49 protein-coding genes and 2 pseudogenes (2 of these 51 only partly in view) are annotated in these 56,606 nt (G+C 64.0%); 27 read left to right on the top strand and 24 right to left on the bottom strand.

Annotated features, from left to right (window positions below; all coding sequences use genetic code 11):
- Window positions 1-636, bottom strand: the 5' portion of a protein-coding gene (locus F7R11_RS16470; protein WP_021196078.1) for an RNA pyrophosphohydrolase. 75 nt of this gene lie to the left of the window's left edge; the window shows 636 of its 711 coding nt (coding positions 1-636); the start codon lies at window positions 634-636; its stop codon lies off the left edge, out of view.
- 229 nt (window positions 637-865) lie between these two features.
- Between F7R11_RS16470 and F7R11_RS16465 the strand changes: the two genes are divergently transcribed.
- From F7R11_RS16465 to F7R11_RS16455, 3 genes are all read left to right on the top strand, one after another.
- The gene (locus F7R11_RS16465) at window positions 866-2,590 is read left to right on the top strand and encodes a proline--tRNA ligase (RefSeq protein WP_064805224.1); all 1,725 of its coding nucleotides are present in this window, start codon (window positions 866-868) and stop codon (window positions 2,588-2,590) included.
- 14 nt (window positions 2,591-2,604) lie between these two features.
- The gene (locus tag F7R11_RS16460) at window positions 2,605-3,360 is read left to right on the top strand and encodes a lytic transglycosylase domain-containing protein (RefSeq protein ID WP_064806439.1); all 756 of its coding nucleotides are present in this window, start codon (window positions 2,605-2,607) and stop codon (window positions 3,358-3,360) included.
- Between the two features lie 70 nt (window positions 3,361-3,430).
- On the top strand, window positions 3,431-4,315 hold the full coding sequence (locus F7R11_RS16455; RefSeq protein ID WP_064805223.1) for a 2OG-Fe(II) oxygenase: 885 nt from the start codon (window positions 3,431-3,433) through the stop codon (window positions 4,313-4,315).
- A gap of 75 nt (window positions 4,316-4,390) precedes the next feature.
- Here the strand turns inward: F7R11_RS16455 and F7R11_RS16450 are convergent, their stop codons facing one another.
- Window positions 4,391-4,942, bottom strand: coding sequence for a hypoxanthine-guanine phosphoribosyltransferase (locus tag F7R11_RS16450; RefSeq protein WP_021196074.1), 552 nt, complete (start codon window positions 4,940-4,942; stop codon window positions 4,391-4,393).
- Window positions 4,943-4,996: 54 nt separating this feature from the next.
- Window positions 4,997-6,409, bottom strand: coding sequence for a signal recognition particle protein (gene ffh / locus F7R11_RS16445; protein ID WP_064805221.1), 1,413 nt, complete (start codon window positions 6,407-6,409; stop codon window positions 4,997-4,999).
- Between the two features lie 173 nt (window positions 6,410-6,582).
- Between ffh and F7R11_RS16440 the strand changes: the two genes are divergently transcribed.
- From F7R11_RS16440 to ampD, 5 genes are read left to right on the top strand one after another with little or no spacing between them, the layout of a single operon-like run.
- Window positions 6,583-7,503, top strand: a complete 921-nt coding sequence (locus tag F7R11_RS16440) for a cytochrome C assembly family protein (protein WP_064805219.1) — start codon at window positions 6,583-6,585, stop codon at window positions 7,501-7,503.
- 48 nt (window positions 7,504-7,551) lie between these two features.
- Window positions 7,552-7,815, top strand: coding sequence for a PP0621 family protein (locus F7R11_RS16435; protein WP_064805217.1), 264 nt, complete (start codon window positions 7,552-7,554; stop codon window positions 7,813-7,815).
- Window positions 7,816-7,844: 29 nt separating this feature from the next.
- Window positions 7,845-9,899, top strand: a complete 2,055-nt coding sequence (locus F7R11_RS16430; RefSeq protein WP_064806435.1) for an ATP-binding protein — start codon at window positions 7,845-7,847, stop codon at window positions 9,897-9,899.
- Between the two features lie 26 nt (window positions 9,900-9,925).
- On the top strand, window positions 9,926-11,539 hold the full coding sequence (locus F7R11_RS16425) for a sigma-54-dependent transcriptional regulator (protein WP_064805215.1): 1,614 nt from the start codon (window positions 9,926-9,928) through the stop codon (window positions 11,537-11,539).
- The gene (gene ampD / locus F7R11_RS16420) at window positions 11,532-12,134 is read left to right on the top strand and encodes a 1,6-anhydro-N-acetylmuramyl-L-alanine amidase AmpD (RefSeq protein WP_064806437.1); all 603 of its coding nucleotides are present in this window, start codon (window positions 11,532-11,534) and stop codon (window positions 12,132-12,134) included. The genes F7R11_RS16425 and ampD overlap by 8 nt, the downstream gene beginning before the upstream one ends.
- 79 nt (window positions 12,135-12,213) lie before the next feature.
- Here the strand turns inward: ampD and F7R11_RS16415 are convergent, their stop codons facing one another.
- Genes F7R11_RS16415 through F7R11_RS16405 form a run of 3 tightly spaced genes read right to left on the bottom strand, consistent with a single transcriptional unit; the run spans window position 12,214 to window position 16,667 of the window.
- A complete protein-coding gene (locus tag F7R11_RS16415; protein ID WP_064805213.1) occupies window positions 12,214-14,364 on the bottom strand; it encodes a phosphocholine-specific phospholipase C in 2,151 nt (716 codons plus the stop codon).
- A gap of 39 nt (window positions 14,365-14,403) precedes the next feature.
- Window positions 14,404-14,601 (bottom strand): hypothetical protein, encoded by a 198-nt coding sequence (locus F7R11_RS16410; protein ID WP_064805211.1) that lies wholly within the window; start codon window positions 14,599-14,601, stop codon window positions 14,404-14,406.
- Window positions 14,602-14,642: 41 nt separating this feature from the next.
- Entirely contained in the window at window positions 14,643-16,667 is a 2,025-nt protein-coding gene (locus F7R11_RS16405) for an alkaline phosphatase family protein (protein ID WP_064805209.1), read from the bottom strand.
- 746 nt (window positions 16,668-17,413) lie between these two features.
- On the opposite strand from F7R11_RS16405, the pseudogene F7R11_RS16400 reads away from it, so the two are divergent.
- The 10 genes and pseudogenes from F7R11_RS16400 to F7R11_RS16355 form a co-directional block, all read left to right on the top strand.
- Window positions 17,414-20,299: pseudogene (locus F7R11_RS16400) on the top strand (ribonucleoside-diphosphate reductase subunit alpha); the annotation flags it as partial.
- A gap of 147 nt (window positions 20,300-20,446) precedes the next feature.
- The gene (locus F7R11_RS16395; RefSeq protein ID WP_021196063.1) at window positions 20,447-21,652 is read left to right on the top strand and encodes a ribonucleotide-diphosphate reductase subunit beta; all 1,206 of its coding nucleotides are present in this window, start codon (window positions 20,447-20,449) and stop codon (window positions 21,650-21,652) included.
- Between the two features lie 1,127 nt (window positions 21,653-22,779).
- Window positions 22,780-23,157: a hypothetical protein gene (locus F7R11_RS16390; RefSeq protein WP_064805204.1), complete on the top strand. Its 378-nt coding sequence runs from the start codon at window positions 22,780-22,782 to the stop codon at window positions 23,155-23,157.
- 46 nt (window positions 23,158-23,203) lie between these two features.
- Window positions 23,204-24,244, top strand: a pseudogene (locus tag F7R11_RS16385) (outer membrane beta-barrel protein); the annotation flags it as partial.
- Window positions 24,245-24,267: 23 nt separating this feature from the next.
- Window positions 24,268-24,468 (top strand): hypothetical protein, encoded by a 201-nt coding sequence (locus F7R11_RS16380; protein ID WP_021196061.1) that lies wholly within the window; start codon window positions 24,268-24,270, stop codon window positions 24,466-24,468.
- Between the two features lie 167 nt (window positions 24,469-24,635).
- Window positions 24,636-24,938, top strand: a complete 303-nt coding sequence (locus F7R11_RS16375; protein WP_021196060.1) for a DUF3304 domain-containing protein — start codon at window positions 24,636-24,638, stop codon at window positions 24,936-24,938.
- Window positions 24,939-25,008: 70 nt separating this feature from the next.
- Window positions 25,009-25,716, top strand: coding sequence for a response regulator transcription factor (locus tag F7R11_RS16370; protein WP_064805200.1), 708 nt, complete (start codon window positions 25,009-25,011; stop codon window positions 25,714-25,716).
- 259 nt (window positions 25,717-25,975) lie between these two features.
- Window positions 25,976-26,401, top strand: a complete 426-nt coding sequence (locus tag F7R11_RS16365) for a DUF1090 domain-containing protein (protein ID WP_064805198.1) — start codon at window positions 25,976-25,978, stop codon at window positions 26,399-26,401.
- 55 nt (window positions 26,402-26,456) lie between these two features.
- On the top strand, window positions 26,457-27,833 hold the full coding sequence (locus F7R11_RS16360; RefSeq protein WP_064805195.1) for a GntT/GntP/DsdX family permease: 1,377 nt from the start codon (window positions 26,457-26,459) through the stop codon (window positions 27,831-27,833).
- A 139-nt stretch (window positions 27,834-27,972) separates the two neighbouring features.
- Window positions 27,973-29,055 (top strand): M14 family metallopeptidase, encoded by a 1,083-nt coding sequence (locus F7R11_RS16355; protein WP_064805193.1) that lies wholly within the window; start codon window positions 27,973-27,975, stop codon window positions 29,053-29,055.
- A gap of 1 nt (window position 29,056) precedes the next feature.
- On the opposite strand, the gene F7R11_RS16350 is transcribed toward F7R11_RS16355, so the two are convergent.
- The 7 genes from F7R11_RS16350 to F7R11_RS16320 all read right to left on the bottom strand — a co-directional run bounded on the left by F7R11_RS16350 (window position 29,057) and on the right by F7R11_RS16320 (window position 37,007).
- Window positions 29,057-29,953, bottom strand: coding sequence for an EamA family transporter (locus tag F7R11_RS16350; protein WP_049285530.1), 897 nt, complete (start codon window positions 29,951-29,953; stop codon window positions 29,057-29,059).
- A gap of 106 nt (window positions 29,954-30,059) precedes the next feature.
- The gene (locus tag F7R11_RS16345; RefSeq protein WP_064805191.1) at window positions 30,060-31,415 is read right to left on the bottom strand and encodes a hypothetical protein; all 1,356 of its coding nucleotides are present in this window, start codon (window positions 31,413-31,415) and stop codon (window positions 30,060-30,062) included.
- Window positions 31,416-31,549: 134 nt separating this feature from the next.
- Entirely contained in the window at window positions 31,550-33,097 is a 1,548-nt protein-coding gene (locus F7R11_RS16340) for a methyl-accepting chemotaxis protein (RefSeq protein WP_064805189.1), read from the bottom strand.
- Between the two features lie 229 nt (window positions 33,098-33,326).
- Window positions 33,327-33,782 carry a DUF2147 domain-containing protein gene (locus F7R11_RS16335; RefSeq protein ID WP_021196053.1) on the bottom strand — a complete coding sequence of 152 codons (456 nt, stop codon included), beginning with the start codon at window positions 33,780-33,782 and terminating at the stop codon, window positions 33,327-33,329.
- 64 nt (window positions 33,783-33,846) lie between these two features.
- On the bottom strand, window positions 33,847-34,950 hold the full coding sequence (locus F7R11_RS16330) for a collagen-like triple helix repeat-containing protein (protein WP_064805187.1): 1,104 nt from the start codon (window positions 34,948-34,950) through the stop codon (window positions 33,847-33,849).
- Window positions 34,951-35,090: 140 nt separating this feature from the next.
- Window positions 35,091-35,933 (bottom strand): collagen-like triple helix repeat-containing protein, encoded by an 843-nt coding sequence (locus tag F7R11_RS16325; RefSeq protein WP_064805185.1) that lies wholly within the window; start codon window positions 35,931-35,933, stop codon window positions 35,091-35,093.
- Window positions 35,934-36,311: 378 nt separating this feature from the next.
- Window positions 36,312-37,007: a hypothetical protein gene (locus tag F7R11_RS16320; protein WP_151180534.1), complete on the bottom strand. Its 696-nt coding sequence runs from the start codon at window positions 37,005-37,007 to the stop codon at window positions 36,312-36,314.
- A gap of 698 nt (window positions 37,008-37,705) precedes the next feature.
- Here F7R11_RS16320 and F7R11_RS16305 point away from each other — a divergent pair.
- Window positions 37,706-38,314: a histone H1-like DNA-binding protein gene (locus F7R11_RS16305; protein ID WP_104577709.1), complete on the top strand. Its 609-nt coding sequence runs from the start codon at window positions 37,706-37,708 to the stop codon at window positions 38,312-38,314.
- A 255-nt stretch (window positions 38,315-38,569) separates the two neighbouring features.
- On the opposite strand, the gene F7R11_RS16300 is transcribed toward F7R11_RS16305, so the two are convergent.
- The 10 genes from F7R11_RS16300 to F7R11_RS16255 form a co-directional block, all read right to left on the bottom strand.
- A complete protein-coding gene (locus F7R11_RS16300) occupies window positions 38,570-39,037 on the bottom strand; it encodes an outer membrane lipoprotein (protein WP_031329719.1) in 468 nt (155 codons plus the stop codon).
- Between the two features lie 9 nt (window positions 39,038-39,046).
- On the bottom strand, window positions 39,047-39,982 hold the full coding sequence (locus tag F7R11_RS16295; RefSeq protein ID WP_064805178.1) for a carbohydrate kinase family protein: 936 nt from the start codon (window positions 39,980-39,982) through the stop codon (window positions 39,047-39,049).
- Between the two features lie 94 nt (window positions 39,983-40,076).
- Complete coding sequence (gene tpx / locus F7R11_RS16290; protein ID WP_021196046.1) at window positions 40,077-40,577, bottom strand: thiol peroxidase; 501 nt, start codon at window positions 40,575-40,577, stop codon at window positions 40,077-40,079.
- Window positions 40,578-40,730: 153 nt separating this feature from the next.
- Window positions 40,731-42,218, bottom strand: a complete 1,488-nt coding sequence (locus F7R11_RS16285) for a DUF3426 domain-containing protein (RefSeq protein ID WP_082932848.1) — start codon at window positions 42,216-42,218, stop codon at window positions 40,731-40,733.
- Window positions 42,219-42,326: 108 nt separating this feature from the next.
- Entirely contained in the window at window positions 42,327-43,223 is an 897-nt protein-coding gene (gene prmA, locus F7R11_RS16280; RefSeq protein WP_064805174.1) for a 50S ribosomal protein L11 methyltransferase, read from the bottom strand.
- Complete coding sequence (gene accC, locus F7R11_RS16275; RefSeq protein WP_064805172.1) at window positions 43,220-44,587, bottom strand: acetyl-CoA carboxylase biotin carboxylase subunit; 1,368 nt, start codon at window positions 44,585-44,587, stop codon at window positions 43,220-43,222. The genes prmA and accC overlap by 4 nt, the downstream gene beginning before the upstream one ends.
- Before the next feature lie 138 nt (window positions 44,588-44,725).
- Window positions 44,726-45,196, bottom strand: a complete 471-nt coding sequence (accB, locus tag F7R11_RS16270; RefSeq protein WP_021196042.1) for an acetyl-CoA carboxylase biotin carboxyl carrier protein — start codon at window positions 45,194-45,196, stop codon at window positions 44,726-44,728.
- Between the two features lie 135 nt (window positions 45,197-45,331).
- Window positions 45,332-45,811: a type II 3-dehydroquinate dehydratase gene (gene aroQ, locus F7R11_RS16265; RefSeq protein WP_021196041.1), complete on the bottom strand. Its 480-nt coding sequence runs from the start codon at window positions 45,809-45,811 to the stop codon at window positions 45,332-45,334.
- Window positions 45,812-45,993: 182 nt separating this feature from the next.
- Window positions 45,994-46,518: a TlpA family protein disulfide reductase gene (locus tag F7R11_RS16260; RefSeq protein ID WP_064805170.1), complete on the bottom strand. Its 525-nt coding sequence runs from the start codon at window positions 46,516-46,518 to the stop codon at window positions 45,994-45,996.
- 64 nt (window positions 46,519-46,582) lie between these two features.
- Window positions 46,583-47,260: a UDP-N-acetylmuramate--alanine ligase gene (locus F7R11_RS16255; RefSeq protein ID WP_197495016.1), complete on the bottom strand. Its 678-nt coding sequence runs from the start codon at window positions 47,258-47,260 to the stop codon at window positions 46,583-46,585.
- Between the two features lie 82 nt (window positions 47,261-47,342).
- Here F7R11_RS16255 and mpl point away from each other — a divergent pair, with 82 nt between their 5' ends.
- From mpl to mtgA, 7 genes are all read left to right on the top strand, one after another.
- Window positions 47,343-48,740: a UDP-N-acetylmuramate:L-alanyl-gamma-D-glutamyl-meso-diaminopimelate ligase gene (mpl, locus tag F7R11_RS16250; protein WP_064805168.1), complete on the top strand. Its 1,398-nt coding sequence runs from the start codon at window positions 47,343-47,345 to the stop codon at window positions 48,738-48,740.
- A 7-nt stretch (window positions 48,741-48,747) separates the two neighbouring features.
- Window positions 48,748-49,380 (top strand): YqiA/YcfP family alpha/beta fold hydrolase, encoded by a 633-nt coding sequence (locus F7R11_RS16245; protein WP_064805165.1) that lies wholly within the window; start codon window positions 48,748-48,750, stop codon window positions 49,378-49,380.
- Window positions 49,377-49,955: a chorismate--pyruvate lyase family protein gene (locus F7R11_RS16240; protein ID WP_064805164.1), complete on the top strand. Its 579-nt coding sequence runs from the start codon at window positions 49,377-49,379 to the stop codon at window positions 49,953-49,955. The genes F7R11_RS16245 and F7R11_RS16240 overlap by 4 nt, the downstream gene beginning before the upstream one ends.
- 167 nt (window positions 49,956-50,122) lie before the next feature.
- A complete protein-coding gene (locus F7R11_RS16235; protein WP_064805163.1) occupies window positions 50,123-52,228 on the top strand; it encodes a ribonuclease catalytic domain-containing protein in 2,106 nt (701 codons plus the stop codon).
- Window positions 52,229-52,281: 53 nt separating this feature from the next.
- On the top strand, window positions 52,282-53,196 hold the full coding sequence (locus F7R11_RS16230; protein WP_021196034.1) for an energy transducer TonB family protein: 915 nt from the start codon (window positions 52,282-52,284) through the stop codon (window positions 53,194-53,196).
- Between the two features lie 11 nt (window positions 53,197-53,207).
- Entirely contained in the window at window positions 53,208-54,125 is a 918-nt protein-coding gene (gene aroE, locus F7R11_RS16225; RefSeq protein ID WP_064805161.1) for a shikimate dehydrogenase, read from the top strand.
- A 22-nt stretch (window positions 54,126-54,147) separates the two neighbouring features.
- Window positions 54,148-54,852, top strand: a complete 705-nt coding sequence (gene mtgA / locus F7R11_RS16220) for a monofunctional biosynthetic peptidoglycan transglycosylase (protein ID WP_064805159.1) — start codon at window positions 54,148-54,150, stop codon at window positions 54,850-54,852.
- A gap of 13 nt (window positions 54,853-54,865) precedes the next feature.
- On the opposite strand, the gene corA is transcribed toward mtgA, so the two are convergent.
- Complete coding sequence (gene corA, locus F7R11_RS16215) at window positions 54,866-55,828, bottom strand: magnesium/cobalt transporter CorA (RefSeq protein ID WP_064805158.1); 963 nt, start codon at window positions 55,826-55,828, stop codon at window positions 54,866-54,868.
- A gap of 212 nt (window positions 55,829-56,040) precedes the next feature.
- Between corA and pyrF the strand changes: the two genes are divergently transcribed.
- Window positions 56,041-56,606, top strand: partial view of an orotidine-5'-phosphate decarboxylase gene (gene pyrF, locus F7R11_RS16210; protein WP_021196030.1) — the 5' portion only. It continues 250 nt past the right edge of the window; 566 of the gene's 816 nt are visible here — the first part of the coding sequence; its start codon is at window positions 56,041-56,043; its stop codon lies off the right edge, out of view.

Genomic DNA, 56,606 nt, shown 5'->3' with positions numbered 1-56,606 from the left:
GATGACCGTCGTGGTGGTGACCGTCATCACCGCTTGAGGGCGTGGGCCGCGCGCGTTCTGGCCGCCGGGGCGGTTGTCGCGGCCTTCGTTACTGCTGCGATTGTCTGCCCGGTGGTCGCGGTGCTGCCCGCCGCGTCCATACGGAGACAGCGGCGCACGAGTCTGCCGCTGCACGAAGCGGGAAAGCTCCGACAGCGCCAGCTGATACACCTCGCGCTTGAACTCGATCACGGCTTCCAGCGGCACCCAGTACTGGCTCCACCGCCAGGCATCGAACTCCGGATGCTCGGTGGCGCGCAGCTGGATATCGCAGTCGCGACCGACCATGCGCAGCAGGAACCAGATCTGTTTCTGGCCCCGGTAGTGGCCGCGAATCTCGCGGCGGATGAACTTGTCCGGCACCTCATACCGCAGCCAGTCGCGCGTGCGACCGACGATCCGGACGTGTTCTGGCAACAGGCCGACTTCTTCGTGCAGTTCGCGGAACATCGCTTGTTCGGGTGTCTCACCGTACTTGATGCCGCCTTGTGGAAACTGCCAGGAGTGCTCGCCAATGCGCTTGCCCCAGAACACCTCGTTTCTTGCGTTGATGAGGATGATGCCGACGTTCGGGCGGAAGCCTTCACGATCGAGCATGACTGCACCTCGAATACTTTAGAATTACGCCGATTATAGAGCGGTGCATCGTCCTTCTGTGTCCTGATGGCCGGATGCCGCAATGTTGCCGCTCACTCGCGCCTCCTGGGGGAGGAGCGCCTCGCGCTCAGATGTGCGCCTGGCGTCTCGCCGTATCCCTTGATTCCGGTGGCTTTTGCCCTTGTCCTCGCGGCTTTGCATGGCCGCGCCATCCCTTATTGTCAGTCGCATGAAAGCGTCCCAGTTCTTCATTTCCACGCTCAAGGAAGCGCCCGCCGACGCGGAGATCGTGTCGCACAAGTTGATGATGCGTGCCGGCATGATCAAGAAGCTCGGCGCGGGCCTCTATACGTACATGCCCGTGGGTCTGCGCGTGATCCGCAAGGTCGAGCAGATCGTCCGCGAGGAAATGAACGCCGCCGGCGCGGTGGAAGTGCTGATGCCAGTGGTCCAGCCGGGTGAGCTGTGGCAGGAGACCGGTCGCTGGGACAAGATGGGTGACGAACTGCTGCGCTTCAAGGATCGCCACGCGCGCGACTTCGTCGTGCAGCCGACCTCGGAAGAGGTGGTGACCGACATCGCCCGCACCGAAATCCGCTCGTACAAGCAGCTGCCGATCAACTTCTACCAGATCCAGACCAAGTTCCGCGACGAGCGCCGTCCGCGCTTCGGCATCATGCGCGGCCGCGAATTCACCATGAAGGACGCGTACTCCTTCGACCGCGATGCGGAAGCCCTGAAGGTCTCGTACCAGAAGATGTACGACGCCTACACGCGCATCTTCCAGCGCTTCGGCCTGCAGTTCCGCGCGGTGGCGGCCGACAACGGTGCCATCGGCGGGTCGGGCTCGCATGAATTCCACGTGATTGCCGATACGGGCGAAGACGCCATCGTCTACTGCCCGAATTCGGATTACGCCGCCAACATCGAGGCCGCTGAAGCCCTGGCACCGGCTGCGCCGCGTGGTGCGGCAGCCGAGGCGCTCACCAAGACGCACACGCCGGGCCGTGCCAAGTGCGAGGCCGTGGCTGAGCAACTGGGCATTCCGCTGCAGCGCACGATCAAGTCCATCGTGCTGGCGACGGAAGTCGAGGGCGGCGAGCCCCAGATCTGGTTGCTGCTGCTGCGTGGCGATCATGAACTCAACGAGGTCAAGGCATCGAAGGTGCCTGGGCTGGCTGATTTCCGCTTCGCCACCGAAGGCGAAATCCTGCGTGCGTTCGGCACGCGCCCCGGCTACCTGGGCCCGATCGGCATGAAGCTGCCGGTCAAGGTCGTGGCTGACCGCACGGCGGCGGCCATGAGCGATTTCGTCATCGGCGCCAACGAAGAGGACTACCACTTCACCGGCGCCAACTGGGGCCGTGACTTGCCCGAGCCTGAAGTCCATGACCTGCGCAACGTGGTGGAAGGCGACGCCTCGCCGGACGGCAAGGGTACGCTGGCGATCTGCCGCGGCATCGAAGTCGGCCACGTCTTCATGCTGGGCACGCGCTACTCTGAAGCGATGAACGCCACGTTCCTCGACGAAAACGGCAAGACCCAGCCGATGGTGATGGGTTGCTACGGCATCGGCATCACGCGGATTCTGGGTGCGGCCATCGAGCAGAACTACGATGCACGCGGGATCATCTGGCCGGCGTCGATCGCGCCGTTCCAGGTGGTGATCTGCCCGGTGGGCTATGACCGCTCCGACGCCGTGCGCGAAGAAGCCGATCGCCTGCACGCCGAGCTGGTCGCTGCCGGTATCGACGTGATGCTGGATGACCGCGGCGAGCGCCCAGGCGCGATGTTCGCCGACTGGGAACTGATCGGCGTGCCGTTCCGCGTGGTGGTGGGCGACCGCGGCCTGAAGGAAGGCAAGCTGGAATTCCAGGGCCGCCGCGACGAAGCTGCCACCGCCGTGGCACCGGCCGATGTGCTGGCCACGCTGAAGGCGCGTCTCGCGCAGTAATGGAGCTGACCCGCATGCGCCGCTACCTGTCTGCCCGCTCGATCGCCGCTGTGCTGTGCGCAGGGGCGTTGCTCGCGGGCACGCAGGCGGCGTGGGCGGGCGCCCAGAAAGAGGAATACCTGGCGGATTCGGTGCGCAGCGCGCTGTCTGCCGCCGTGGCCGACAGCCGTCCGCTGCGCCCGGTGTTCGCCAACAACGATGAGCAACTCGGCTATCTGCGCTGGCTGGCCGAGATGTCGGTGCGCATGTCGGGCAAGATCCCGCAGGCGTCGGTACGCGTTGAGTTGATCGAGACGGCGTACTACGAGGCCAAGCGTGCAGGGCTGGACCCGGCGCTGGTGCTGGGGCTGATCCAGGTGGAGTCCGGTTTCCGCAAGTACGCCATGAGCAGCGCGGGCGCGATGGGCCTGATGCAGGTGATGCCGTTCTGGACGCGCAGCATTGGTGACAATGACGCCCGCAAGCTCTTCCACCTGCAGAGCAACCTGCGCTACGGCTGCACGATCCTGCGTCATTACCTCGATATCGAAGGCGGCAATCTTTATCTGGCACTGGGCCGCTACAACGGCAGTCGAGGCCAGCCGCAGTATCCGAATGCGGTGCTGGCGGCGTGGAAGCGCTGGCAGTACCAGGAGTCGAGTGCGCTGACCGTATCGGCACCTGTGCCGACCGAGGCGCCGCCGCCACGTGCCAAGGCGCTGCCGGATGTGCCGGCGCGCAATCCGTTCTCACCGTTGCGGATTGCAGCAGGTTCGGCGGGCGGGTCCTGACCGGCTGTTGCATGGTGGTCGGCCTACAATAAGGCCATCTTTTTCGTTCGCCGCATCCACGTCACTCCGCATGTCTACCACCCAACCGTACGCAACCATGTCCGACGCGCTGCACGACTGGCTGCAGCGTCACGTGGCAGAAGGCTTCGAGGCTGATCCGCTGGTCGCCTCGATGGTGCAGTCCGGCTACGACCGCGCTTTCGCGCGCCGCGTGGTGGACGAGGCGCTTGCCAAACGCCCGCCCGCGCCCGCCGTGGCACCCGTACCGGCGCCCGCTGCCCAATCTGCGCAAGCTGCCGACGGGGCCGTCGAGAACAGCAACGCCGTGCGCACCGCTGATGGCGACATCCCCATCCTGTTCGCGCTGGAGACACCGCGCATCGTGCTGTTCCAGCACTTCCTGTCGGATGAGGAGTGCGATCAGCTCATCGCACTGGGGCAGCACCGCCTGAAGCGTTCGCCCGTGGTGAACCCGGAAACGGGCGAGGAGAACCTGATTTCTGCGCGCACCAGCGAGGGCGCGATGTTCCAGGTGGGCGAGCATGCGCTCATCGCCAAGATCGAGGCGCGCATCGCCCAGGCCACCGGCGTGCCGGTCGAGCACGGCGAAGGTTTTCAGGTGCTGCACTACCAGCCCGGCGGCGAATACCAGCCGCACTTCGATTTCTTCAACCCAGGCCGCAGCGGCGAGGCGCGTCAGCTCGAAGTGGGCGGCCAGCGCGTGGCAACGCTCGTCATCTACCTGAACAGCGTGCAGGCGGGCGGTGCGACGGGCTTTCCGAAGCTGGGCCTGGAGGTGGCGCCGGTCAAGGGCAATGCGGTCTTCTTCGTCTACAAGCGCCCCGATGGCACGTTGGACGAGGACACGCTGCACGCCGGCCTGCCGGTCGAGCGCGGTGAGAAGTGGATCGCCACCAAGTGGCTTCGCGAGCGGCCTTATCGTCGCGGCGCGTGAGTGGGGTGAATTCCCAGGGGAACAAAAAAGGGCGACCGTCGAGTCGCCCTTCTTGTTGTTGGTTCCTGCGCCGCGTCAGGTGTTCTTCAGCGCGCGGATGGTCGGCAGGTTGCGCCAGTAGCCCTTGGCGTCCATGCCGCAGCCGAACACGTAGCGATCCGGCACGTTGAAGCCACAGAAATCCGGATACAGCGGCTTGTCCTTCGCGAGCGTCTTCTCGCACAGCACCGCGGAGTAGAACTCCGAGGCACCCATGTCGATGATGCGCGAGCGGATGGCGGCCATCGTTTCGCCTTCGTCGAGGATGTCGTCGAGCACCAGCACCGTGCGGCCCTTGACCGACTCGCGCGGCGCCACGCGCCACTGCATCTCTTTGCTGCCGACGGTCTGGTTGTTGTAGCGCGACAGGTGGATGTAGTCGAACTCCAGCGGGAACGCCAGCTTGGGCAACAGCATCCCGGTGAAGACGGCCGCACCGCCCATCACGGACAACACCATCGGGAAGGTATCGCCGATCTTCTCGGTGATCTCGGTGGCCATGCGGTCCAGCGAGCCGCGCACGGCGTCTTCGCTGACGATTTCTTCGGAGTTGGCCCAGAGTTCGCGGGCCTGTTCTGCGCTCAGCATCGTGTCAGTCAGTGAAACAAATTAAGTCGATCGGATCGGGGCAGGGTGGTCGGCTTACCGGCCGAGTAGCCCTTTCATGCCACCTTTCATGCCGCCCATGGCGCGCATCATCTTCATCATGCCGCCGCCCTTGAGCTTCTTCATCATGCCTTGCATCTGGTCGAACTGGTTGAGCAGGCGGTTGACTTCCTGCACTTGTACGCCGGCACCGGCTGCAATGCGGCGCTTACGGCTGGCCTTGATGAGTTCGGGCTTGGCGCGCTCGGCCGGCGTCATGGCGTTGATGATGCCTTCCATGCGGCGGACCTGCTTTTCGGCCTGGTCCATGTTGGCGCCCTGGGCCTGCTGTGCAAACTGCGCGGGCAGCTTGTCCATCAGGCTGCCCAGGCCGCCCATCTTCTTCATCTGGCCGATCTGGGCCTTGAAGTCTTCGAGGTCGAAGCCGCCGGTCTTCTTGATCTTGGCGGCAAGCTTCTGCGCCTCTTCCATGTCGACACCGCGCTGGGCTTCTTCCACCAGCGCGAGGATGTCGCCCATGCCCAGGATGCGCTGGGCCATGCGGTCGGGATAGAACGGCTCCAGCCCGTCGAGCTTTTCGGCCACACCCACGAACTTGATCGGCTTGCCCGTGATGTGACGCACCGACAGCGCCGCGCCACCGCGCGCATCACCGTCGAGCTTGGTCAGCACTACGCCGGTCAGCGGCAGGGTGTCGTTGAAAGCCTTGGCGGTGTTGACCGCGTCCTGGCCGAGCATCGCGTCGACCACGAACAGCGTTTCGGCCGGCTTGAGCTTGGCGTGGAGCGCGGCGATCTCTTGCATCATCGCTTCGTCGATGCCGAGGCGGCCGGCCGTATCGACGATCAGCACGTCGTGGTAGTGCTTCTTGGCCCAGTCCAGTGCGGCAGCGGCAATGTCCACCGGCTTCTGGTCGGGCTGCGAGGGGAAGAAATCGGCGCCGACCTGTTCGGACACGGTCTTCAACTGCGCGATGGCGGCGGGGCGATACACGTCGCACGACACCGTCAGCACTTTCTTCTTCTTGTTCTCTTTGAGCCACTTGGCCAGCTTGCCGACGGTGGTGGTCTTACCCGCACCCTGCAGACCGGCCATCAGGATGATCGCGGGCGGCGTGACGTTGAGGTTCAGCTCGGCGGCGCGCCCACCCATGATGGTGGTGCCGGCGCCGTCGAGTGCTTCCTGGCCGCCAATGATGGCCGTCAGCTCGCGCTGCACGATGCCGACCAGCGCCTGGCCCGGCGAGAGGCTGGTGATGACGTCTTCGCCGAGCGCCTTTTCCTTGACGCGGGCAATGAACTCGCGCACGACCGGCAGCGCCACGTCGGCCTCGAGCAGTGCCAGGCGGACTTCGCGCAGCATCTCGGCGGTATTGGCTTCGGTCAGGCGCGCTTCGCCGCGCATGGTCTTGACCACGCGCGCGAGCCGTTGGGTCAGGTTATCCAGCATGACAGTGTGAGGGATCCGGAATTGGGGACAGGGTGAGGATGAGACCGGCGCGCGCTTGGCTTGCACCGGCTCGGAATGTGCGTAATGCGTCTATCTCGCGTGGCTGCCCGACGAGGCTTTCGGCGGGGGCGGGCCCCAGCCAAAACCGGGGTGCGCTGCGGTAAACTGTGCAAATGGCAATTGTACTGTATGCGCTGACGGCGCTTCTCTACGGCGCCCTCGCTTCGGTAGCGTGGGCACGGCATGGCGAACGGCGGGGCGGGCTTGGCGCCCGCGCCGCTGCTGGCGCCATGGCGGCTGGCGGACAATCACCGAGCGCCGCGGTGCTTGTGCCTCCGCCTCCCACCGCAGACGCTGCCCCCACCTGGTGGCGCTGGGCCTTGCTGGCGGCGCTAACCGCGCATGGCCTCCTGCTGCACGAGACCATCTTCCCAGCCAGTGCAATGGTGTTCGGTTTTGCCTATGCGCTGTCGGCCATGCTGTGGCTGGGCGTGGGCATCTTCTGGATCGAGAGCCTGTTCTTCTCGCTGGCGGGTCTGGGCGTGCTGGTGATTCCCGTGGCGCTGGTCGGCAGTCTGCTGCCGCTGGCCTTTCCCGGCACGCAGATCCTCGGCTATGCGGCCAGCCCGCTGTTCAAGCTGCACTTTGCCATCGCCAATGTCGCCTACGGGCTGTTCACGCTGGCGGCGTTCCACGCGATCCTGATGCTGGCCGCCGAGCGCCGCCTGCACACCATCAACCGCCCTGCAGAGGCGAGCTGGTTCAGCCGCTGGCTGGATCTGCTGCCGCCGCTGCTGACGCTGGAAAAGCTGCTGTTCCGCCTGATCGGCGCGGGCTTTGTGCTGCTCACGCTGACCATCGTTTCCGGCGCGCTGTTCTCCGAGCAACTGTTCCACCGCGCCTTTCAGTTCGATCACAAGAACGTGTTCGCCGTGCTGTCGTGGCTGATGTTCGGCGGCATCCTGGTTGGCCGTCGTTTCCGTGGCTGGCGCGGGCGCGTGGCGCTGCGCTGGGTGATGGCGGCATTCTCGATCCTGTTGCTGGCCTACGTGGGCAGCCGCTTCGTGCTCGAAGTCATCCTGCACCGCGTGTAGCGCGTTCTTGGCTCCTCCAGCTTCTCTTTTGCAGTCGCCCTCTCTTTCATGGCCCGTCCTGTCCTGTTGATCCTGATGCTGCTCGCCGGTTTGTGGTGGCTGAGCCGCCTGGGGGAGCGCCCGTCGCGTTCGTCGCGCTCGTCTGGGCAGGGGCCGGCGCAGGGGAGCACGAAGCGTGCGCCTGAACGCGAGGCTTCCCAGCCGATCGAGCAGTGCGCCGTGTGCGGTGTGCATGCCCCGCGTAACAGCATGGTGGCGCTGTCAGGCGGCCGCTATCGCTGCCCGGAACACGCCGACCGGGGCGGCGTGTGATGCCTGAGGTGTCCCGCTCGCAGCCTGAGATGCCGTCCAAGCCCGTCAATGCGGACGCGGCGCCCAACGTTTCCCCTCGGTCTGGCTTCCGTGCGTTGCTCTCACGCCTGAATGCGTGGCGAGCATTGCGCTCGGTCTGGCTGGAGCCCGATCCCCCTGAATTCCAGTGGCGCCTGCTGCGCTATTTCGCCTTCAGCCGTGCGGCCGTGGCGCTGGTGCTGCTGCTGTTTGTCATGGTGCCGCGCGAGCACAATGAAACGGCGGGGTTGCCCAACAGCGAAGCGCTGCTCAGCCTGGTGCTGCCGTATTTGGCCGTGGCCCTGTTGATTCTGGCTGCAGCCGGATGGTGGCGTTCGCGGTTCCAGTTCAGGGTACGGTTGGACGTCGTGCTTGATCTGCTGTTCCTTGGCTTGGCGTACGCTACGCTGTCGCGTCTGTCGGCCAGTGTGGCGATGGTGTTCCTGATGCCGGTGCTGGCTGCAGGCGCGCTCACCAGTCTGTTGTTCGCGCTGTTCACGGCGGCGGTGGCGTCGATGGTGGTGCTGGCCGATCCGTTCCTGCAGATGCTGGGCGATGGGGTGATCGCGCCTGGATTGGCTTCGGCGGGGCTGTACGGCCTCGTCTACATGATGGCCGCGTCGATGATGTACGGCCTGTCGCACCGGCAGATTGCGCAGGAACGCCTGACCATGGCGCGCGAGCGCGAGCTGCGCCTGCAGCAGTTGGTCAACCGCCTGATGGTCTATGACATGCAGGACGGCGTGATGCTGGTACGCGCCGATGGTCGTGTGGTGGCAGCCAACCCGGCGGCGGCCATGCTGCTGGGCGTGCCGCAGAACGCCTTCGTGAACAGCGGCGCGATGCTGTTCGACCTGAAGGACGTGCCGCACCTGCGTCCGCTGCTTGAGACATTGCGCCAATGGCTGCGCCGCAAGAGCCGCCATTCTGGCGCCGGCGATGCCACGGGCGATGATGATGCGCCGCGCATCCTTGATCTGCTGCCGGTTGCTCCTGGCGGTCGGCGCACGCTGCATGCCCGCTTGCGCCTGCGCTTTATCCTGCCGAGCCTGGCCAACCTGCGCAGTGTCTATATGGATAGCCTCGTCAGCTCCATCGGCCTGGGCTTGCCGGGGGAGGTTGGCGAGATGCTGCGCCTGCGCAACCAGTCGGCCGGCGCGGCAGCGCAAGGTTGGTCGGCCGACGACGAGGCTTTCCTGCGGCACGAGCTGCACGACACCGTGCTGGTCCACGTGGAAAGCTGGGAGCGCGTGGCTGAGCAGGCGCAGCAGGAAAAGCTCGCCTCGATGGGTCGGCTGGTGGCGAGTGTCGCGCACCAGATCCGCAATCCGCTGGCGGCGATCAGTCAGGCCGCTGAACTGCTGGACGATCCGGGCGAGGGTGAGCATGCGCGCTCGGTAGGTACCCACCCAGGCTCCGGCGTGGAAACGCGCCTGCTGCGCATCATCCGTGACAACGTGCGCCGGCTCGATCAGGTGGTCGCCGACGTGCTGATGCTGTCGCGCCGGCCGCGCGGCGAGCGTGTGCGTGTGCAACTCGCGCAAGTGCTGCCTGAAGTGGTGGAGCGCTGGCGTGCGGAAGCCTTGCGTCGCGCAGGTGAGGCGACCGAGATCAACCCCAATCTCCTGCGCTTGGCGGTGGATCTGGACAAGCCTGTGATGTTTGACCCGGCGCAGCTGCAGCAGGTGGTCGGCAACATGCTCGACAACGCGCTGCGCTATTGCCGCCGCGTGCCGGGCTCGATCCTGCTGGCAGCCTATGCGCTGGATGAGACGCACGCTGAACTCGTGATCTGGAATGACGGCCCCGAAGTGCCCACCGAGCAGCAGCGCAGCCTGTTCGAGCCGTTCTTCACGAATGACGCGCAAGGCACAGGCCTGGGCCTCTACATGGCGCGCGAGTTGTGCAGCGCCAACGATGCACAGATCCGGTACGGCGCCATCGCGCTGGAATCCTTGCTCGATCGCACCGGAGCGTTGACCATGGAGGCGCGCGACACATTGCCGCGCCGCGCCTTCGTCATCACCCTGATGTTTGATCAACCCGCTTTGGCCGTTGCGGAATGAACCGCCGGCTGCTTCTCTGCTGATCCATGTCCAAAGTCGCCATCGTTCGCGAACCCATTCTCGTCGTTGATGACGAAGCCGACCTGCGCGAGCTGTTGGAAATCTCCTTGCGCCGCATGGGGCACGACGTGGTGCTCGCCAGCGGATTGGCCGAAGCGCGCGAGGCCTTGTCCCGCCAGCGTTTTGCACTGGTGCTGACCGACATGCGCCTGGGTGATGGCCTGGGCATCGAACTCGTGCGCCAGCTCTCGGCCACGGCAGACCGCACGCCGGTGGCCGTCATCACAGCGTATGGCAGCGCCGAGAACGCCGTGGAAGCGCTCAAGGCTGGCGCCTTCGACTACATTGCCAAGCCGCTCTCGCTCGATCAGTTGCGCAGCCTCGTGCTCAACGCGCTGGGTCGCCAGCAACGGGATCCGGACCCGGGCAACTCCGATTTGGCCGAGCGCACCAACGACTTGCTGCCTGGGCACTCTGCCGCCATGCAGGAGGTGCGTCGCTCGCTGATGCGGCTGGCGCGCAGCATGGCGCCGGTGGTCATCAGCGGGGAGTCGGGCAGCGGCAAGGAGCGTGCGGCACGCGCCATCCATGCGCTGTCGGCGCGTGCGTCGCGGCCGTTCGTGGCCGTGAACTGCGGGGCGATCCCCGAGAACCTGATGGAAGCCGAATTCTTCGGCTACGTGAAAGGCGCCTTCACCGGGGCAGACAGTGACCGCCAGGGCTTCTTCCAGGCCGCCAACGGCGGCACCCTCATGCTGGATGAAGTGGCTGACCTGCCGTTGACCATGCAGGTGAAACTGCTGCGCGCGCTGCAGGAGCGCCGTGTGCGCAAGATCGGCGAGAGTCGTGAAGACCCGGTCGATGTGCGCGTGGTGTGTGCGAGCCACCAGAACCTGGCGCGCCTGGTTGCCGCCGGCCGTTTCCGCGAAGACTTGTTCTACCGCCTGAACGTGCTGGAGCTGCGCATGCCCACGCTGCGCGAGCGCGGTGAAGACGTGCCCGTGCTGGCCGGCGTGTTGCTGGAGCAGCTTGCCAACCGCTACGGCGATCCGCGCCCCAAGCGCCTGACGCGTCCGGCGCTGCAGCAGTTGTGTGCGTATCCGTTTCCGGGCAACGTGCGCGAGCTGGAGAACCTGCTCGAGCGCGCGTATGCGTTTGCCGAAGGCGAATCGATCGACGTGGATGATCTGGGCGCACTCGGTGCCGAGATCGAGCGCTCGCCGCTGTTCCACCGTACGCGTGAGGCACAGGCCGCCGCGCAAGGTCTGCAGGGTGGCCACACGATGGCGCCGCCGCCCGTGACGGGCTGGCCCGATGCCGTCTATATGCCGGCGCCCGTGCCGAGCCCGATTGGCATGCCGCAGCCGATGGCACAGCCCGCCGAGCCCGTGCCTGCTTCCGCAGCAACGGAACCGTCGCTGCCGAACATCGCCCTGCCGATCGACTTGCCGGCGTATCTGGAGTCGGTCGAGCGCAGCGTGATCCTGGCCGCGTTGGATCAGACCGGCTTCAACCGCACGGCGGCTGCCAAGTTGCTCGGCCTGTCATTCCGCCAGTTGCGCTATCGCATGCAGCAGCTCGGCATCCGTGACCCGCGCGATATTGAAGCCGTTGGCAGCGGCCTGAATGGCGATGTCTGAATCGCATGTCATGCACGTCGACGTCGATGGCTGGGTGAGTGGCACGCGCCGTCACCCGTCACCCAATATCGACGGGCGGCCCGAGGGCATGCCGATCGACCTGATCGTGCTGCACAACATCAGCCTGCCGCCTGCGCAGTCCGCGACCGACTTCGGCACGGACGACGTGCTCGACTTCTTCACCAACACGCTCGACTGCGACGCGCACCCGTACTTCGACCAGTTGCGCGGCGTTCGCGTGTCGGCGCATTTCTTCGTGCGCCGCACGGGTGAGTGTGTGCAGTTCGCGCCGTGTGGTGCGCGCGCATGGCATGCCGGCGCGTCGGACTTTTTCGGCCGTACGCGCTGCAACGATTTCTCCGTCGGCATCGAGATCGAGGGCACGGATGATCTGCCCTTTACGCCCGAGCAGTACGCCACCACGGCGTCGCTGGTGCGGGCGATCTGCGCGGCGTATCCGATTGCGGCGATTGCCGGGCACTCGGACATTGCGCCGGGCCGCAAGACGGATCCGGGGCCGTGCTTCGACTGGGCACATCTGCGTGCGCTCGGCGGCTTCAACGCAGCGCTGTTTCCGTATCAACACGCGCTCTGAAATAGAAACGGGCGGCCCCCTTGCGAAGGCCGCCCGCGTTCTCCTCCCTGCAGATTTTTCTAGTTTTTAATTCACTGTCTTAGGTGCCCATGGCCGGGTCGGACACGCTGTCCTTGCCGGTTTCCATGCGGCCGGCAAAGCGCCGCGTGAAGCCGCCCTGGGGCACCGTCACCGTAAAGTCGTACCAGTTGCCCTGGCGCGCGATCGGCCAGTGCTGGTCGAGCTGCTTGCCGGCCGGGATGTCGTACGTCCACGGGCCGTCGGTGCGGTACGCGTTGGGCTTGACGGTGAAGGTGCAGCCGGTAGTGCCGGTGTTCATCATCGTCACGTAGACCTCGGCGTTGGCCAGGTCGTAGCACACGCGGATTTCCGGTGCGCTTGAACCTGCTGCCGAGACGGCGCTCACATCGCCCGAGAACGCGCGGTGGAAGCCGTTGGGGCCGAGCACCCACAGGTCGTACTTGCCCTTGTCCGCGGTGTAGACATCCCATGCGTCGTCGAGCATCTTGCCGGGTTCGACGGCGTAGCGGCGCGGCACGCGGTCCAGGTGCAGGCGGTCGTACACGTGGAAGACGGCGGCGGCCGTGCCGGTGTTGCTGAAGATCAGGCGCAGGGCGCGATTGGTGGCGTCTTCACGGGCGCTGACGTGCAGCTCGTATGGCAGGGCGCGCGAGGGGCGCGTGCCGGTGGCCTGCACGGGCAACTGCTGCGCGGCCACCGAGGGCACCGGCACCTGGGCCTTGGCCTGCTGCGCTGCGCGGATGCTGTCTGCGGTGGCCTTGTCGCGGCTGGGCAGCGTCGGCAACGTTTCGTTGTTCGGGTTGACGAAGTTGAAGGCGCTGGTCAGGTCGCCCAGCACGGCGCGGCGGTACGCGCTGATGTTCGGCTCCTTGACGTTGAAGCGCAGCTCCAGGAAGCGCAGCACCGAAGTGTGGTCGAACGCCTGTGAGTTGACCCAGCCGCCACGGCTCCACGGCGAGACAATGTACATCGGCACGCGCGGGCCCGGGCCGTACGGGTTCTTGTCGGTGTGGTATTCGCCGGCGGTGCTCACCGTCGATTTGCCGGCCAGCACGCCGTTGTCATACGCCGGAGCGGCGGGCGGTGGCACGTGGTCGAAGAAGCCGTCGTTCTCGTCAAAGTTGATGAAGAGCACGGTCTTGCTCCACACGGCCGGGTTGGCGGTGAGCGCGTTGAGCACTTCCTGCGTGTACCACGCGCCCTGTACGGGGCTCGACGGGCCGGGGTGCTCGGAGTAGGTGGCCGGCGCAACGATCCACGACACCTGCGGCAGCTGGCCGGCGGCGATGTCGTCCTTGAGCGCTTGCAGGAAACCGCCGTCGGGCATGGTGTTGCCCACGCCCTTGATGAGCGGGCTGATCGTCTCATCGGCCGGGGTGTAGGCCGGGAACGGGCTGCCATCCTTGGCGTTGCCGCGCGCGGCGTTGGCGTCACGATACGCCTTGAAGCCGGCGAGCGGGTTGTCGGTGAAGTTGTCCGGCATGTTCTGGTAGACCTTCCACGATACGCCGGCGGTTTGCAGGCGCTCGGGGTAGGTCGTCCAGTTGTAGGTGACGCCGGCATCCAGGTGGTCGCCGCTGTTGTCGATGACGGGGCCGCCCGCTGCGCCCGTCGGGTCGTTCGTACCCGTCCAGTGGAACAGGCGGTTGGTGTTGGTGCCGCCGTGGAAGCCGCAGTGGTACGCATCGCACAGCGTGAAGGCGTTGGCCAGCGCAAACTGGAAGTCCAGCTCGGCCTGCTTGTAGTAGCCCATCGACTGCGTCTGCTTGTAGGTCGGCCACTTGCTCATGCGGCCGAGGTCCCACGCGTTTTGCGCATCGGGGTAGCTGTGCGGTGTGCCAGAGACGCGCTGCGCGTTGCCGGCGCTGCTGTCCAGGTAGTACGGCAGTACCACGCGGCTCGGGCCACTGCTTGGCACGTAGGTCTGCTGCCAGACGTTCAGGCCGCCGGCCAGCGGGATCGGGAAGCGGTCACCAAAGCCGCGCACGCCCTGCAGCGTGCCGAAGTAGTTGTCGAACGAGCGGTTCTCCTGCATCAGGATCACCACGTGTTCGATATCGCGCATCGTGCCGGTGGCGTTGTTGGCGGGAATTGCCAGCGCACGGCGGATCGACGGCGGGAAGGCGGCCAGCGCGGCGGCGGAAATCGCCCCCGTGCCGGCCATCTTGAGGAAGTTGCGGCGGTTGCCGTTGTTGGTGTTGGAAGTCATGTCGGTCTCAAACGCAAGTCGATGGAGAGGCAGCGCGGCTTACGGAGCGCAGTGCAGGTTCGGCTTGTTGGCCGGCGGTTGGCCGGGTTGATCCGGCTGGGCCGTGCCGGGGGTGCCGGTGCTCGGCGTGCCATCGTTCGAATCGCCGCCGCAGGCCGACAGCGACAAGGTGGCGGCGCACAGCAGCATGGCGGCCAGCCAGTGCGGCCGCGCGAGAGGGTTGATGAAGGGCTTCATGAGCGGTCTCGTTCGGGGTGAGGGTGGGGGGATCAGGGGCATCAAGGATTGAGCGACGACAGCGGCTGGTGCGAGCCGTTGATCGACTTGAGTTCGTCCAGCGTCAGGCGGCGCGTCCACATCGCCAGGTCGTCAAAGGCCATCACGCCCTTGAGCGCGCCCGGGTTGTTGGGCACGTAGTTGTGCGTGGCGTCGTCGTTCACGCCCCAGACCTTGGTGGCCAGGCCGTTGAGTTTGGTGACGTCGGTGTTGGCGATGGCGCGGTCCTCGGTCTTCTGCACGCCCAGCACCGGGTCGAGGATGTAGGCGCTGAACAGCTTGGCCTGCGTGTCCACCGACAGGGCCAGGTACGCCCACTGGTTGGCGCTGAACTTCATGCCCTGGATGTCGTCGCGCTTGCCGCCGCTACCCAGGTTGAAGCGCACCTCGCAGCCGCCCCACAGGGCGATGGCAATGCCCGGGTTGGCGCCGGAGTAATAGTTCTTGTTGGAGAGGATCGGCTCACCCGTGCCGTTGCCCTGCGTGCAGTCCGACTTGAACCAGAAGCCGATGGTGAATTGCGGGCTTTGCGCGATGTCGGCGCCAGTCTGCGTGAGCTTGTAGGCATCGATGCGCGAATCGACCGACAGTGCCTTGCCGCCAAACGGGTCGGTCACGGCCGAGCCGCCGTCGGTGCCGGCCACCCATGGGCCCAGCGTCGAACTGTTCTTGCGATCCGTCGGCGGCAGCGGGTCGAAGCTGTAGTACGTCACCAAGCTGTTGGTCAGCGTCGTCGCCAGCGGTATCGGCGCCACGTAGTTGATCTGCGCGAGCATCGACACCGGCACGTTATTGCGCACCAGCGTGTAGTTGATGCGGTACAGGCCGTTGGTTGTGGCGATGTTGCTGTCGGTGTACTGCGTGGCCGTGGCGGGCAGCGTGGCGACTTGCGTGCCGTCGCGCAGCACGGTGATCGGGCCGCTGGCGGTGGTCGGGTTTTGCCAGCTCAACACGAGCGAGGCGTTGTAGGCGCCCACCGTGCTCTGGAGGTTGCGCACGCCCACCGTGCTGGCCGTGAGCGCAGCGCCGTCGAGCTTGTGTGCCGTAGTCGGCACGGCAGCGTTCAGTTGTGCCAACACGGTCGGCACGATGTCGGCCTCGCTCGGCAGGGCGGCCAGCGCAGCTTCGGTCGTGGGGGCCGCCGTGCCGTTCTTGCCCAGCGCCGGATTGACGGTCTTGTTGAGCGCGATGAAGGCGGTGCGGTTTTCCAGCGTGGGCGCCGAGGTGGTGGCGCCGGTGGCATCCAGCCCGTGGCTGGTCGTGACGACCACGAGCCAGTCCTCGTTCGGGTTGGCGGTGCGGCGTTGGGCGATGGCGGCCTGCAGCGTGCCGAGCGCCTGGTCGACGCTGCTCAGGGCGGCGGCGTACGCATCGCTTTGCAGGCCCGAGGCGAGTGCGGCAGCGGCGGGCGCAGTGTACTGCGCAAAGACGACGTCATAGCCCGACTGCACGAGGCGCGCGCTGTTTTGCGTGACGCAGCTGTCCACCTGGGCGCAGTCGACCAGCGTATCGAGGTTACCGGCCTGTTGATCAGCCTTGAGCAGCGCTGGCAGCACGGCCGAACTGACGGCCGCGCCCAGGCGCTGCGTGGTGCCAGCGGCCTTGGCGGCGGTGCGCGCGTAGCTGAAGACGGTCGGGGTGGCCAGGGTGGTGACGGTGTCGTCGGTGACGCCGTGGCGGTTCTGCCAGGTGCCTGACAGCACGGTGGCCCAGCTCGGCGTATCCAGTGGCGGTTGTGCGGTGGTGGTGCCCAGCGTGCCGCCGGTCGAAGCGGGCAGTACGGACAGCGCGCCCAGGTTCGGCAGGCTGCGCTGCAGCAGCGCGCTCTGCACCTGTGCATAGGTGGCGCCGTCCACGCCCACCACCAGCACCTTCTTGCTGGCGCTGGTGGAGGGCACGTTCGTGCCGCCGGGGTTGGCGACGGGCGCGGCGCTGTCGCTGCCCCCGCCGCACGCCGCCAGCGTGGCGGCCACGGTTGCGCCCAGCGCGGCCGTAAGCAGGCGGCGGGCAGGTTGGTTCGATGCCATGTGGGTTTTCCTCGGTCTGTGTGCGCGGCACCCGGGCCGCAGTGATTGCGCTCCCCCGCAATGCGACCGAAGAGTAGGGACGGGGCCTGTCGCTCAGGTGACAGGCGCGGCAAGAATGCTGATGCCGCTATTCAGATTTCTTGAGCGCACTAAGAATCGTCCGAAGCCGACGCTGGTGCACCTGCGCACCAGTGCAGTGCGCGCCTCACATACCCCTACCGCAGATGAGGTGACGTCTATCGAACTTGCGTGACTGATAGAAAGAATTATTCTGGAAACGTGTCCATTGCGACGCCGCACGCAAGCCCCGACGACCCTTTGTGCAGACTGGGGCCGCGGGTTTGTGGCACTGCATTTTGATTGCAAAAAAGCCCCCGAAACCCCATCTGTCAAGACTAGGCAAATTCGATTGGCCCACTATACTTAGCGCCAATCCCGGGGTGACACACTAGATGTAGTGGTGAATTTCCGGGATTCTTATTTCGGCGCCCGCGCGGGGGCGAGCGTACGGCGGGTCAAGCCGGCGCTTGGGGGCCGAGGAAAGGCAAGGGCCTTTTCCGTCTCTTTTTCTCTGCGCGGCGCAAGGGTTTGCCAAGGGTTCATCACCCCAGGCGAGCCGCCAATCGAACGGTTCAACAGGAGTCCTTATGCAAACGGCCCAATCCGAAATCCACTCCGGCACCGCCAATCCTTCCCAATTTGCGCAAAGCGCCGGCGGCACGGCCGTGGCCTCCGGTACGGCTCTCGGCGTCAACCTTGCCGACTACAAGATCATCCGCCGCAACGGCGCCGTGGTGAGCTTCGAGCCGTCCAAGATCGCCGTGGCGATGACCAAGGCCTTCCTCGCCGTGAATGGCGGGCAGGGCGCTGCTTCCGCGCGTGTGCGCGAGCTGGTCGACCAACAGACGCAGAACGTGGTGCGCGCCCTGCTGCGCAGCCGCCCGAACGGCGGCACGTTCCATATCGAAGACGTGCAGGACCAGGTGGAACTGGCCCTGATGCGCTCGGGCGAACACGACGTGGCCCGCGCCTATGTGCTGTACCGCGAGCGCCGCGCCCAGGAGCGCGCGCAAGCCGGTGAAACGCAGCAGCAACCGGCCTTCATCGGCCTGAACGTGACCGACGGCGGCATCACCCGCCCGCTGGACATGGCTGCCCTGCGCAACGTGATCGTCTCGGCCTGCGAAGGCCTGGGCGACGCGGTGGACCCGGAGCCGATCCTCAAGGAAACGGTCAAGAACCTGTATGAAGGCGTGCCGATGACGCAGGTGTACGACTCGGCCATCCTGGCCGCGCGTACCCTGATCGAAAAGGACCCGGCGTACAGCCAGGTCACCGCGCGCATCCTGATGCACACGATTCGCCGCGAGATCCTCGGTGAAGAAGTCACGCAAGCGGAAATGAGCACGCGTTACGTCGACTACTTCCCGCAGTTCATCAAGCGCGGCATCAACGCCGAGCTGCTCGACGAGAAGCTGGCCCAGTTCGACCTGGCCCGCCTGGGTGCAGCGCTGGACGCCTCGCGCGACTTCCAGTTCAACTACCTCGGCCTGCAGACGCTGTACGACCGCTACTTCCTGCACATCAACGAAACCCGCATCGAGATGCCGCAGGCATTCTTCATGCGCGTGGCGATGGGTCTGGCGCTGAACGAAATCGACCGCGAAGCCCGCGCCATCGAGTTCTACCAGCTGCTGTCGTCGTTCGACTTCATGTCGTCCACGCCGACGCTGTTCAACTCGGGCACGCGCCGCTCGCAGCTGTCGTCGTGCTACCTGACCACCGTGTCGGATGACCTGGACGGCATCTACGAAGCGCTGAAGGAAAACGCGCTGCTCTCCAAGTTTGCCGGCGGCCTGGGTAACGACTGGACCAACGTGCGCGCACTCGGCTCGCACATCAAGGGCACGAACGGCAAGTCGCAAGGCGTGGTGCCGTTCCTGAAGGTGGTCAACGACACGGCCGTGGCCGTGAACCAGGGCGGCAAGCGCAAGGGCGCCGTCTGCGCGTACCTGGAAACGTGGCACCTGGATATCGAAGAATTCCTGGAGCTGCGCAAGAACACCGGCGACGACCGCCGTCGCACGCACGACATGAACACGGCCAACTGGATTCCGGACCTGTTCATGAAGCGCGTGATGGAAGGTGGCGAGTGGACGCTGTTCTCGCCGTCCACCTGCCCGGACCTGCACGACAAGGTCGGCAAGGCATTCGAGCAAGCCTACCTGGGCTACGAAGACAAGGTCGCGCGTGGCGAGATCAAGCTCTTCAAGAAGATGCCGGCGCTGCAACTGTGGCGCAAGATGCTGGGCATGCTGTTCGAAACCGGCCACCCGTGGATCACGTTCAAGGATCCGTGCAACATCCGCAGCCCGCAGCAGCACGTGGGCGTGGTGCACAGCTCCAACCTGTGCACGGAAATCACGCTGAACACCAACGACAGCGAAATCGCCGTGTGCAACCTGGGTTCGGTCAACCTGGTGGCTCACCTGGTCAAGCAGGCCGACGGCAGCGTCGTGCTGGATCACGAGAAGCTGAAGAAGACCGTGCGCACCGCCATGCGCATGCTCGACAACGTGATCGACATCAACTACTACGCGGTCAAGAAGGCACGTGATTCCAACCTGCGCCACCGTCCGGTCGGCATGGGCATCATGGGCTTCCAGGACGCGCTGCACGTGCTGCGTGTGCCGTACGCCAGCGACGCTGCGGTGCAGTTTGCCGACACCTCGATGGAAGCGGTCTGCTACTACGCCTACTGGGCGTCGACCGAACTGGCCGAAGAGCGTGGCCGCTACAGCAGCTACAAGGGCTCGCTGTGGGATCGTGGCATCCTGCCGCAAGACTCGCTCAAGCTGCTGGCCGAAGAGCGTGGCGGCTATCTGGAAACGGATATGTCGTCGACGATGGACTGGGACAGCCTGCGCGGCCGCATCAAGCAACACGGCATGCGCAACTCGAACTGCGTGGCGATCGCCCCGACGGCAACGATCTCCAACATCATCGGCGTGTCCGCTTGCATTGAGCCGACGTACCAGAACCTGTACGTCAAGTCGAACCTGTCGGGCGAGTTCACGGTGGTCAACGACTACCTGGTGCGCGACCTGAAGGCACGCGGCCTGTGGGACGAAGTGATGGTCGCCGACCTGAAGTACTTCGACGGCTCGCTGGCCCGCATCGACCGCATCCCGCAAGACCTGCGCGACCTGTACGCAACGGCCTTCGAAGTCGAGCCGACCTGGCTGGTTGAGGCTGCATCGCGTCGCCAGAAGTGGATCGACCAGGCGCAGTCGCTGAACATCTACATGGCCGGCGCATCGGGCAAGAAGCTGGACGACACCTACAAGCTGGCGTGGCTGCGTGGCCTGAAGACCACGTACTACCTGCGCACGATCGGCGCCACGCACGTCGAGAAGTCGACCGTGTCGCGCGGCACGCTGAATGCCGTGTCGTCGGGTAGCGATGTGGGTGGTGTGTCGGCTGCGGGTGCATCGGGTGGCGCTTCGGCTGCCCCGACCAGCGCGCTGGATGCCGCTGCGGCCACCGCCCAGGCCATGCCGGAAGCCGAAGGCGCCGTGTGCACGATGCGCCCCGGCGACCCCGGTTTCGAGGAATGCGAAGCCTGCCAGTAAGTCTAAAAGTCAGTCTAAACAGTGTCTGAGGTTGCTCCCGCACAAGCGGGGGCAACGTGGTTTGAGCGACACTAAGCAACACCAACCTCGCGCTCTCGTGTTTTCCGACAGCGGGAGCGACGAGCAAAGAATTCTGGAGAAACACCTATGCTGAGCTGGGACGACGACGTCAAACCTGCCGCACATCCGCAAGCTGCACCGCAGCCCGCGTATCAACCGCAGCCGCAACTGCAAACCGCCACGGCTGACCAAGGTGGCGTGCTGCCCCCGTCGGCCACCGCCATCGGCACGGGCATCCTGGGCAACAACCCGAACGCTGCCGCCGCACAGAGCAACCGCCGCGTGAACGCCGCCGACAAGCGCGTGATCAACGGCGCGACCGACGTCAACCAGCTGGTGCCGTTCAAGTACAAGTGGGCCTGGGAAAAGTACCTGGCCGGCTGCGCGAACCACTGGATGCCGCAAGAAATCAACATGTCGCGCGACATCGCCACGTGGAAGGACCCGAACGGTCTGACCGAAGACGAGCGCCGCATCATCAAGCGCAACCTGGGCTTCTTCGTGACGGCCGACTCGCTGGCCGCCAACAACATCGTGCTGGGCACGTACCGCCAGATCACCGCGCCGGAATGCCGCCAGTACCTGCTGCGCCAGGCGTTTGAAGAGGCGATCCACACGCACGCCTACCAGTACATCGTCGAATCGCTGGGCCTGAACGAAGCCGAGATCTTCAACGCGTACCACGAGGTGCAGTCGATCCGCGACAAGGACGAGTTCCTGATCCCGTTCATCGACACGCTGACCGATCCGTCGTTCAAGACTGGCACGCCCGAGAACGACCAGAAACTGCTGAAGTCGCTCATCGTCTTCGCCTGCATCATGGAAGGCCTGTTCTTCTACGTCGGCTTCACGCAGATCCTGGCGATGGGCCGTCAGAACAAGATGACCGGTGCCGCCGAGCAGTACCAGTACATCCTGCGCGACGAGTCGCTGCACTGCAATTTCGGTATCGACCTGATCAACCAGATCAAGCTGGAGAACCCGCACCTGTGGACGGCCGAGTTCAAGGCTGAGATCACGGAGCTGTTCAAGAAGGCCGTCGACCTGGAATACCGCTACGCAGAAGACACCATGCCGCGCGGCGTGCTGGGCCTGAATGCACCGATGTTCAAGGGCTACCTGCGCTTCATCTGCAACCGTCGCTGCCAGCAAATCGGCCTCGACGCGCTGTTCCCGAACGAAGAAAACCCGTTCCCGTGGATGAGCGAGATGATCGACCTGAAGAAGGAACGCAACTTCTTCGAGACGCGCGTGATCGAGTACCAGACCGGTGGTGCGCTGTCCTGGGAGTGATGGGATACCCCGGCTCACGGACACATGAGTTGAGATTTCGGACACATAGCCTGAGATTTTTTGGCCACATGTACTGAGATTTCAGCAACTCTGCGCACAACGTGTTCGTTGGGTCGGTTGCGATGAAAAGAGGCGATGAGAATCGAGAGATTCCCATCGCCTTTTTGCATTGAGAGAGCGGGTTTCGCTTCCTAATTCCTGAGAGCCTAGAGTGGGATAAGGCTGAGTGGCGGGTAGAACGAATTGTTCAGGGCCGACTACCTTGGGCAATCTTCAACAAGATTCAGTGTTATTTTATAAATGAATTTCTTCAGCTAAGCTATTCCCTAGCCGTGCATTGCGAACCCTTACGCAATATATGGTTAGAGGCCCCGGGGTTAAGTTAACCCCGGGGCTTTGTTTTTTTAAGCTCAATTGATGATCAAGCCGTGCAATCGGCAATGACTCCAATTTTTCTGCGTCTTTCGAGATATTGAATCTTCAACATTTCTCATCGATCGAAGCAAAAGCTGAAAATGTGTTGATCATTAGTTGGCTGGCACATGTTGCTGAAATTCACTCGTGAATCTTGGCGACATTTTTGCTGGTCTTTCCCTCCGCCAAAACTCAGCGGACCTCGAGGCCTGAGCCGATAGCTCGGGCCTTCTTTTTTTCTGCCCCTTCCCCAGATGTTGGAGCGCCCGTACGGCAAGCCGGCGGGTGCAGACGCCTTTTCCCACCGGCAGAAGACCAACCGATCGCCGGCAAAGCGCCATCCGTGCAGGCATGCCAATTTCTCGTGCACCTCTTATGTTCTTGAGTCTCACCGTATGTGTGCAACGTGCGCCGTTTTGGTGAAATTCGATCATTTTAATTTTGAGTATTTGCTGAGAGTTTTGTTGTGTTTTTGCGAACCTATCAATTTGCTTGTGCAATCAAGTGATTGAGATTGGCTCAACGACGCCATCTTGGTGATGGATTTACAGGTTTTTTATGCTGCGCGGCAGCATTTATACGGGTGCTTTACCCGCTGTGTTTTTAAATTTCGGAGTCGAGTCGATGTGCCTCGGCATCGGAGTTTGCGTGTTTTTTGTCATTCTTTATAAAAGAATTTGGTTTTAATAACATTGATATTTGAGGGAATCTAAATGAGCCGATTCAGAGTCGGAGGGGTGGGCATACTTTTTCTGCTGGCTTGCCAGAGCGTCTTTGCGGACGATGCCCAGGTTCAGGGGAGTAAGAAAGGCGATGGCGTCGTATCGACGTTCTTGAACGCCTACACGGACGGATCGCAGTCCATCGCGGATACGCCGTGGCCCTACACGGGTGACGGTGCGAGCCCGGAGCTGCGCAAACTTCCGGCACCGCAGAATTCGCCGCCGTTCCCCTACGGGGAATATCAGATAGGTGGGACCCCCACCATTGGCGATCACAACGAAGCCCCTGTCTACCCGCTGATGAAGGCGCTCAGCGAGAACACCGACTTCTGGAAGGACTCACGCACCCAGGTCAGCGGGCTGGGTTGAGCTTGGCGGCAACCTCAGCACGTCCAACAAACAACCAGGCAACCGCTTTACCAACGCCCCCGCCGCCTACGACCAGATTCCCAACTCCATCCAGTTGCACCAGGCAGACATTCGGATCACGCGCTTGCCGGATACCTACCAGACCGACCATGTGGACTTTGGCTACCGGTTTGACCTGATCTACGGCATGGACTACCGCTTCACGACCATGAAGGGCTTCTGGAGCGACCAACTGCTCGAGAAGAACAAGAAGTACGGCTTTGACATGCCGATGGCCTATGTCGATACCTACATCCCCGGTATCGCACAGGGGATGAACATCCGCGTTGGCCGTTTCATCTCGCTGCCCGACATCGAAGCGCAACTGGCGCCTGACAACTATCTGTTCAGCCATTCCCTGCTGTACGCCTATGACCCGTACACACAGGTGGGGGTGGTCGATACCGTCAAGCTGAACAACAACTGGTCGGTCCAGCTTGGCCTCACGGCGGGCAACGATACGTTCCCGGGCACCAGCGGCTCGAAGTTGTCTCCGCTGCTGTGCGTCCAATGGATCAGCGGCTCCAACGCCGACTCCATCTACGGCTGCGCAAACACCATCAACGGGGCCAACTACGCCTACAACAACATCAACCAATGGGTGGCAACCTGGAGCCACCGCTTCAGCCAGACGCTGAACAACCAGCTCGAGGTCTGGTACATGAAGGAGAACAACGTGCCAGTGTGCAGCGGGCAAGTTGGCTCCGATGGACCATCCACCCCGTTCGGCTGTCTGAACAGCTCCACCCTCGACCCGCTGCGCCGCTACAACACGAGTGAAGTCGCGGTGGTGGACTACCTGAACTGGCAAGTCAGCTCGAAAGACAGCGTGTCGTTCCGTGTGGAATACATGGATGACCGCCAGGGCCAACGTACGGGTACGCCCGCCCGGTACTGGGGCGAGGCCATTGGCTGGACGCACTTCTTTAACCAGTCCGTCCTGATCCGCCCCGAAATCAATCGCTACCAAGCCAGCAGCCCCGCCTTCAATGGCGGACTGTCGCGCACCCAGACCATGGTGGCGGCCGACCTCATTGTCCGCTTCTGACTTGCCGCGCAGCGGTGATCCACATGAAAAATCTTGCAGTCATTCTCGTTGCAGTTGGCTCGCTGATCTACGCAATGAGCGCTTCGGCGTTCCGTGATCAGGATCAGCAGCACATCATCGACAAAGCCATGAAGGAGAAGAAAGCCGCAGCGGCCCAGTCGCAGCCGCAGCAGCGGCCCGTGCTGAGTGCGTCTGCTGTCGGGGCGCGGTCCGGCCATCCCTGAAACGCAGGCGTGCGTTGGCATGCCATGCGTGCCAACGCCGCACGGCCGACACGGCCTGAAGGAGAGCAGAGGTGAGGAAGGCTTCGGCTGTGGAGCGGGTGATCGTTGGCTGTTGGCTGGCTTGCTGTCTGATGAGTTCAGGATGCGTCACCAACAGCGGCACTGTGATGGCAGACATCGTCACGTTCAACCATACAGACCACGATATCCGCAATTTCTCGATCAACGAGGTGACCGGTGCTGGCGTTGCACGGCATGGGGCTAGCGAAACATCGCTGTGCTGCCTTCGCGTGCCGCGTGAGTATCAGAGGGATTTCACGCTCACCGTCAGTTGGTCGGACGACGCGTTTCGCCCGCCTCAGACCCTGGTTGCCGTGCCACCGCCATATCTGGCGGGAAGCAACGGTGGCCATGTGTCCGTGCATTTCTTGCGCAACGGCGACGTAAAAGTCTTTGTGGACGAATATTGAAGACAAGATTGTCCATGTCGGCATGGGTTGTAGCTGCCCCGAACGGGAGCTGCGCGCCGATGGAGTTCAAATGGAATTCGCAGTAGTCACCTCGAGCGCCCCGGTATTCACGCTGGTTTCCGAATGTCTGGCAGGTGCCAGCTCGCATATCAATTGCTTGCATTTCGAAAACGTCACGGCGCTCATTCGCCACTCACGGAAGTTCAAGCGTTGCAGCCTGTTGCTGATTGATGCTCCGCATTTCCATGCGGATGGCCACCTCGCGCTGTCATGGCGACAATTCAACGCTGGCAATGCCACGCCGATCCTTGTCTTCGGAGAGCCTTCGGAACGTGATGCGCTGTATCGCTCCGTTGAGGCTGGCGTTGATGACTTCATCCTCGCGCCACTCAACCGCGAAGAGCTGTACGTGCGTGTGCAGCGCGTACTGATCCGGTCTGGCGTTCAGGTGCCAACAAGGAGCGGCGACCGACTGGTCATTGGTCCGTACGTGCTCGATCGCGCGAGCGAGTGCGTGACGATGAACAAGGTACCGCTGCAATTGACCAGCCGCGAGTTTGCAACCGCGTGGCTGCTCTTTTCTTCAATGGGCGCCTTTCTGCAGTATGAGCAGATTGCCTTGGCGGTATGGGGCACAGGTTCCACGGTCGCCAAGCACTCCATTGAACAGCACATCTACAAGATCCGCAGGAAGCTCCATATGGAAGGCGACTCCGTGCTGACGATCAAAAACGTCTACGGGCGAGGGTATCGGCTCACGAAGCGGACCGATGACTGACCCCGGCGCAGTGGATTGTCGTACTTCACGTTCCCGATGGTCACATTGGTCGGCAACGATTGATCAGCTTGCGTATGGCTTGCCGACATTGGAGGGCAGCGTGCAATTGCGCGTAGAGGGCCCTCCCAAGCTAAAAAAAAGGCCCATTCGGGACTTTTTTATTTGTCACGGCTTGTTGAGAATCCGTTGAACCTGATGGGCTGTGGCCAACTATCGTCGTATCGTGCCGTATCGATGGACTGAATATAAGGACGCTCCTATGAAGAAGACTCTCCTCGTCGCCCTCACGCCGTTTGCCTTGCTGGGCACGTCTGCGGCGTTTGCCGACACCACGAACTGCGCCACCAAAATCCGCGCGATTGAAACGCAGATCGAGATGGCCAAGCAATACGGCAACACGTTCCGGATTGCCGGCCTGCAAGATGCGCTGGCGAGCACCAAAGCCAACTGCACCGACGCAGGTCAGGCCGAACACGCCGAGCGCAAGGTGCGCGAAGCCGAGCGGGACGTCCAGAAGGCGCAACTGGAAGTGAGCGAAGCCGAAGATAAGTTGCGCGAAGCCCGTAGCGACGGCAAGACCAAGAAGATCCGCAAGGCGGAGCGCAATCTGGCCGACAAGCAACGCAGGCTGCGCGAGAAGATGGATGATCTGCACAACGAGCAAGTCGCGTTCAGCAAACCTTGAGATGGATAGTCGATGGATCGGGCTTGATTGATCCAGCGTAGAAGTAGGAGGTTGTGTGCATCCGGTAGCGATCCTGGCCAGTTGGGGGCCGCACGATACCCAGTTGATCTTGTCATGCGTGCTTGGTCTTGCATTGATCATTGTCGCCATTGGTTGGCTCAAGCTTGCCCCGTTTCTGGCGATTCTGGTGGGTACCTTTGTTGCGGGTATCACGGCAGGGCTGGCGCCCGAAACCATCGCGGCTGCCTTTGCCAAGGGCGTGGGCAACTTGCTTGGCAACATCGGTATCACCATTGCGCTGGGTGCCATGCTGGGTGCGCTGGTTGCGGGTTCTGGCGCAGCAGATCGGCTGGTGGATACGATCCTCAAGCGTTCAACGCCGCGCACCTTGCCGTGGTTGATGGTGCTGGTGGCGCTGATCATTGGCCTGCCGCTGTTCTTCGAGGTGGGCCTGGTGATGATGGTGCCGATCATCTTCGCGATGGCGCGCCGCTCTGGGCAGCCCATTTTGCGCATCGCCATGCCTGTGCTGGCAGGCTTGACGACGCTGCATGCCTTGATTCCGCCGCATCCGGGCCCGCTGATTGCCGTCAGCGCCTTGCATGCGGATCTTGGCCTGACGTTCGGGTTGGGGTTGCTGGTGGCGATTCCCGCCGCAGTGCTGGCTGGCCCGCTGTACGGCATGTGGCTATCAAAGCGGCTGGTCTTGGCCGCGCCGGAAGACATCGGGCATACGCTCTCCGCGCGCCCGGACGCGCAAACGCTGCCAAGTTTTGGTATTTCGCTGTTGACGATGCTTCTGCCCGTGCTGTTCATGCTCGGGCGCACCGTCGCCCAACTGTGGCTGCCGCACGATGACTGGCGCTATCAAGCCCTGAACTTTGTGGGGGAGCCCATCATTGCGCTTGGGTTGACGGTGCTGTTTGCCATGGTGGTGCTCGGCTGGGCGCGTGGCATGCCGCGCACGCAGGTAGGCGACATCGTGCGCAAGGGGTTGCCGCCCATCGCTGCGTTACTGCTGACCATTGGCGCAGGCGGCGGCCTTCAGCAGGCGCTGGTGATGGCGGGCATCAGTGATACGGTGGCCAAGATTGCGCAAGTCGGGCATCTGCCGCTGATCCTGTTGGCGTGGTTGATTGCGGTGGCGCTGCGTCAGGCCACGGGTTCGGCCACGGTGGCGACCACGACGACGGCCGGGATTGTGGCCCCGCTCACCGCAAGCCTAAGTGCTACGCACAATGGGCTGCTGGCATTGGCGATTGGTGCAGGGTCAGTGTTCTTTTGCCACGTCAACGATGCCGGTTTCTGGATGATCCGCGAATACTTTGGCCTCACGCTCAAGCAAACCATCCAAGTGTGGTCGGTATTGCAGACGATTGTGTCCGTGGTCGGGCTGGTGCTGACCTATGTCTTCTGGGTGGCACTGAGCTAGCGGATGGGTGTGAGGCAGCACAGGTTGATCCATCCAACGCCGCCGTTTCTTGCACACGTGTACAGACAAAGGGCTCGGCTACACTGGCAGCGGTTTCCAGTTTCCAATTCCGTTGCCAATCGAGAGGAGAGGTCGGGACATGGCGGTCGAACCCTTCTTTGCGCACACCTACGATGAAGCGCGCGCCAAGTTCCTGACGGCCGCCCAGGCCCAGGGGATGGGCGTCGAACGGCATCTCCACCCGGATGCGCTTGGGCCCTCCGGCGAGCGGCTCTCTATCGACACGGCGCTGTTCTGGCCGGCGCAGGCCGATTCGCTGCTGGTCGTCACCTCTGGTGTGCATGGCGTGGAAGGGTTCTGCGGCTCCGGTTGCCAGATCGGCCTGCTGCACGACGACGAACTCTTCGCGCGGCTGGCGACGTCCGGGCTGGCGCTGCTGCTGGTGCACGCCGTCAACCCGTATGGGTTTGCCCACCTGCGGCGTGTGAACGAAGACAACGTCGACCTCAACCGCAACAGCGTCGACTTTGCCGAGGCGGCGTCGGCCAATCCGGCCTATCTCGAGGTCGATCCGTTGCTGCTGCCGTCAACGTGGCCGCCCAGCCAGGCGGATCAGGCAGCGTTGCAGCACTATATGGTCACGCACGGCGAGAAAGCCCTGCAGGACGCCGCAACCAGTGGGCAATACCGCGTGCCGGACGGCATGTTCTATGGCGGCACTGCCCCCTGCTGGAGCACCTTGCAGATGCGCGGGCTGGTGTCCCGGCATGCGGCAGGTGTTTCCCGTTTCATATGGATCGATCTGCATACCGGGCTCGGCCATTACGGCCACGGCGAGAAGATTTTCAACAGCCCCGACCCGGCTGAACTCGAGCGCGCCATCCGCACCTGGGGTGCGGATGTCCGGCCGATTGCGGCACCGGGGTCGGTGTCATCCGTGGTCAAGGGGGATCTGGTGGGCGTGGCATACGAGCTGCTGCCCGACATCGAGAAGACCTGCATCACGCTGGAGTTCGGCACGCTTGCACCGCTAGCGGTGCTGCAGGCCCTGCGGGCCGACCACTGGCTGCATCGACACCCTGAGCAGGGCGCTGCGCAGGCAGATGGCATCCGCCGGGCGCTGCGCGATGCGTTCTATTGCGATGTGCCGGCGTGGAAGGGCATGGTCTACGCGCAGACGCGCATGGCCGTGCTGCAAGCCGTGGCGCGGGTTTCCGGCTAGGTCACTCGCTGTGCGCCGGCTTGGGCGCGCGCACCGTCAGTGCGCACCCTGCGGAAGCGGCGATGATGGCCAGAATAGCCGTCCATTGCCGCCCCGTCAGCTGCTCGTGCAGCACGATGGCCCCGGCCAGCGCGCCGATGGCCGGCTCCAGGCTCAGCAGCACCGAGAACGTTTTGCCTGGCAGGTGCTTGAGCGCCACCATTTCCAACGAATACGGAATCGCGCTCGACAGCAGCCCGATGCCCAGCCCCGCCAGAATGAGCGACGGTGTCAGCAGTGCGGACCCAGCCTGCGCCACGCCAAACGGAATCGCGAACAACGCCCCCACGGTCATCCCCAGCGATGTTGCCTGGCCCGCATGCAGACCGCCGAGGTTCTTGCCGGTCAGGATATAGAGCGCCCAGCACACACCCGCCGCCAGCGCATACGCCGCGCCCAGGTGATCGACCTGGCCAACTGCCTTGTCGCCCACCGACAGCATCAGCAGGCCCACCACCGCCAGCCCGATCCACACGAAATCGAGCGCCCGGCGTGATAGCACCACCGCCAGCACCAGCGGCCCGGTGAACTCGATGGCAATCGCAATGCCGATCGGCAACCGCTGCAACGACAGATAGAACAACAGGTTCATGCTCGCCAGCGTGACGCCGTACATGGCGATGCGACCGGCGTCGGCGCGGGTCAGGTGCAGGCGCCACGGCCGCCAGAACGCCAGCAGGATCGCCGCCCCAATGGTGACGCGATACGTGACGGTGCCGGCCGCGCCCAGCACCGGGAACAGCGTCTTGGCAAACGAGTTGCCCAGGCACACGGAGGCCATCGAACCCATCAGGGCAAGAATGGGCATCCAGGGGGACGACGTGATGGAGGTGGAAGAGGCGGGGGCAGCGGAAGACATGGGCGGTGCAGCAGATGCAACGCTACAGCATAGCCGCACACCGCCGAGAAAACGTTGCGTTCTCGGCGGTGCGGGTGCGGCTTTTTCTCGAAACGAGATTGGGGGGTTAGAGGGCTGCCGCGCTGGGGCGAATCACGTCGATCAACAGCACGCGCTGGCCTTCGCGTTCGCCGTCGGGGCGTGGAGTGACGCCGCGCTGCGGGCGCGGTGCGGCCAGCGGCGCCGGATCTTCAGCGCTCATGCCGAACACCGCCAGCTTGGACGCGGCGATCCGCTGCAGCGTGCTGCGTACGCCGGGCACGTCCAGGTCTTCGGGGTCGAAGCCGGTGGTGGCCGTCCAGTCGTCGCGGACGATATCCTGCAGGCCGTTGGCCATCTCGAATTGCAGCGATGCGCCGAACCCCTTCTGCAGCGAATGCGTGCCGAGCAGGTATTCCGCCGTCAGGAAGCCGCGCAGCCGCGTCCAGAATGCCATTGAGGAAATATTGCCGCTCTTGAGCGCGTGGCTCGGGGCGACTTCCCAGCTGTGGTCGAGCAGCTTGTTGATCAGGCGTCCCCAGGTCGGCACTTCGGTACCGGCGGAACAGTCTTCACCCGCGCCTTCGGGGCGGGCAAGCTGGCGCAGCAGGCCGGTGAACGAGCCGCTCGCCGGACGCGCGCCGCCTGCCTGCGGGCCGGAGGGCCAGCGCCATTGCAGCGGCGAGAGTGGCCGGGCGCCGGGCCATTGCGAATGGGCCTGCAGGCCGGTGCACGGTGTCAGGTAACGCCACTGACGCTGGTCGCGGCCGATGCGGCGCAGCGGATCCAGTTCGGCCGACAGATCAAACTTGCCGAGGAAGGTGGCATTGCGCGACTTGATCGGCGAGCGCGCGTAGACGTTGAAGTCGGGCCAGCCTTCGTACAGGTTGATCTGCGGCAGCGTGTGGTGCTTGTCCAGCGCATCGTCGGGTTGATCGATGCGGCGGGCGGTGAGGAACAGCGCGCGGCAGTCGAGCGTGGGGACGGCACCGCGCAGGCGGAACAGTACGAGCAGGTCGCCGAACTCGGCGGGGCGGGCTTCGGCACGGGCCGGATAGGCGTGCGGTTGCTCTTCGGGCCAGAACGTCGTCAGGCGCAGGGCGGCGCCCGGAAATGCGCTGCGCAGTCCTTGCCGGAGCAGGCGTAGGCCATCGGCACCACGCAGGATACGCAGAATGGAGAGATCGTCGCGCAGCGCGGCGTCGGGATGGGGGCCACGGCCGCCGTTTTCTGCTGCCAGGGCAAACCGCCACAGGGCGGTATCGCTGGCCAGATCCTGCGCGGCGACATCGCGCGCGGTGTTGGGGCGGCCGCCAGACATCGGCTCACGGGCGCCGCCGGGCGTGTCTTCAGGGTTGTCTCCTGTTACGGCCTGGGCGCTGGTAGTCGACCCGGCAATCGCGCCAGTAAGGCCGCTGAATGGCGGCCGGTTGCGCTCGGGCATGGCTATTCCAACGTGTTGTTTGTATTGATTCCTCTGCCGCGCAGCATAACACCATGCGACATACCGGAGAACGGACCGCCGCCCCTCCACTCGTTGGGGCTTGGGCGGTATTTAGCCCGGCTTTTCGCGCAAAATCAGGCGGTGCGGAACGACGCCACCGCGTCGCGCAGCACGTGCGCCTGCTCTTCCAGTGACAGCGCTGCCGCTGCTGCCTGCTCCACCAGCGCAGCGTTCTGCTGCGTGACTTCATCCATCTGGTTGACGGCCTGGTTGACCTGCTCGATCCCCGAGCTTTGCTCGTCCGACGCCGAGCTGATCTCGCCCATGATGTCGGTCACGCGCTTGACCGCCACGACCACCTCGTCGATCACACTGCCGGCTTCTGCCACCAGCGTGGTGCCATTTTCAACGCGGCCCACCGAGTCGCTGATCAGTTCTTTGATCTCCTTGGCCGCCGTGGCACTGCGTTGCGCCAGGCTGCGGACTTCGCCGGCCACGACCGCAAAGCCGCGTCCTTGCTCGCCCGCCCGTGCCGCTTCCACAGCCGCATTCAGCGCGAGGATGTTGGTCTGGAACGCAATCCCCTCGATCACGCCGATGATGTCGGCAATCTTCTTGCTGCTTTCATTGATGCCGGCCATGGTGTCTACCACCCGGCCAACCACTTCGCCGCCTTTGATGGCGATGTCCGATGCGTTGCCCGCAAGCTGGCTTGCCTGACGCGCGTTGTCGGCGTTCTGCTTCACGATGCTGGTGAGCTCTTCCATGCTGGAGGCCGTTTCTTCCAGCGAGCTGGCCTGCTGTTCCGTGCGCTGCGACAGATCCGCATTGCCGGCGGCGATCTGCTTGGTGGCGCTGGCAATCGAATCCGCCGACGTCTTGATATGGCCGATGGTGCCGGTCAGTTGCTGCTGCATCTGCGCCATGGCGACCAGCATGCTGTCGCGGTCGTCCGGGCGGGTCTGCACGCGCACCGCCAGGTCACCGGCGGCAATGCGGCGGGCCACCTCGGTGGCGTAGCTGGGTTCACCGCCCAGCCCGCGCTGTACGTTGCGGATGATGAGCGACATGGCCGCCGACACCACGCCACCCACCAGCAGGATGACGATCAGGTTGGCGATGAGCGAGTGGTGGTAGGCCGCATCCACCTCTTGCAGGAACACCGCACTCGACAGGTTCCAGTCCCACGGCGCAAAGCGCTTCACGTAGCCGATCTTGGGTAGCGCGGTTTCGCTGCCGGGCAGGCGGCCCTGGTATTCGGCAAAGCCGAAGCCCTTGTCCTTGGCCGCGTTGACGATGGTCGGGTAGACGGGTTTGCCGGTCGGGTCCTTGAAGCCGGCGGTGCTCTTGCCGACCATGTCGGCCAGCGTCGGATGCATCAGCAGGATGAACTGCGAATCGACGACGAACAGGTAGCCGGTGGTGCCGTAACGCATCGAGGCGAGGGTGGCCAGTGCGGTCTTCTTGGCGTCGTCCTCGCTCATGGCACCGGATTGCGCTTTGGCGTGATACAGCTTGGCAACGCCCTCAGCCGCATCGACCAGGTTCTGCAGGCCGACCTTGCGCTCATCGAGCATCGTCGAGCGGGTTTCCATGGCACTCCACACGCCGACGCCAATCAGGCCCAGCCACATCAAGGCCAGCGCCAGGCGCAGTTTTGCTTTGAGTGTCCACTGTCGCATGTCGCGTTTTCTCCACTTTGTTGTGCCCCTAGCGGGCCGTTCCCTCCGGGTGTAACGGCGATCGGCGGCTGGTTCTTTAGTGAAGGCTGAATTCAGGCGGGGCGTGGAGCGGCGCTGCGTATGCGCAAAAAAGAAGGCGCCGGCTTGCACCGGCGCCCGAAGAGACGGCGCCCCCGCTTACAAAGAGGGGCACCGCCGCGCGTTGGGAGGCTTCTTTATTAGCGGGGGGTCACTGCTCGCGAATCCACGTTTGCGAGCGGCCGATCAGGCTGATGCCGATGAAGCCGCGCACAGTGAGTTTGTTGCCCGTGTCGTCCAGCGACATCTTGGCGCTGTAGACCTTGCCGTTTTCCGGGTCGAGGATGTTGCCGCCATCCCAGTTGTTGGTTCCGTTCGCCTTCAGATCCTTCAGGATGGTCAGGCCCTGGATCGGCTGGTCCTTGCGGTCGTCCGTGCACTTGGTGCAGGTCTTGTTCTCGTCGCCCGGCACCAGGATCTTGGTGACCTTGCCCGTGAACACGCCGCCGTTATCGACGATCGTCACTTGGCCTTTCTGCTTGCCCGTGTTGTCGTCGATCGTCTTCCAGGTACCAGCCGGGGTGGCCTGCGCGAAAGCGCTGCCAGCAGCCAGTGCAAGCGCCAGTGCGCCGGCCAGACGTGCGAGAGAGTGAGGGGTGCGTTGCATCGTGGTGTCTCCTTATCAGGGTAAAAAATTCGGTGAGGGTGATCGGCCGCGCAGATCGTCTTGATCAATGGGCGCTCAGCGCGCCGGTCAGGGGGGACAGCGGATTGCTGCCGGAGCCGCCGGCGGCGTTCGTGACGCCACCCAGCGCATTCGTGATCGGGGCGAGCGGGTTGGCGCCGCCTGACAGTGCACTGGTGATTGGCGCCAGCGGGTTGCTACCGCCGGCTGCACCGCCGAGGCCGCCGCCCAGCGCATTCGTGATGGGTGCGAGCGGATTGGTCGAGCCGCCACCACCGCCGGTGACCAGGCCACCGGCGCTGGCCACCGTGCTGCCCACCGCGCCGACGAGGCCACCCACGTCACGCGTGAGTGCATTGCCGCCGGCCGCGCCGACTTGCGCGCCGCCGCTCTGCAGAGCACCGCCCACCGTGTTCAGCGCACCGGCCAGCGGGGCGCCGAGCATGGTTGCCGCGCCCACCTGCTGACCCGCCCCGGCAACCTGTGCAGACAGCGGCACGATCGCATTGCTCAACTGCTGCGTGACCTGCTGCACCGGTCCGCTGGACGTGCCAATGGTCACCAGTCCGCCCGCACCTTGCGCCACCTGGCCGAGTGCCGACACACCGCTGCCCACCGGCGACGTGATCGGATTCAGCGGCGCCAGCGGGCTGCCAGCGGCACCCAGATCGCTGACGGTTTGCCCAGCATTCACCAGCGTGACGCCCGTCGAGCGCACCACGTCGCCCGAACTCTGCACCGTCGTGCCGACCGGGTCGGGCGTCGAGCCGATCTTGCCCAGCCCGTTGCTGATGCCACCGCCCAGCGTTTGGACCGTGTTGCCGGCGGAGGTGACCGTCGCACCCAGATCCTTCTGTGCTGCCGTACCGCCCACGATGGGCACCGATGCCGTGCCGATGGTCGTGCCGAGGTCACTCACCGTCTTGCCGGTCTGCGTGACGACGTTGCCGCCGTTGCTGGCAACGTTGCCAACCGGCACCGCACCCGGGCTGTTGTTGGCGTTCGACGACGGGGTGGTATCGCCGTTTGGATTGCCACCCGAGGCGCAACCGGCCAGCGCGAGCACGGCCAGTGCGGCCGCCGCCAGCAGCGTGCGCGATGACGTGGACGACGAAGCGTAAGAAGCTTGGAGCGGGGTTTGAATCTTCATGGTGAGTCTCCTTGTAAGCGCGGCCCGTACCGCGTAATCACCACCGGGTGTCAGAAGAACGCGCATCTGGCGTCCAGTGGGCAGCATTCGCCAGCGTTTGCCGCCGAATGAAAAGAACGTTTTCCGAAGCGCTGAGGCCATCAGTGATGTGCACCCGGCGTCGTGCCCGACAGCAGCCCGCCTACCAGTGCGCCGACCGTCGAGCCGACGCTGCCCAGCCTGCCGATTCCACTCGCAGGCGAACCCGTGGTTGCGCCGCCACCGAGCGTGCCGACACCGGGAATCGCCGCCGTCAACGACCCGACTGCGGTCGTCACCGGTGCCAGTGGGCCGCCAAGGCCACCAGGCAACGCACCAGCGAGTGCGCCGCCCGTTGCGGTAGCGCCACCACTGGCAGAAGGCGCAGTCGGCATGACCACCGCCGACAGCCCACCGGTGATCGCGCCGAGCGCACTCACCGTATTGCCCAGCGTCGACACCAGCGCATCGCCCTTGCCAGCCGTGGTGATCGTCTTGCCCTCGCTGCCGAGTGCGCTGCCCAGTGTCGTCAGCACACCGCCGACCGGCGTGCCCAGACCTGTTGCTGCGCCCAGTGTTTGCGTAGCGGAAGTCAGCGTGGTCGTGAGCGGCACGATGGCAGCCACGGTGGTCGTCGTCACCTGCTCGACCGGACCGGTCAGCGTCGCGATCGGCGAGCTACCGCTCGACGTGCTGCCGGTGCTGCCCGATGTGGTGCCGCTGCCGTTGCTGTTCGACCACGTTGGCGAACTCGACGCCGTAATCGTCGGCTTCGATTGCGTATCGCTGCCGCCGCCTAGCGACGTTCCCATGTCACCACTGCCCGAATTCGCGCACCCGGCCAGCAATGCCAGCGACGCAGCTGCCAGAGAGCAAGGCATCCGGCGCAACGCACGACGCTGGGGCTGCGGGAAAACCCCACACTCCGGTGGGTTCGAACTGAACAAGAACGCTGGATTGCGCATCTTGTGCCTCCACTGCTTAGAACGCTTCTGTTGGACCCCTTCTGTCTTGCGCTCTTTCTTCGTCGGGCATGTCACCAACCGCGTGTCTGACACGTGCGGTTGGCAACGATCTCCCTGTCTCATCGCGGACCACGCGCCGGTCCGCACCACGCCGCGCGATCGATGCCGTGCTGACGTGGTGATCGGATCGTGAAGTGAAACTGAATGGCATGACAATCAGCGCCAACCTGACGCGCCGATATGCGAGTGCAGCATCCCAACTGGGTTGATCCGTGTAAAACGCCGGCTGAAGCTGGTCTCGGAGTATCGACGCTGCAGCAAAGTTGGCGCCCGGATTGCCGTAGAACAATCCTTCTATCGTCGCAAAACCGCCTCGTTTCAAACGCGATGGCGCGCGGTTTTCAGCAGCTGCTGAGCGGGGCTTCTTCGTGATGGGCGACATGTCAGCGCGCTTGCTCGTCGCCGTGATCGCGCGTTTGGGCACACGACGCATGTGCATATGCTCGTTTGCGCGTTCATTGACATGCGCGATGACGTTGGTGCGTCATCGCGCGTCGACATCGATGCGAATGTGCCGACGCGATTCACCTCGACGCGTATCACGCCTTCGACGGTCACGCGCCCGATGCACGGCGCGCGAATTGCGGCACGTGCAAGCGTCGTGTCGGCCGTGTCGGTCCATCGCGATTGCATCGCGCTCACACATCGCGCGTAGCACGCGAGCGAGGAGCGTGTGAGAAGCGCGTCGTCGATGTCGATGAACACGTTCAACGTGTCGATGCGCATGCGTGCTGCGCGTCGGTTGCGTGCGATCACGCGAAAAATTCGCGCGCGTTGTCGTATCCGCGCATCGTTTTTTTCCACACGCATCGCGTTGCTCGCGCAGCTGACATGCACGACATCGCAGAGTTCACGCGTCGTGCGCGCGCAGCTTTGCGAGCGACATGCACACAACATTGCGCGTTGCTGTAAACCGGCATGAACATTGGGTTCGCGGGAGGCGAGTGTCTGCGCGAAGCAACGCGTTGACGTGATGTCACGACGCAAGAAAATGCGCATTCGAGAGGTCGACATGCATGCGTTCGCGATCCAAATCGCGACGACGCACAGACGCGGCGCAATCCTTCACCAAAACTCGCCGCGCTTTTTGCATAAATCTCTTAACATCACCGCGCAAACGAATTATGATTCGCCTTGACAAGACGTTGACTTCGATGCAAGGGCGGTTCGCGCGATCAACGACGATGAACTTCCAAGCAAGCGGCAAGTGAAAGGTAGTCGAGGAGCGTAACCACTTTGATGCACGCCACGCCGACAGGGCTGTTTGAACTCGGTGCCGTCTCTGCGATCCCTTCGTCGGGATGGGCGTACTACCCCCAAAAGAAAACGCGCGCTCTCCAGATTTCCGCTGTCCGCAAAGTCACGCTGCAAGCGGCTTTGCGCTCTACACAGCGACTCGCGCTAGATCAAATTTCGACCGGTGTGGCAACGATGCCCCGGTCCTCTCAACTGATGAAGACTCGCCGGATGCAGTTCGTCCGGCCAACTGCGGCTGCGTGCATGTGCCCTGCCGAGGTGTGCAACTTGCTGCGTGCGTCCACCGCGCGGGTTGCGGGTCTTCCTACCGAATTCATTAGCGTGCGACTGCGGTTTGGTGGCGCGCCGATGAATCGCTCGCTCGGTTGGTCTGGCGATGCCAATGCATCGTGGGATCGGGCCGGTCGGGTTGCTCAATCTCGATAGTTCGATACCCAATCTCGAAGGAGTTTCCCATGGCAACTGCTGCTAAGAAGAAACCGGCCGCCAAGGCCCCGGCCAAGAAGGCCGCTGTGAAGAAGGCTCCGGCCGCTAAGAAGGTCGCTGCAAAGAAGGCTGCTCCGGCCGCCAAGAAGGCACCGGCAAAGAAGGTTGCTGCCAAGAAGGTTGCAGCTAAGAAGGTCGTTGCCAAGAAGGCACCGGCAGCCAAGAAGGCCGCAGTGAAGAAGGTTGCTGCCAAGAAGGCACCGGCAGCCAAGAAGGCCGCAGTGAAGAAGGTTGCTGCCAAGAAGGCACCGGCCGCTAAGAAGGCTGCAGTGAAGAAGGTTGCTGCCAAGAAGGCACCGGCCGCTAAGAAGGCTGCAGTGAAGAAGGTTGCTGCCAAGAAGGCACCGGCTGCCAAAAAGGCTGCTGCTAAGCCTGCTGCGAAGAAGGCTCCTGCTGCCAAGAAGGCACCGGCTACGAAGAAGGCTGCTGCCAAGCCTGCTGCGAAGAAGGCTCCGGCGAAGAAGGCTGTTGCCAAGCCCGCTGCTGCTCCGGCCGTTGCACCTGCTGCTGCACCCGCTGCCAAGACCGCGCTGAACCCGGCTGCTGCATGGCCGTTCCCGACTGGCAACCGTCCGTAAGTCATTCTTGCGACGGTGATCCTCCGGGACCACAGCGGCGCGCTGGTCGCGCCCACCTGATCGGATACTGCGTATCTGGTCCGCAAGACCTGGTGTCTTGCACCGCCCGCCGATCGGCTCACGCCCCGGCGGGCTTTTTCTTGTCCGTGCGATGACCTGCGTGTTTTCTTAAGGCGCAAAAAAAAACCGCACCGGCGTGATGCCGATGCGGTTTTGCTGATGCGTTGGCCGCCAGCCCAATCGGCCGGCGATCGATCAGTGCGTCACGCGAGTCACGCCGCCCGACGACAACAGGCGGACACGCTCGCCGGGGCGGAAGGCCTCGTCAGCGTCTTGCGTGATGGCGCGGTACTCGCCGTTGTCCAGCTTGACGGTGATTTCCAGGCCGGGGCGCTTGTTCATCTGACCTTCGATCGCGCTGCCTGCAACGCCACCCAGAATCGCACCCAGCACACCTGCTGCCACCGAACCGTTGCCGCGGCCAATGGCAGCTGCAGAACCAATGCCGCCGATCGCGCCGCCAGCAATCGTGCCCACGCCGGTCTGCTCGCGATCGATCACGACATTGCGGACCGAATCCACCGTGCCGAAGCGCACGGTCTGCTCGCGCTGCGCCTGCCCCGAGGTATAGGCGCTGTTGGAGTTGGTGCCCATGGCGCAGCCTTGCAGGCCAAGGGCGGCGACCAGCATGGTCGCAGCGCCGATGCGATAGATGGGTTTCATGTTCATTCCTTATTGATACCGGTACCCGAAAGCAGATTCGAAGCGTCGGGCAATCTCGTCGACGGGCAGGCCGTGATTCTGCGGGCCTTGGCAAGCGATCTTGAGGGCGCCCATCAGGCTGGCGAGCCGGCCGGTGGTTTCCCAATCCATGCCGTTCTCGATGCCGTAGAGCAGGCCGCCGCGGAAGGCGTCGCCACACCCGGTCGGATCGACCACACGTTCGGCCGGCACGACCGGAATAGTGTACTGCTTGCCGCCGGCGTGAATTTCCGCCCCTTCTTCCCCGCGTGTGACGATGAAAGCCTCGACGCGTTGCGCAAGCTCCGTCGCACTGTAGCCCGTGCGTGACAGCATGACCTGCGCTTCGTAGTCATTGACCACCACGTAGCTGGCGAGTTCAACGAAGCGGCGCAGGTCGGCGCCGTCAAACAGCGGCATTGCTTGACCCAGGTCGAAGATGAACGGCACGCCGGCTTCGGCAAATTGCGTGGCGTGGTGCAGCATGCCGTCGCGGCTGTCGGGGCCGACCAGGCCCAGCTTGGCCGGCAGCGCATCCTTGACCGAGTTCACACTCGACTGGCTCATCGCGCCCGGGTGGAACGCGGTGATCTGGTTGTTGTCGCGGTCGGTCGTGATCATGGCCTGCGCCGTGAACGTGTCCGGAATCTCCTTGACGTGCGTGGTCGAGATGCAGAGCTTCTTCAGGTAGTCCAGGTACGGGCCTGCATCCTGGCCGACCGTGCCCATGATGATGGGCTCGCCGCCGAGCAGCTTGAGCGTATAGGCGATGTTGCCTGCGCAGCCACCGAACTCGCGGCGCATGGTCGGCACCAGAAAGGAGACGTTCAGGATGTGAATCTTGTCCGGCAGGATGTGTTCGCGGAAATGTCCGTCGAACGTCATGATGGTGTCGTAGGCAATCGAGCCGCAGATCACGCTGGCCATATTGGAGGGCTCCAAATGTGAACGCGGCCGTCCCAGTGGACGGCCGTGTGATGAATGAGAGACCGGAGGCCGGCCTCTCAGCAATACCGTGAGCTTACTTCAGCGCGGCCAGGGCTGCGTCGTAGTTCGGCTCTTCCTTGATTTCCGGCACGAGCTGGGAATACAGCACGTTGTCGTTGCCATCCAGCACCACCACGGCGCGGGCGGTCACGCCGGCCAGCGGGCCGCTCGTGATGTCGACGCCGTAGGCTTGCTTGAAGCCCTTGTCACGGAAGGTCGACAGCGGCACGACGTTCTCGATGCCTTCAGTCGCGCAGAAGCGGCCGGCTGCGAACGGCAGGTCAGCCGAGATCGAGAACACCACCGTGTTGTCCAGCTTGGCAGCGGCTTCGTTGAACTTGCGCGTGGAGGTGGCGCACACCGGGGTGTCCAGGCTCGGCACGATGTTCAGGACCTTGCGCTTGCCGGCAAAGTCAGCCAGCGACACGTCCTTCAGGTCCTTGCCAACCAGCGTGAATGCCGGAGCCTTCGCGCCAGCCGCCGGGAACTGGCCGCTGACTTCGATCGGGTTGCCGCCAAGGGTCACGTTTGCCATGGTGTTACTCCTTCCTTTGATGCGTGTTGGGGTAAGAGCCGCTAACAAAACCCACCTGGCGTTGTTGCGCCTCCTTGCCGTATTCAGTACTGTCTGCGTCGGCACGCCTAGCCAGGTGGGTTTTGTTAGCGGCTCTAGGCCAGGGGTGAAAAATCAGGGGTAAAAAATCAGGACCCGGTAGTTGGCCGTCGGGCGCTGGGACTGGAATCGTACCCGAATCGGCAGCTCGGCGCGGGCGGGCAGACCTGACGTGCCGTATGCACTGTCGGTCGGGTTCAGGTAGTCGTTGGGCAACAGCGCGCGGCGTGAGAGCAGTTGGTCCTGTAGATCGGTCGTCACCAGCTCGATGGCTGGCAAGGCGACCGGGTTGCCGGCACGGTTGCGAAGCGTGGCGGTCAGCACGTACTGGTCGGATGCATCACCTTCCTGGCGCTGCAACTGCGACGATTCGATCTGCAGCGCGTCGAGGTCGCGCGGCGGGGTGATCTTGCAATGCAGCGGTTGGCACAGCGCTTCCCATAGCGGGCGTGTGGACGGTGCGCGGCGTGCGATTTCCGAACGGCCCAGAAAGAGCGCCTGTGCCACGGCCAATACGATCAGAAAGCCGATCGCAATGCGCGCCATCGCACGGCGCCCCGTCGACTTGCGCACCTGCTCGCGTGCCTGCGCGGCGCGCAAGAAGTCGAGTGTGGCGGCCGAGACACCGTGGTTCGGCCCGCGTGCCTTGCGCGGGCGTGGTGCGCCGGTTAGCGTACGCTGCGGCGTCGGGCCGTCGTGTTCATCATGCGCGCGGCGTGCGTGATGGTTCCGGCGCGGCACCGGCGCAAATATCGTATGCGGATCGGTCTCGTGACGCATCCAGACCGAATCGTGCTTGTCCTGTTTCTCTGCGGCGGCGGGTGCGAGCGCTTCCGGCTTCGCTACCGCAGGCGCGGGGATGGCGGTGACGGCTGGCGCGAGCGGTAAATCTGCCGATGGTTGTTTGGGCAGGGCGGCCGCGAACGCATCTTCGTCGTCCTCGAACTCCCGGATCGGCGGTAGGCCGTGGAACGGATCCGCCGGTGCCGCGGGCGCAGCGGTGGGTACGTCGGCGGCAGGTTCAATGGCTGCTGGTGCGGGTTCGTCTGCGGCTTCAACTTCGGCTTCGGTTTCGGTCCGTGCTTCATCCGCGAGCGGGCGCGTATCGGGCGCGGTGGGATGCGCGTCCGGAATGGGCGTCGCACCTTCGACTTCGCCCAGATGCACTTCGGCGACGCCGTCTTCGGCAACGTCTTCCTCCCAGATCAGCGTCATGCCGAAGCCGTGGTCGTCTTCGGCCGTGGGCGTTGCCGGAGAAGCTTCGGCGGGTGCTTCAGTCGGCGGAGTGGAGGGTTCTGCGGGTACGGGTGCGGGCGTGGTTCCGACGGCCGGTACACGCGGATCTGCTTGCTGCGGTGCTGGGGTGACCGGTGTTGCTGTCGGCGGCGTGGGCGTAGCGCCCAGCTCGATCAGGTGTGCGCGCCCGTCAAAGACGTGATTGCAGCGCCCGCAACGGACGAGTCCGCCCCGCAGCCGAAGCTGATCGGCGACGACGCGGAATGCGGTTTGGCAATTGGGACAGCGGGCGGCCAAACGTGGCGCAGCTTGTGGCGCGGATGCCATGCAGAACAAGGAGAAGAAAGCCGACCGCGCGAGTATTGCAGACAGTGACGCCAGCGTCGACCTTTGCAGGTGACGCCGGCGCCCAATGTTGCGAACAACGCCGTGAAATTACGCGGGTTTCACACCGTGCAGGCAGACCCAGCCGTCACGTGCACGCCACACCGTAAGCGGAATGGCGGACGCATACGCCGCGGCAACTTCCTCTGCCTGGCGCTCCAGCACGCCCGACAAGATCAGTCGGCCACCTGGGCGCACGCGTGCGCACAGCATCGCCGCCATCAGCTTGAGCGGATTCGACAGAATGTTGGCGACGACGAGGTCGAACGTGCCTTCCGGCGCATCGTCGGGCAGGGCGAACGTGGCGTCGACATGGTTGCGCTCGGCGTTGTAGCGCGAGGCGTCCACGGCGTTTGGGTCGATGTCGACGCCGACGGTTTCACCGGCACCGAGCTTCTTGGCTACGATGGCCAGGATGCCCGAGCCGCAGCCGTAATCGAGCGTGCGCTCGCCCGGCTGCACGTGCTGCTCCAGCCATTCCATGCACAGGCGCGTGGTCGGGTGGCTGCCGGTGCCAAAGGCGAGGCCGGGGTCCAGCTCCAACACCACGGCGTCGGGCTCCGGTGCGTCGTGCCACGAGGGCACGACCCAGATGTGCTCGCCGATGTGGATCGGCTCGAACTGCGATTGCGTGACGCGCACCCAGTCCTGCTCTTCGACTTCGCGCACGGTGTACGCAGGCACGGGCGAGAGCTTGATCTCGTTGGCTGCGGCTGCCACCAGCAGTGCAGGATCGGCGTCATCCGCCAGCAGCGCGACCACGCGCGAGCGGTTCCACGCCAAGCGGGTCGGCTCGTGGCCGGGCTCGCCGAAGAGCGGTTGTTCTTCCGGCGTGTCGGCATCGGCGTCTTCCACCGAGACCGACAGGGCGCCCAGGTCGAACAGCGCCTCGGACAACGCTTCCGCGTCGTCGCGAGACACCTCAAGTACGCATTCGCGGTACGTCACTTGCCGCCACCCTTGGCCACTTCCTGTTGCGCCAGACGGTGCTCCAGGTAGTGGATGTCGGTGCCGCCTTCGACGAAGTTGGCGTCGAGCATCAGGTCGCGGTGCAGCGGTACGTTGGTCGAGATGCCTTCCACCACCATTTCCGACAGGGCGATGCGCATGCGGGCGATGGCCTGCTCGCGCGTGGCGCCGTACGTGATGACCTTGCCGATCATCGAGTCGTAGTTAGGCGGCACGAAGTAGCCGTTGTACGCGTGCGAATCCACGCGGACGCCCGGGCCACCCGGCACGTGCCACGACGTGATGCGGCCCGGCGACGGCGTGAACTTGAACGGGTCTTCCGCGTTGATGCGGCACTCGATGGCGTGGCCCTTGAGCGTGATGTCCTTCTGGCGGAAGCGCAGCTTTTCGCCGGCCGCCACGCGGATCTGCTCTTGCACGATATCGACGCCGGTGATCATTTCCGTGACCGGGTGCTCAACCTGCACGCGCGTGTTCATTTCGATGAAGTAGAACTCGCCGTTTTCGTACAGGAACTCGAACGTGCCGGCGCCACGGTAGCCGATCTTCTTGCAGGCGTCGGCGCAGCGATCGCCAATGCGTTCGATCAGGCGGCGCGGGATGTGCGGTGCCGGCGCTTCCTCGATCACCTTCTGGTGGCGGCGCTGCATCGAGCAATCGCGCTCGCCCAGCCAGACGGCGTTGCGGTGCTGGTCGGCCAGGACCTGGATCTCCACGTGGCGCGGATGCTCCAGGAACTTCTCCATGTAGACTTCCGGGTTGCCGAAGGCACGGCCGGCTTCTTCGCGCGTCATGTTGACGGCGTTGATCAGCGCAGCCTCGGTGTGCACCACGCGCATGCCGCGGCCGCCGCCGCCGCCAGCGGCCTTGATGATCACCGGATAGCCGACCTTCTTGGCCGTTGCCAGGATTTCCTTCGGGTCTTCGGGCAGGGCACCTTCCGAGCCCGGCACGCACGGCACGCCGGACTTGATCATGGCCTGCTTGGCCGAGACCTTGTCGCCCATCAGGCGAATCGATTCGGGCGTCGGGCCGATGAAGGTGAAGCCGGATTGCTCCACGCGCTCGGCAAAGTCGGCGTTTTCCGACAGGAAGCCGTAGCCAGGGTGGATGGCCTGGGCGTCAGTTACCTCGGCGGCCGAGATGATGGCCGGCATGTTCAGGTACGACAGCGGCGACGGTGCCGGGCCGATACACACGGCTTCGTCGGCCAGCTTGACGTATTTGGCTTCCTTGTCCGCCTCGGAATAGACCACCACGGTCTTGATGCCGAGTTCGCGGCAGGCGCGCTGGATGCGAAGCGCGATCTCGCCGCGGTTCGCAATCAGGATCTTGTCGAACATCGTGTTCTCGCTACAAAAAGGGGAGGCGAGGGCGCTGTGTTGGGGCCGTTTTCAACGGACCTGTGCACTCGGTTGCGTCAACTCGCGCTCGGATGCGACGCGCTGGGCGCCGCACGATGAGGGTCGGATGCCGGAAGATCAGCCGATCACGAACAGCGGTTGGCCGTATTCCACAGCCTGGCCGTTGTCGATCAGGATTTCCTTGATGACGCCAGCCTTGTCCGCTTCGATCTCGTTCAGCAGCTTCATGGCTTCGATGATGCAGATGGTCTGGCCTTCCTTGACGGTGTCGCCCACCTTGACGAACTCGGCGGCGCCCGGCGACGGCGAGCGGTAGAACGTGCCGACCATCGGCGACGTCACGATATGGCCGGCCGGCAGGGCCGGAGCAGCGGCTTCAGCGCTGACCGCAGCCGGAGCGGCGGCGGCAGGCACGCCCACAGCGGGCGCGGCCTGCATCGGCATCGGTGCATATTGCATCGGGGCCATCACTTGCTGCGGTGCCGATTTGACGATGCGGACCTTACCTTCGCCTTCGGTCACTTCGAGTTCCGAAATGCCCGATTCGGCCACCAGGTCGATCAGCGTTTTCAGCTTGCGCAAATCCATGAGCGTTCTCCTGCAGCGTCGGCGATCTGGGGCAAAGAAGGGGCGCACGCGAATGGCTCTTCAGCGTACGTGCTCCAGGCGCTGGCGTCGTTGCGTTGGTTAAGTGATTGAGATGAAGGGGAAGAAGACGGCTGATCAGCCGCCGTGTTGATCGCTGTATTGGTCGATGCAGTAGTCGAGCGCGGCGACGTAGCCGCGCCAGCCCAGCCCACAGATCACGCCCACTGCTTGGTCCGCCAGATACGAATGGTGGCGGAACGGCTCGCGGCGGTGCACGTTGGACAGGTGGACTTCAATGTACGGAATCACCACCCCGGCCAGCGCATCGCGCAGGGCCACGCTGGTATGCGTGTAGGCCGCCGGGTTGATGATGATGAATTCGACGCCTTCGCTCTTGGCCGCGTGGATGCGGTCGACCAGTGCACCTTCGTGATTCGACTGGAAGTGCGCCAGCGTCACGCCGCGCGCCTTGGCACGTTCGGTCAGGGCAGCGTTGATGTCGGCCAGCGTGGTTGCGCCATAGACTTCCGGTTCGCGCGTCCCCAATAAATTGAGGTTCGGACCGTGCAGCACGAGCACGTTGCGAAGCGCTTTGACGATCGGTTTGTCAGCCACGATTTGACTGGTTGAGCGAAGTTGGGCGCAATTTACAGCAACTTAGAATGCTTTGTCTAGTTTTTGCTGAAAAGGGTTCGAGAAACTGGTGTTTTCACCGATCTTGCCAACGGCGCAGTCAATTTTATGTAGAAAGAAGGGTAGTTGCGCGCACATGACCGTCATATGACGATTTTGCATATTTACGTACGCTGCAGTGCCTGACGCAGTTCGTCCGCGTGCACGCGGCCCATCTTTCGGAATGTGATCTCGCCTTGTGCGTTAAGAATCACAGTAAACGGCAGGCCGCCCATCTCATTGCCAAACTGCCGGCCCAACTCCGTGCCACCAAAACCGGCCACCGCAATCGGATAAGTGACGGGCACTTTACCCAGGAAGGTCTGGATATTGGTCGCCGTATCGATACCGATGCCGACAAACTTCACCTTGGCCTTCTGCTCCTGGGCGAGTGCGGACAACTCCGGCATCTCTTCCACACAGGGGCCGCACCACGGCGCCCAGAAGTTGATCACCACCTGCTGCCCGCGGAGTGCCGACAGGTCGATCGGCGTGCCGTTGGCGTCCGGCAGCTTGCTGCTGTAGAAGGCGACGACGACATCGTTGGCCGGCGCCTTGGGTTCGGTGGCCTTGTGTCCGGTGTAGATGCCCAGGGCTGCGGCGATCGCGCCGGCAATCAACAAGGCAATCAGGGCGGTACGGCGGGACATGGTTCGGGCGGTCTCTCTATATAAACAGAGGCGAAGCGTGCCGGATTGTACTCCTCTTGGTGGACTACCCCTTCGAGAGGAGGGCGCGCACGGCTGCGGCATCTCCGCGCGCAGCTTTGCCGCTGGCGTCTGTGCGTCGGGCGCCGCGCACATCGTTCATGTCATACAGGGCGATGTGCACGCCGACTGGCGTACCGGTTTCGGCGCGCAGTTCCTGGGCCAGTTCGCGGGCCTCACGGCTGGCCGGCCATTGGCCGCGCCACAGGAAGCTGAGCGTTTCCACCTCGTCGCGGCCTGCGAAGTGAGCGCTCTCTGTTGTATCGAAATCCACGCCGGCGTTGAGCAGGAAGATCGCCACGTCCTTCGGGCTATCGCAGAAGACCTGCAGGTGGATGTCGGAGTGCTCGCTGGCGGTGCCGTTGAAGACCGCGCCGGCCAGGTACGGGTTGTGCACCTGCAGCCCCTCCATCAGCACCAGCGCGATGCGGCGCAGCAGCGCCAGCACGCGCGGCTGGGAATCGGACTGGAACAGCGCCTGGTATTCGCGGACTTCGGTTTCGACCTGTTCGTTGTCGGGCAGCCATTCGCCAGCGGCGCGCGATTCTGAGCCGAGCACTTGGCGGGCGGCCTTGCGCTTGGCCGTGGCGTAGTCGGCACCGTCCTCCGCAATCATGCGGGCGGCGACGGCGGCAATTTCTTCCCGAACGCGGGTCGGATCGAGGAGGGGGCGTTTGGATGACATGATTTCTATTTTACTGAAGCGCGCGCGTCTGCCCGTGGGCATGCCCGGTACAATGCCGCGCAACGTAGTTGAGATGGCTCCCATGCATATCCACATCCTTGGAATCTGCGGCACCTTCATGGGCGGCATTGCCCTGATCGCCCGCCAGGCCGGTCACCGTGTTACCGGCTGCGACGCCAACGTCTACCCGCCGATGAGCACCCAGCTCGAAGCCCAGGGCATCGAGCTGATCGAGGGTTTTGACCCCGAACAACTGTCGATCGGCGCGGATCTGTACGTTATCGGCAACGTGATTTCGCGCGGCAACCCGCTGATGGAAGCCATCCTGGATCGCAACCTGCCGTACGTTTCCGGCCCGCAATGGCTGGGCGACAACGTGCTGCGCCAGAAGTGGGTGCTCGCCGTGGCCGGCACGCACGGCAAGACGACCACCACCTCGATGCTCGCCTGGATTCTGCAGGATGCCGGCTACAACCCGGGTTTCCTGGTGGGCGGTGTGCCGCGCAACTTCGGGTTGTCGGCGCGGCTGACGGAATCCGACTTCTTCGTCATCGAGGCCGATGAGTACGACACGGCCTTCTTCGACAAGCGCAGCAAGTTTGTTCACTATCGCCCCCGCACGGCCATTCTGAACAATCTGGAGTTCGATCACGCTGACATCTTCCCGGATCTCGCCGCGATCGAAACGCAATTCCATCATCTCGTTCGCACTGTGCCTGGCCAAGGGCGTTTGCTCGTCAACGGCCGCGAAGACAGCATGAAGCGCGTGCTTGCGCGTGGATGCTGGTCAGAAGTCGAGTATTTCGGCGCAGAAGAGGGTGATGGCTGGAAAATCGCCAATCTGGGCGATGACGAAAATGCGGACGACAGCTTCGACGTGCGCTTCAACGGCCAGACGCAGGGCCGAGTGCACTGGGCCCTGCAGGGCGACCACAATCGCATGAACGCGCTGGCCGCCATTGCCGCTGCGCGCCACGTGGGTGTGCCGCCCGCGCAAGCCATTGAAAGCCTGGCCCGTTTCGAAAATGTGAAACGTCGTATGGAAGTGCGCGGCACCGTTGACGGCGTGACCGTCTACGACGACTTCGCCCATCACCCGACCGCTATCCGCACGACCATCGATGGTCTGCGTCGCCGCGTCGGCAGCGCGCGCATCCTAGCGGTGCTGGAGCCGCGCTCGAACACCATGAAGCTGGGTGTGATGAAGCAGGCGCTTCCCGATAGCCTGACCGGCGCCGACCAGGTGTTCGCTTACGGTGCCGCCAGCGGCAAAGATGCCATCGGTTGGGATCTGGCCGGCGCGCTGGCGCCGCTGGGCGAGCGTGCGACGGCGTTCTCCGACCTGACCGCGCTGGTTAAGGCCGTGACCGCTGCTGCCCGCCCGGGTGACCAGGTATTGGTGATGAGCAACGGCGGCTTCGGCGGCGTGCACCAGAAGCTGTTGGACGCGCTGGCTGAGCGTGTCGGTGCCGCCAAATGATCTAGATATGCCGGCTTCCATCGTCTATCTGCACGGATTCCGCTCGTCGCCACGCTCATTCAAGGCGCAACTGCTGGGCAAGCGGATGGCCTCGGTCGGACTGGCGGATCAGTATGTCTGCCCGATGCTGCCCGTATCGCCGCGCGAGGCGATGGCTGAAGTTGAGGCATTGATCGCTGACTTGAGTACGCGTGATGGCGCAAAGCCGGTGCTGATCGGCTCGTCGCTGGGCGGCTATTACGCCACCTGGCTGGCTGAGCGCCACGGCTTGCGTGCCGCGATGCTGAATCCGGCCACACGTCCGGAGCGGGATCTGGCCAAGTACGTGGGTGAACAGCCGCTCTGGCACGGCGGCGGCACGATCCGCGTCGAGCCGCATCATCTGGATGAGCTGCGTGCGCTGGCCGTGCCCGCCATTACGCAGCCAGACCGCTACTACCTTCTGGCATCGACAGGCGACGAGGTGCTCGACTACCGTGAGATGCTCGCCCACTTCCGGGGCGCCGCCACTCGCGTGATCGACGGCAGCGATCACGGCATCAGCGATTTCGCGCAGTACATGGACGAAGTGCTCGTCTTCTGCGGCGTTCCTGCCGACTTGTTGGCTGCGCATCCGTTTGACGGCAACGCGTCCGCATGACCGAGTCTCCGTCGTACCCGCGCAGCCTCTGGCGCAGCGCGTTGCCGCCGGCCGTGGTGTATGACCGCCATTGGGCGCTCTGGGCCGTGGGCGCAAATTCACTGACGGCGCGCCTGCATGCGGCATCGTCCACGTTTCGGGTGCAACTCCTTGGCCAGAAACGGGCGATGCCGTTACGTGACGAATGGCGCTGCCTTGGCATGGCGGGCCCCGCCGAGACGCTGGCGCGCGAGGTTTTGCTGATCTGCGACGACATCCCCGTTGTGTACGCGCACACCATCGTGCACCCGCGCAGCGTGGCGCTGGATTGGCCATTCCTGAAGGCACTGGGCACGCAGCCGCTCGGGCATTCGCTGTTTGCGGACCCGCGTGTCGCCCGGGGCGATTTTGAGTTCGCGTTGCTCGACACGCATCACCCGCTGGTACGCCGCGCACACCATGCGTTGAGTGATGCACCCATCACTGGCGTTGAGCGTTTGCCGGCGCGGCGTTCCGTGTTCCGGCGCGGGGCGAGCGCGATGCTGGTGACGGAGGTGTTCTTGCCGGCACTGGCCGGGTTCAAGCCGCCAAGGTAGGCGCGAAGTTGGCGTATTTTCGGCGGTTCGGACGCCGTCCCAGTGCGGTATCATCGCCCCCAACTTTTTGTCGCCGCGCACCGGGTTTCTGACATCCGGGTGCACGGTCAGTCCATCTCATTCAAAGCGGCGTTCGCTTATGCGAGTGCGGCAATCCAGACATATCCATGCAGTTGCTGTTTGAAGAAGGCGGCGAGATCCGCGCAGGCACCGTTTTGTCCCAACAAGGCGAGGCCTATCAGGTCGAGTTGCCGAGCGCCAAGCGCACCAAGGTCAAGTCGCGCGATGTGTTGCTGCAGTTTGCCCAGCCATCGGCCGGTGAACTGTCGAAGGCCGCGCACGCACTGTCGACGGACATCGATCTGGATTTCCTCTGGGAATGCGCGCCAGCTGACGAGTTCGGCTTTACCGACCTGGCCGGCGAGTACTTCGGCGCGGGCGCAGATGCCACGCAACAGGCCGCGCTGGCGATTGCGCTGCATGGCTCGCCTATCTACTTCCGCCGCAAGGGCCGTGGCCGCTACCAGCGCGCGCCCGAAGACCAGCTCAAGGCGGCGCTTGCCGCCGTGGAGCGCAAGAAGCAGCAGGCCGCCCTGCAGGCCGAGTACGAAGCCGAACTGAAGGCGATGCGTCTGCCCGAATCGTTCCGTGGCAAGACGCTGCAACTGCTGTTCAAGCCTGATAAGAACAGTCTCGAGTTCAAGGCGCTTGATGCAGCCTGCACGGCGCTGGGACTTTCGCCGATGCGGCTCATGGTTGCTGTGGGCGGTATCGCCAACGCACGCGCGCTGCACGAAGCGCGCTTCCTGTCGGAGTGCTTCCCGAAGGGCACGGGTTTCCCGGACGTGACCGTGCCGGAGCCCGCGCTTGACCTGCCGAACGCTGATGTGCGCGCCTTCTCGATCGACGACGTGACCACCACGGAAATCGACGACGCCATCTCCGTCACCCCGATTGACGATGCCACCGTGCGCATCGGCATCCACATCGCGGCGCCGGGTTTTGGTATCCAGCGCGGCGATGCGCTGGACGCGATTGCGCGCCAGCGTCTGTCGACCGTGTACTTCCCGGGCGACAAGATCACGATGCTGCCGGAATCGGTGGTCGATCGTTACACGCTGCAGGAAGGACGTGCGTGTCCAGCGCTGTCGCTGTATGCAACGGTCGACCGCGCCACATGGACGGTCACCGCCAGCGAGACCCGCTGCGAATCCGTGACGGTGGCGGCCAACCTCCGCCACAACCTGCTCGACGATGTGATCACCGCCGAGGCGCTGGCCGATGGCTCGGGGGACTATCCGTTCAAGGCCGAGCTGGCCGTGCTCTGGCCGTTTGCCTGCGCGCTGTACGACGGCCGTCAGCAGGCGCGTATCGCCAGTGGCCTCAAGCCCGAGGGCGCGCAGAAGGGCGACTACTCGTTCTATATCGACCCGATTCCCGAGGCCGAAGGCGGTGGCGAGCGCGTGCGCATTGAACAGCGCAAGCGCGGCTCGCCGCTGGACAAGATCGTCGCCGAGATGATGATCCTGGCCAACAGCACCTGGGGCCGCATGCTGGCCGACGCCGGCGTGCCCGGCATCTACCGCACGCAGAAGGCGTGGGGCATGCATCGCACGCGCATGCAGACATATCCCGCGCCGCACGAAGGCCTGGGCGTGGCGCAGTACGCGTGGAGCACGTCGCCGCTGCGCCGCTATGTCGACCTGGTCAACCAATGGCAGATCGCGGCGGTGGCACAGCATGGCGTGACGGCCAAGCTGATCGCGCCGTTCAAGCCGAAAGACGCCGACCTGCTGGCCGCCGTGGCCGACTTTGAAGGCACCTACGCCGCCTATGCCGACCATCAGTCGACCATGGAGCGCTATTGGTGCCTGCGCTGGCTCAAGCAGGAAAACCGCACGCGCATGCAAGCCGTGGTGCTCAAGGAAGGCGCGGTGCGCTTTGCCGAGATTCCGCTGGTGACCAAGGTGCCGGAGCTGGCACAGACGGCGCGTGGCACGCACGTCGTGCTCGACATTCTCGACACCGACGAGATCAGCCTGGAAGTGTCGTGCCGCGTAGTGGAAGTCCTGGCCCCGGCTGCTGGTGCGGAGGCCGAAGCCGCGGCCATCGAAGAAGAACTGGCCGAAGCGGAAGCCGCGGCTGCCGAGGTGGATGCGCCGGCTGAACCACAACCGGCCGCTGATGAGGAAGAGGCCCGTGCGGAAGCTGATCCTGCTGTGGCGTCGCCGCCGCAGGACGGTGAGAGCGGTGGAACGCCTGCCGCTGCCTAACTACAATCGCAGTCTGATTTTCCTCTCGCGCGTTACCCTAGGAACCACCCCTCATGGCCGCCCTCGCAAACCGTCCAGACTGGTCCGGCAGCAGCACGCTCACCAAGGCATTGGTGGTGTCGCTTGCCGTGCACGTTCTGCTGCTGTTCGTGCGCGTGGTGGCGCCCGAGGCCTTCGACATCAAGCGCGATGATCCGGGGCTGGACGTGGTGCTGGTCAACGCCAAGTCGTCTACCGCGCCGGCCAAGGCAACGGCGGTGGCGCAGGTCAATCTGAACGGCGGCGGCGAGTTTGATCAGCAGCGCGCCACCACGCCGCTGCCTGCCGATACCAACGAGCAGACCGGCGATGCCATCAAGCTCACGCAACGCCGTGTCGAATTCCTGGAGCAGGAACAGCGCCGCCTGCTGACGCAGTCGAAAGACCGCGCGCCGATGGTGAACGATCGCCAGGTCAAACCGGGTGAGCGCCCGGTGCCGTCGCCCACCAACGGCACGGATGACCGCACCACGCAGGACGAAATCGCGCGCCTGCAGGCCGAGATCGATCGCAACCTCGAGAACTACGCCAAGCGCCCGCGCCGCAACGTGCTGACCGCCGCCAGCGCGCGCCAGGTGGATTACGCCCGCTACTACGATGCCGTGCGCCGCAAGATCGAAGTGCGCGGCACGGCCAACTTCCCGAGCCAGAACGGTCGCCCGCTGTATGGTGAGCTGATCCTCGTGATCAGCATCAACCGCGAGGGCCAGCTCGGCTACAACCAGGACGGCTACAAGATCGAAGGCATCGAGATCGCCAAGAGCTCGGGCAACCCGGCACTGGATCGCCAGGCGGTGGCCATCGTGCGGTCGTCCGCACCGTTTGGCGGCTTCCCGGCGGAGATGCGCAAGCGCGTCGACATCCAGGATGTGGTCGCCACCTTCAAGTTCACCCGCGCGGGCCTGGAAACTCACTTGCAGACCCGCTGAGGTCGTTGCTTATGCCGTCGTCGTTTCAAGAGGCCATCCTCGCAGCCGTCAATGCGCCGCCCACAGACCGCTATGGCGTGATCGGCAATCCGATTTCGCACAGCAAGTCGCCCACCATCCACGCCGCATTTGCGCAGCAGACCGGCGAGCTCGTCCGTTACGACCGCATCTACGCTGAGCTGATCGCGTTTGAAGAAACCGTGCTGACCTTCGTGCGAGAAGGCGGCAAGGGGCTCAACGTGACGGTGCCATTCAAGCTCGATGCGTATTCGATGTGCACGTCGTTGTCGCTGCGCGCCGAATCGGCGGGGGCAGTCAACACGCTCAAGTTCGACGGCGACGAAGTCTTCGGCGACAACACCGACGGTGTCGGCCTGATGCGCGATATCACACACAACATCGGCAACGACCTCTCGGGAGAGCGCGTGCTGCTGCTGGGTGCCGGCGGTGCGGCGCGCGGCGTGCTGCTGCCGCTGCTGGAACACAAGCCGTCGCGCGTGTTCATCGCCAATCGCACGGCCGATCGCGCCAACATGCTGGTCGATCGCTTCGAAATTTCGGCCAAGCTGCACGATGCGGAACTGGTGGGTGGTGGCTATGACGAGCTTGCTGTCGATGACGTGTTCGACGTCATCATCAACGCCACGGCCAGCAGCCTGCAGGGCGGGGTGCCGCCGATTCCGGGTACCGTGTTCGGCCCGAACGCGCTGGCCTACGACATGATGTACGCCGCACAGCCGACGCTGTTCATGCAGTTTGCCAAGCGTTACCACGCCCGCACCTGGGACGGCCTGGGCATGCTGGTCGAGCAGGCGGCGGAATCGTTCTTTGTCTGGCGCGGCGTGCGCCCGGACACCGCGCCTGTGTTGCTCGGCATGCGTGAAGCGCTGCAGGGCGAGGCCGTCGTGGCTGCCCGCGCGCGTCGTTGAGCGCCCGCTCAGGATACGCACAATGATGCGCTGGCTCGGCTACGTAATCGGTTGCTTCGTCGCAGGCGTGGTCGCACTCAATCTGTACTTCTTTGCCGCCATTGCGAGCTGGCAGACGTTCGATCCGTCTTCCACCGCCTTCATGCGCGCCGAGCGCATGCGCCTGTGCGGTGCCAATGTCTTCACCTGCAAGGTCGACCACCGCTGGGTCGACTACGACCAGATCTCGCGCAACCTCAAGCGCGCGGTCATCGCCAGCGAAGATGCCGACTTCGTCTCGCACAGCGGCTGGGAAGTCGACGCCATGCTCGACGCGTGGGAGAAGAACAAGCGGCGCGGTCACGTGGTCGCCGGCGGTTCGACCATCACGCAGCAGCTTGCCAAGAACCTGTTCCTCTCCGGTGAGCGCCACTACCTGCGCAAGGGCGAAGAACTGGCCATCACCTGGATGCTCGAGTTCTGGCTCGACAAGGAGCGCATCCTGGAGATCTATCTGAACTCGGTGGAGTGGGGCGAAGGCGTGTTCGGCGCAGAAGCCGCTGCGCAGCACTACTTCAAGCGCCCAGCTTCACAACTGACGGTGGGCCAGGCGGCGCGTCTGGCGGCGGCGCTGCCCGCACCCAAGTGCTTCGACAAGAAGAGCTACTGCGCCAACGTGCACGTAAACTTCACGCGCAAGGCCACCATCATCGCCAACCGGATGGGCTCGGCAACGCTGCCGGATTGAGTGAGTGGCCGGCCTACCTGAGCCAGCCTTTGCGACGGAAGTACACCAGCGGAATCGCCGCCGACACGATCATCATCACGATCGCGTACGGATACCCTTCGGCCCAATCCAACTCCGGCATCACCTTGAAGTTCATGCCGTAGATCGAGGCGATCAGCGTGGGCGGCATCAGTGCCACCGATACCACCGAGAACAGCTTGATGATCTTGTTCTGGTTGATGTTGATGAAGCCGAGAGTGACGTCCATCAGAAAGTTGACCTTGTCCGACAGGAACGCTGTGTGGTTCTCGATCGAGTCGATATCGCGCAGCACCTGGCGCGCTTCGTCCTGCTGATCGGTCGAGAGCATCTGGCTGCGGAGCAGGAACGACAACGCGCGGCGCGTATCCATGACGTTGCGGCGGATGCGGCCATTCAGGTCTTCCACGTGGGCGATGATCTCCAGCACATCGGCGGCGGCCTTGTCAGTCACTTCGCCAGCCAGCACCCGTTTGCTCGCGTCTTCTAGCCGTTCGTACACTTCTTCGATGGAGTCCGCCGAGTATTCCGCGTCGGTGGCGTACAGGTCCATCAGCACGTCCTTCGCATTGCGTACCGAGCCTGGGCGCAGCCGCGCACGCATGCGCACGAGGCGGAAGGCGGGCAGATCTTCGTCGTGGATGGAGAAGAGCACATCCTTGGTCAGCACGAAGGCCACCCGTACGTTGCGCGAGGTGGTTTCTTCGTCGAGCAGGAAGTCGGTGCGGATGTGGATGTGGCCGTCTTCGCCCTCAAAGTAACGCGCCGACGCTTCCAGGTCCCCTAATTGCTCCAGTTCAGGCAGGACCACGCCATAGGCTTCCTTGATCCAGGCAAGCTCTTCGTCGTCCGGGTCGATTACGTCGATCCAGATCGGCTTGTGCTGCAGCAATTCGCTGCGTTCTTCGACCTGTTCTTGCGCGAGACGGCCTTTTTGCACGACGAACAGGTTGATCATGGGTGTTCCTTGAAGCGGGTATTGAGCGGGCAGGGCGAAAAATCGCGCCGAGTGTAGCGTAAAGATGCAGCAGGTTCAGCCACAAACAGTGGCTTGGCGCGCACGCGTCGGATCAATGCCACGTCCGGAAGATCGGGCCGCCGGATCGCCCGACGGGTAAAATGCGGTGAAGTCATGCGGCAGTCCGGCCGCGCCCTCACATTCCCGACATCATGCGATTTACCGAACAACTGGCTGCCGCCTGGCAGCGCAACAACTCCCTGCTGTGCGTCGGGCTCGACCCCGATCCGGCGCGCCTGCCGGCGTCGCTCACCGGCACGGGCGGGGCGATCTTCTCGTTCTGTCGCGCCATTGTCGATGCCACGGCGGATCTGGTTTGCGCATTCAAGCCGCAGATCGCCTATTTCGCCTCGCAGCGCGCCGAAGACCAGCTCGAGCAACTTATCAACTACATCCACGAGGCGTATCCGGGAATCCCGGTCATCCTCGACGCCAAGCGCGGTGATATCGGCTCCACTGCCGAGCACTACGCCAAGGAAGCCTTCGAGCGCTACCAGGCCGACGCCATCACCGTCAGCCCCTACATGGGCTTCGACTCGATGCAGCCGTATCTCGCGCATGCCGACAAGGGCGTGATCGTGCTGTGCCGCACCTCCAATGCGGGCGGCAGCGACGTGCAGTTCCTGGAAACCGGCAGCCGTCCGGTCTACCAAGTCGTGGCTGAGCGCGCGCGCAATGTCTGGAACACCAGCGGCCAGATGGGCCTGGTGGTGGGCGC

The sequence above is a fragment of the Ralstonia insidiosa genome, from assembly GCF_008801405.1.
In the GTDB taxonomy this organism is placed as follows: domain Bacteria; phylum Pseudomonadota; class Gammaproteobacteria; order Burkholderiales; family Burkholderiaceae; genus Ralstonia; species Ralstonia insidiosa.
The sequence above is the reverse complement of the archived record's forward strand: the minus strand, read 5'-3'. Positions and strand labels throughout refer to the sequence as shown.

What these genes read in the sequence shown, in the direction of transcription:
- F7R11_RS16465 (WP_064805224.1), top strand. Translation starts at nt 866, where the DNA reads ATGAAAGCGTCCCAGTTCTTCATTTCCACGCTCAAGGAAGCGCCCGCC.
- F7R11_RS16460 (WP_064806439.1), top strand. Translation starts at nt 2,605, where the DNA reads ATGCGCCGCTACCTGTCTGCCCGCTCGATCGCCGCTGTGCTGTGCGCA.
- F7R11_RS16455 (WP_064805223.1), top strand. Translation starts at nt 3,431, where the DNA reads ATGTCTACCACCCAACCGTACGCAACCATGTCCGACGCGCTGCACGAC.
- F7R11_RS16450 (WP_021196074.1), bottom strand. Translation starts at nt 4,942, where the DNA reads ATGCTGAGCGCAGAACAGGCCCGCGAACTCTGGGCCAACTCCGAAGAA.
- ffh (WP_064805221.1), bottom strand. Translation starts at nt 6,409, where the DNA reads ATGCTGGATAACCTGACCCAACGGCTCGCGCGCGTGGTCAAGACCATG.
- F7R11_RS16440 (WP_064805219.1), top strand. Translation starts at nt 6,583, where the DNA reads ATGGCAATTGTACTGTATGCGCTGACGGCGCTTCTCTACGGCGCCCTC.
- F7R11_RS16435 (WP_064805217.1), top strand. Translation starts at nt 7,552, where the DNA reads ATGGCCCGTCCTGTCCTGTTGATCCTGATGCTGCTCGCCGGTTTGTGG.
- F7R11_RS16430 (WP_064806435.1), top strand. Translation starts at nt 7,845, where the DNA reads ATGCCGTCCAAGCCCGTCAATGCGGACGCGGCGCCCAACGTTTCCCCT.
- F7R11_RS16425 (WP_064805215.1), top strand. Translation starts at nt 9,926, where the DNA reads ATGTCCAAAGTCGCCATCGTTCGCGAACCCATTCTCGTCGTTGATGAC.
- ampD (WP_064806437.1), top strand. Translation starts at nt 11,532, where the DNA reads ATGTCTGAATCGCATGTCATGCACGTCGACGTCGATGGCTGGGTGAGT.
- F7R11_RS16415 (WP_064805213.1), bottom strand. Translation starts at nt 14,364, where the DNA reads ATGACTTCCAACACCAACAACGGCAACCGCCGCAACTTCCTCAAGATG.
- F7R11_RS16410 (WP_064805211.1), bottom strand. Translation starts at nt 14,601, where the DNA reads ATGAAGCCCTTCATCAACCCTCTCGCGCGGCCGCACTGGCTGGCCGCC.
- F7R11_RS16405 (WP_064805209.1), bottom strand. Translation starts at nt 16,667, where the DNA reads ATGGCATCGAACCAACCTGCCCGCCGCCTGCTTACGGCCGCGCTGGGC.
- F7R11_RS16395 (WP_021196063.1), top strand. Translation starts at nt 20,447, where the DNA reads ATGCTGAGCTGGGACGACGACGTCAAACCTGCCGCACATCCGCAAGCT.
- F7R11_RS16390 (WP_064805204.1), top strand. Translation starts at nt 22,780, where the DNA reads ATGAGCCGATTCAGAGTCGGAGGGGTGGGCATACTTTTTCTGCTGGCT.
- F7R11_RS16380 (WP_021196061.1), top strand. Translation starts at nt 24,268, where the DNA reads ATGAAAAATCTTGCAGTCATTCTCGTTGCAGTTGGCTCGCTGATCTAC.
- F7R11_RS16375 (WP_021196060.1), top strand. Translation starts at nt 24,636, where the DNA reads ATGGCAGACATCGTCACGTTCAACCATACAGACCACGATATCCGCAAT.
- F7R11_RS16370 (WP_064805200.1), top strand. Translation starts at nt 25,009, where the DNA reads ATGGAATTCGCAGTAGTCACCTCGAGCGCCCCGGTATTCACGCTGGTT.
- F7R11_RS16365 (WP_064805198.1), top strand. Translation starts at nt 25,976, where the DNA reads ATGAAGAAGACTCTCCTCGTCGCCCTCACGCCGTTTGCCTTGCTGGGC.
- F7R11_RS16355 (WP_064805193.1), top strand. Translation starts at nt 27,973, where the DNA reads ATGGCGGTCGAACCCTTCTTTGCGCACACCTACGATGAAGCGCGCGCC.
- F7R11_RS16350 (WP_049285530.1), bottom strand. Translation starts at nt 29,953, where the DNA reads ATGTCTTCCGCTGCCCCCGCCTCTTCCACCTCCATCACGTCGTCCCCC.
- F7R11_RS16345 (WP_064805191.1), bottom strand. Translation starts at nt 31,415, where the DNA reads ATGCCCGAGCGCAACCGGCCGCCATTCAGCGGCCTTACTGGCGCGATT.
- F7R11_RS16340 (WP_064805189.1), bottom strand. Translation starts at nt 33,097, where the DNA reads ATGCGACAGTGGACACTCAAAGCAAAACTGCGCCTGGCGCTGGCCTTG.
- F7R11_RS16335 (WP_021196053.1), bottom strand. Translation starts at nt 33,782, where the DNA reads ATGCAACGCACCCCTCACTCTCTCGCACGTCTGGCCGGCGCACTGGCG.
- F7R11_RS16330 (WP_064805187.1), bottom strand. Translation starts at nt 34,950, where the DNA reads ATGAAGATTCAAACCCCGCTCCAAGCTTCTTACGCTTCGTCGTCCACG.
- F7R11_RS16325 (WP_064805185.1), bottom strand. Translation starts at nt 35,933, where the DNA reads ATGCGCAATCCAGCGTTCTTGTTCAGTTCGAACCCACCGGAGTGTGGG.
- F7R11_RS16320 (WP_151180534.1), bottom strand. Translation starts at nt 37,007, where the DNA reads ATGTCGACCTCTCGAATGCGCATTTTCTTGCGTCGTGACATCACGTCA.
- F7R11_RS16305 (WP_104577709.1), top strand. Translation starts at nt 37,706, where the DNA reads ATGGCAACTGCTGCTAAGAAGAAACCGGCCGCCAAGGCCCCGGCCAAG.
- F7R11_RS16300 (WP_031329719.1), bottom strand. Translation starts at nt 39,037, where the DNA reads ATGAAACCCATCTATCGCATCGGCGCTGCGACCATGCTGGTCGCCGCC.
- F7R11_RS16295 (WP_064805178.1), bottom strand. Translation starts at nt 39,982, where the DNA reads ATGGCCAGCGTGATCTGCGGCTCGATTGCCTACGACACCATCATGACG.
- tpx (WP_021196046.1), bottom strand. Translation starts at nt 40,577, where the DNA reads ATGGCAAACGTGACCCTTGGCGGCAACCCGATCGAAGTCAGCGGCCAG.
- F7R11_RS16285 (WP_082932848.1), bottom strand. Translation starts at nt 42,218, where the DNA reads ATGGCATCCGCGCCACAAGCTGCGCCACGTTTGGCCGCCCGCTGTCCC.
- accC (WP_064805172.1), bottom strand. Translation starts at nt 44,587, where the DNA reads ATGTTCGACAAGATCCTGATTGCGAACCGCGGCGAGATCGCGCTTCGC.
- accB (WP_021196042.1), bottom strand. Translation starts at nt 45,196, where the DNA reads ATGGATTTGCGCAAGCTGAAAACGCTGATCGACCTGGTGGCCGAATCG.
- F7R11_RS16260 (WP_064805170.1), bottom strand. Translation starts at nt 46,518, where the DNA reads ATGTCCCGCCGTACCGCCCTGATTGCCTTGTTGATTGCCGGCGCGATC.
- F7R11_RS16255 (WP_197495016.1), bottom strand. Translation starts at nt 47,260, where the DNA reads ATGTCATCCAAACGCCCCCTCCTCGATCCGACCCGCGTTCGGGAAGAA.
- mpl (WP_064805168.1), top strand. Translation starts at nt 47,343, where the DNA reads ATGCATATCCACATCCTTGGAATCTGCGGCACCTTCATGGGCGGCATT.
- F7R11_RS16245 (WP_064805165.1), top strand. Translation starts at nt 48,748, where the DNA reads ATGCCGGCTTCCATCGTCTATCTGCACGGATTCCGCTCGTCGCCACGC.
- F7R11_RS16240 (WP_064805164.1), top strand. Translation starts at nt 49,377, where the DNA reads ATGACCGAGTCTCCGTCGTACCCGCGCAGCCTCTGGCGCAGCGCGTTG.
- F7R11_RS16235 (WP_064805163.1), top strand. Translation starts at nt 50,123, where the DNA reads ATGCAGTTGCTGTTTGAAGAAGGCGGCGAGATCCGCGCAGGCACCGTT.
- F7R11_RS16230 (WP_021196034.1), top strand. Translation starts at nt 52,282, where the DNA reads ATGGCCGCCCTCGCAAACCGTCCAGACTGGTCCGGCAGCAGCACGCTC.
- aroE (WP_064805161.1), top strand. Translation starts at nt 53,208, where the DNA reads ATGCCGTCGTCGTTTCAAGAGGCCATCCTCGCAGCCGTCAATGCGCCG.
- mtgA (WP_064805159.1), top strand. Translation starts at nt 54,148, where the DNA reads ATGATGCGCTGGCTCGGCTACGTAATCGGTTGCTTCGTCGCAGGCGTG.
- corA (WP_064805158.1), bottom strand. Translation starts at nt 55,828, where the DNA reads ATGATCAACCTGTTCGTCGTGCAAAAAGGCCGTCTCGCGCAAGAACAG.